Below are 57,671 nucleotides of genomic sequence, written 5' to 3' on the forward strand. Positions count from 1 at the left end.
CGGGAAGCAGATAAGTACCATCTTACTATACGCACCAATACAGAAGTTACTTCCTTTAAAAAAGACAGCGACGGGCGCTGGCGCCTTCAATTGCAGCAGGGATCGGACCTTGCGGCCGACTATTTATGCATTGCAGCCGGAGGCTATGCGCAGGCGGCAAAATTTGCCTGGCTGGAACAAACCGGGCATAGCATCGTACCACCGGCGCCATCGCTGTTTACCTTCAATATGCCGGGCAACCCCGTTACCAGCCTGATGGGAGTAGCCACCACTGCGCAGGTAAAGGTAGCAGGCACTAAACTACAGGAACAAGGCCCTTTGCTGGTCACCCACTGGGGTATGAGCGGCCCTGCGGTATTACGGTTGTCGGCCTGGGGAGCCAGGGAATTGCAGCAGTTACAGTATACCTTCACTGCTATTGTAAACTGGATCCCTTCCTACAATGAAAATACCCTGCGGGAGCAGTGGCAGGACCTGCGCTTTGAACTGGGGAAGCAAAAGATATACAATAAAAACCCTTTTGGACTGCCGCAGCGGCTCTGGCAATTCCTGCTGCAACAGGCAGGTGTGGGGGAAGAGATGAGATGGGCAGACGTACCGGCGAAAGATCAGAACCGTTTGATGAAACTATTGGTGGGCATGGAGTTCCCGGTGAAGGGCAAAACTACTTTTAAGGAAGAATTTGTTACCTGCGGGGGCGTTGCCCTCAGCGAAATAGACCCGGCTACCATGGAAAGCCGGCTGGTACCCAACCTTTTCTTCGCGGGAGAGGTAATGGATGTAGACGGGATCACGGGTGGTTTCAATTTTCAGCACGCCTGGACCAGCGGGTTCGTTGCGGCCAGCGCGATTGCAGCGCGCGCGGATCTTGTCTGACGCGGATTTTGTCTGACTCAGGATTTAGATGATTTCGCTGATTTCGCTGATTTTATTACTTTGGATTAAAAATGATTTGGGGAGATTTAAGCGAAAGTATCCGCTTAAATCTCCCCAAATCATTTTAATCATTTATAAAATCTAAAAAATAAAATCAGCGAAATCAGCGAAATCATCTAAATCCTGAGTCAGACAAAATCCGCGTCAGACAAAATCCGCGGTGGTCATAACCTGAGGTAATGAACTCCCGGTTCGTATTCCTTTTCAAGCGCCTGCAGCAGGTGATCGAAATCCGCCGGTTGCCGCAGGAAATCCACTTTGGTGGTATCTACCATCAATGTGCGCACAGGATGCTGCTTGATATATTGCATATACATATCGTGCACATTCATCAGGTATTCGTCGGGTATCTGTTGCTCGTAGGAGCGGTTACGGTGACGGATATTCTCCTGCAGTTTTGTGACCGGCGCATTCAGGAATATCAGCAGCTCAGGTTGTACCAGCTGCGGATTAATAATGTCGAAGAGCTTCTGGTAAAGAGAGTATTCTTCTTCCGGCAAATTAATTTTTGCAAACAACAGGCTTTTTATAAACAGGTAATCGGAAATGATCACATCGCTGAAAAGGTCCTGGGACTGCAGCATTTCCTTCAGTTGTTTATACCGCTCTGCCATAAAGAACAGTTCCAGCGGAAAGGCATACTGCTGCGGGCGTTCGTAAAAAAGAGGGAGGAAAGGATTATCTGCAAATTCTTCCAGTATCAGCTTTGCAGAAAAATGGGTAGCGAGCATATTGGCCAGCGTAGTTTTGCCGGCGCCGATATTCCCTTCTACCGTAATGAATTTATAACGCATGAAGATAGGTTTAAAATTTAGTCCTGGTAACGGTTTGCCGGTAATGTATCCGGGCAGGATGCCGCCAGCTCCCGTACCGTTTTATGTAACACCGGATGCATATAGTCCGGTATTATTTCCATCAGGGGCACCAGCACAAACTGCCGCAGGTGCATCCGCGGATGCGGTATTTTCAGCTCCGGCAGGGAATGAATGCTATCATTAAAAAAGATCAGGTCGATATCAATTACCCTGGCCCCCCATTTTTCCTGGCGGATACGGCCTATCTTTCTTTCTATCTCTAACAGTGTATGCAATAACGTTAGTGCATCCAATGGTGTGCGGATCTCAACCCCCTGGTTCAGGTAATCCGGTTGATCCACGGCTCCCCAGGGAGCGGTCTGGTATAAGGCTGAGGTTTGTACTACCTCTCCGGCTGTCTGAGCGATCAGTTGTACCGCCTTTTGAAGGTTCCCGGTACGGTCACCCAAATTGCCACCTATAAGTAATATTGCTGTATTCATGTATATTTCAAGTCTCAAAAGTAGCCATATTCCTTATTTTTGAAAAAATGTATCTTTCCATCTCAGTTTCATCTTAACCAAAAAGTATGCGTTTCTTTAAAGTTTTCCTGGCCGCATTCCTTGCATTCGTAGCATTTACAGCAATATGCTTCTTTATATTGCTGATAATGATAGGTAAGGCCATTACCCCTGAAAAGGTAACAATTTCCCCCAATAGCGTACTCGTGCTCGAAACAGGGCAATCGTACAACGAACAGAAAGTAGTTAACCCATTGGGAGCCCTGATGAATGATGAATCTGCAGAAACGCCGGGATTATACCAGGTAGTAAGACTCATAGAGAATGCTGCAGGCGACGACAACATTAAAGGCATCTACCTGAAAGTAAACGGGAACCCCAACGGCTTTGCCAGCACAGAAGAATTGCGTAATGCCCTTCTCCGTTTCCGGAAGTCCAGGAAATTTGTGTATGCCTACGGTGAAGTAATGGACCAGAATGCCTATTACCTGGCCAGTGCGGCAGATAAAGTATACCTGAACCCCAAAGGCGGGGTGGATTTTACCGGCTTTGCCAGCCAGATCATGTTCCTCAAAGGAACCCTGGATAAACTGGAGATCAAACCGGAAATTTTTTACTGCGGAAAATTCAAAAGCGCCACAGAACCACTGCGTGAAACACAGATGACAGACGCCAACCGTATCCAAACCACCCAGTTCCTGGGTGAACTGTATGGCACCTTCCTGGAAGGCATCAGTGCCGTACGCAACATTGATACAGCTACTTTGCACAGCTATGCCAATGAAAACCTGATCCAGCAAGCCAGCGATGCGCTGAAATATAAACTGGTAGACGGTTTGAAGTATGATGACGAAGTAACGGCAGAACTCAAAAGCAAAACAGGCATCAAACAGGACGAAACAGCCAACCTGGTGACACTTGGGAAATATAACAGTGGCACCGATCTTTCTTCCGGCAGCGGAGATGCTCGGCTGGCCCTGATCTATGCTGAAGGGGATATTATTAGCGGCGAATCAGAGCGTGATAAAACCATTGCAAGTGATGACTATATCCGCGAAATCCGCAAAGCCCGTGAAGATAAAAATGTAAAGGCCATCGTGTTCCGTGTGAACTCCGGCGGTGGCAGCGCATTGGCGTCTGAAGTGATATGGCGCGAACTCTCACTGGCGAGGAAAGTAAAACCGGTGGTAGTATCAATGGGTGATTATGCTGCCTCCGGCGGATATTATATTTCCTGCATGGCCGACAGTATTTTTGCAGAGCCCAATACCTTAACCGGTTCTATCGGTGTATTCGGTGTGATGTTCAATATGCAGGACTTCTTCAAAAATAAGGCAGGCGTTACCTTCGACGGTGTTAAAACTGCTCCCTATGCGGATCTCGGCTCTGTTGGCCGCCCGCTTACAGATGCAGAGAGGCGTTTTATACAGAGCGGTGTAGACAGTATCTATGCATCTTTCAAATCCCGCGTGATAGCGGGCCGTAAACTGGCTCCAGCTATTGTGGACAGCATTGCACAGGGGCATGTTTGGAGTGGCTTAAGGGCAAAGGAACTGGGCCTGGTAGACCGTATCGGTGGTATCAACGAAGCGCTGGCGTGTGCAGCAAAGCTGGCCAAGCTATCGGAATACCGTTTAAGGGAATTCCCGGAGGCAAAAAATCCCCTGAGCAAACTGGCCAAAACCTTTGGAGGTAACATGCGCACGCAGATGGTGAAGAAGGAACTGGGCGCCAATTATGAAATATACCAGCAGATAAAAGATGTTCAGCAGCTACACGGCGATATCCAGGCGAGAATGCCGTTTAAGTATAACTTCTAGGTGATCGCAGCGGATTTTGTCTGACTCAGGATTAAACTGATTACGCTGATTACGCTGATTGGATTTTGTAAATGATTAAGAAGATTTGGGGAGATATAAGCGGATATCGCTTTTATCTCCCCAAATCCTTTAAAATCAGAAATAATCAAATCAGCGTAATCAGCGTAATCAGTTTAATCCTGAGTCAGACAAAATCCGCGTAATTCGCCGAAGGCGAACCATTTTTTCCTAAAAGAAGGGAAAAACGTTGTAGTTTTACCGCCGGTTTTTAAAATAGCAGAATCAGATGAATGGAGCGAAGTACAGCCAGTTGAGGGCCATGCTGGCCATTACCAAAGGAAGCCTGAGAGGTATTTTTCGCAGCCCTTCCGCAGTAGTGTTCAGTTTGGGATTCCCGCTGGTATTTATCCTGGTGTTTGGGTTTATTGGAAAAAGCACTGTTTCCGTTAAAGTGGGGATTGACAGGCGCACTGATATCAACAGCAGGTATTACCAGGAGCTGTCGCATGCCGGTACGCTGAAACTGGTTACCGACCAGCCGGAAGCAGAGATGGAGGATGATCTGAAGAAAGGCCGCCTGGTGGCTATCCTGAACATTGTGCCAAAGGAAGGGGCCAACCATGTAACTGCATACGACATTAATATCCGGACTTCTACCGCCTCTGATGCCGCGAAAAAGATAACCCTGGTATCCATCCTCAAAAGTATTGCCGGCAAGCTGGACGACGAAACTTATAAACGCCCTACCGTAGCCACTTTTACACAAACAGAGGTGCCGGGGCGCGAATTCAAGACCATCGACTTTATCCTGCCCGGACAGTTGGGCTTTGCCCTGATGAGCGCCGCCGTTTTTGGTACCGCCTTCCTGTTTTACAATATGCGCCAAACGCTGGTACTCAAGCGTTTCTTTGCCACGCCGATCAAACGTACTTACATTGTACTGGCGGAAGCATTGAGCCGGATGATCTTCCAGCTCATCAGCTCCGTGGTGATCATTGCCCTGGGGCACTTCGCTTTTGGTTTTACGCTGGTGCACGGCTTTGCCACTTTTCTGGAAATGCTGGTATTGTCTGTATTCGGGCTGCTGGTATTCATGGGTTTTGGTTTCGTGGTGAGCAGCCTGGCAAAGAACGAAAGCACCATTCCGCCACTGGCCAATATTGTTACCCTGCCGCAGTTCCTGCTGGCAGGTACCTTTTTTCCGATAGATTCCTTCCCTGGCTGGTTGCAGCCGATATGTAAGATCATGCCGCTCACCTACCTGATAGACGCCCTCAGGAAAGTCGCCTTTGAAGGGCTGCATCTTTGGAATGTAGGCTGGGAACTTGCCATCCTTACTTTATGGGGTGTTGTCGTATATGCGGTAGCCGTGAAAGTATTCAAGTGGGAATAAGGCGATTTCGTTAGCTTTGTGGGATCTAAATCCAGTCACATGCAAGCCTTTTTCATTATCCTGGGTGCGTTTATTGTCCTTGTGCTGGGGCTTTTCATTTTCAGTTTATTCCTGTCTCCCGCCGTTAAGGTGGAACGTTCGCTGGTAATAACGGCTGCGCCCGGGGATATTTTCCCGCTGCTGAACGTAGTACGCAACTGGGAGCTATGGTCGCCCTGGAAAGAGCAGGACCCTGCCGTTAAAATCACCTACGGGGAAAAGGAGAGTGGTGTGGGCGCCGGTTACAGCTGGGAAAGCCGTAACAGGAACGTTGGCAAAGGACATATGACCATCACAGAATCCAAACCGGACCAGCAGGTAGTTACCCATATCGATTTTATGGGCATGGGCGCTACCAAAGGCTATTTCCGCCTGGATCCGGTAAATGGCGGTACCCTGGTCACCTGGGGGATGGTATGCGATATGGGGCAGCACCCTATCCGCAAAGTGATGGGGCTGATGATGGACAAATGGGTAGGGAAAGATTTTGAGAAAGGACTGGCAAACATAAAGCGGCTCCTTAAAGGATAATATATTTTTCTATGCGGTTTATTAAGTTGTTACTGATCGGCGTGATCATTTTAGGCATGGTGATTTTCGTACTGTCGCTGGCATTTCCCTCTACTGCAGTAGTGGAGCGTACCGGCGTGATACAGGCGCCTATTGATACGGTGTATGCACATATCAGTAACCTGAAAGCCTGGGATACCTGGAACCCCTGGACCCGTCCTGATACCACTGCCACATTGGTGTATTCTGATCCGCCATCAGGAAAAGGCGCCTGGTACAGCTGGAACGGAAAGCTCAACAGCGGAAAGGTAACGGTGCTCGACAGCGATCCGGCAAAAGGAATGCATTATTTGCTTGATATTAAAAGCGTGCGGCCGGTAAACGGGGGAATAGAGCTGAAACCCACCGCAGATGGAAAGGCAACGGCGGTTTTCTGGCATATGGAAATTAAACTGGGCATGCTGCCCTGGTGGAAACTGAGAGGATTTGTTGCAGACAGGGTATATGGACCGGCCATGAGCAATGGTTTGACAAAATTGAGCCGTATTTGTGAAGCAAAATAATATGGAGTTATTTTACCATTGATCCAATAGTTTTGCCCGCGATGGTTTTTATGATTTAAATTGTTACCGTATCTCAACAACTTCTTACAGAAAAAACTAAAAAAATGAAACATTTCTTTTTGGCAACCTTATTTCTGGCCTTTACCAGCCTCGTTTTTGCTCAGGAGAAGGCTCGTAAAAGCCCCCACGTTACAGTAGAAGCCAACGGTATTAAAGTAGTGTACGGACAACCGTCCAAAAAAGGCCGCGAAATTTTTGGTAAACTGGAACCATTTGGTAAAGTATGGCGTACAGGCGCTGATGAAGCCACCGAAATTACTTTTAATAAAGACGTGGTATTTGGTGGTAAACCCGTAAAAGCCGGCACTTACACTTTATTCTCTATTCCAGATCCTAAAACCTGGACCGTTATCCTGAATGGTAAACTGGGGCAGTGGGGCGCATATGATTACGATAAGAATAAAGGACAGGATGTAGTTTCCGTAAAAGTAAAACGCGAAGCACTGTCTACCCCGGTAGAAAAACTGACCTTCACCTTACCCGGAAATGCCGTGGTATTTGAATGGGACGATACTAAAGTATCTGTACCGGTTAAATAATTTCACCGGAAAAATACCAGGGGCACAGGCATCAGGCCTGTGCCCCTTTTTTATGACTATGATAAAGTGCCCAGCAGTTCGTGGATACTGTTGTATACTTCGTTCAGCTGCTCATTGGTGATGCAGTAGGGGGGGAGTATATAAAGGGTATTGCCAAGTGGCCGCAGCATCACTCTTTTAGCCCGGAAAAAACGGTGCAGATCATCTGCCAGTGCATTCGTGTAACCATCGGCGTTAGCAGTTACTATTTCAAAGGCGAGGATGGTGCCCAGGAGTCTTGGATTTTTTATTACCGGATATTTGCGCAGCTCTTCCAGGAATGCCGCATGCTTTTCGTGTATACGTTCCCGGTTTGCCATGCAGGCAGGGTCGGTAAACAGGTCGAGGCTGGCCAGCGCTGCGGTGCAGGCCAGGGGATTAGCGGTAAAGGAATGGCCATGAAACAGTGTTTTCAGCTTATCGCTGGAAAGAAAGGCTTCATATACTTCAGCGGTGCTGGTAGTTACCCCCAGCGCCATGGTGCCGCCGGTGAGCCCTTTGGAAAGACAAATAATATCCGGCAGCGTTTCCAGGTATTCCATCGCAAAGTTTTTCCCCGTTCTGCCAAAGCCCGTCATTACTTCATCCGCAATCAGCAATATATTTTTGCTGGCGCAAAACCGGAGCAATTGTTCAAAAGCGGCAGCATCATACATCACCATACCACCTGATCCCTGGAGCAGGGGCTCAAAAACAAATGCCGCTATATCTTCCGGTTGCAGCGCAGTAATATTGTTTATAATCCGGGAGATGTTTTCCGCCGTAGGTACTTCTATGAACTGAACATCAAACAGGCGGTCATCAAAAACGCGGGTGAACACACTTCTGCCGCTTACGCTCATGGCGCCGAAAGTGTCGCCGTGATAGGCGTTGTGAAAGGCCAGTATCTTATGTTTAGGGATGCCTTTGTTGTCCCAGTACTGGATGGCCATTTTGAGCGCCACTTCTATGGCAGTGGAGCCGTTATCTGAATAAAAAACGCGGCGCTGATTGGGGGGAAGGATCTGTAACAGCCGTTCTGCCAGGTTAACCGCCGGGGGATGGGTATACCCCGCAAAGATGCAGTGTTCCAGCTGTAAGGCCTGTGCGGCCAGCTGCTGGGCAATATGCGGGTGTGCATGACCGTGAATATTCACCCACCAGCTGGAGGTGGCATCTATATAGCTGTTATTGTTTTCATCGAAAAGCAGCGCGCCTTCGCCACGCACAATACCAATAGGTGCGGGAGCTGTTTGCATTTGTGTGTAGGGATGCCAGATCACGTCCAGATCACGGGCCGACAAAGAAGATGTTTGCATAGTTGCTGGCTGTTGGTGCAGCCGCGAAGGTACTATAAAAGGGGATTATGTTTTCCTGTACTGCCCGAGTATGTTCAGCAGATCCTCTGCTGCATAAGGTTTGGGCAGCATATCCTTTACACGGAGATTAGCCAGCCGTTCTGTTACCTCCGGCATAATATCGGCCGTTAATACGATGATAAAGGCATCCGGCTGCAGGTGCTGGATATGGGGAATGGTTTCATAGCCGTTCATTTCCGGCATATGGAGGTCCAGTATGATCCCGTCAAAGGATTGTTCCTGCATTTTTTGCAGCGCCAGCCTGCCATTGCTGGCGGTTTCAATCTGCGCCCCTGAGTTCTTCAACTGTAGCTCAAGGATACGGATATTGATGGCATTGTCTTCCACCACCAGTAATTTCATGTTTCTCAAATATCCCACCCGTTGTTTGTTTTGCGGATGTATGTCTCCGCTTTTGGTTTCCGGTATTGCAAAACTGATATCAAAGCGGAAGGTAGTGCCTTCGTTTTTTTTACTTTCCAGGATAATATTACTGTTATGAAGTGCCACCAGTTTTTTGGTAATGGCCAGTCCCAGCCCCGTTCCGCCATGATGGCGGGTGGTGGCGGAATCTTCCTGTACAAACGTATCAAATATCTTATCCTGCATTTCCGGGATAATACCTACGCCGGTATCCTTTATTGCAAAGGAAAGGGTACAGGTATCTGCTTCCGTATTTATCCGGTGGACTTCCAGTATAACCGACCCCGAACCGGTAAATTTGATGGCGTTGTTCAGCAGGTTGTTGAGTATCTGCGATAATCTTACCGGGTCGCCCTTTAATGCAGGAGGTAAACGATCGAGCCGGGTCACCAGGTCAATTCCCTTGCCGGCGGCCATGGGCTGGTAATTCCGTATAATGCCTGTGAGCAGTGCTTCAGGGTCGAACGGTATGTTTTCAAGTTCAATCTTTCCTGATTCCATCTTACTGAAATCAAGGATATCATTGATGAGGCCCAGCAAATGATGCGCGGAAAACTGAAGGTTGTGCACCACTTCCGCCTGTTCCGGAGCAGGATTTTCCCCGAGGATACCGGCAATACCGATAATGGCATTGAGCGGTGTACGGATTTCGTGGCTCATTACTGATAAAAAATCACTTCTCGATTGTGCGGCTTTCTGTGCACTATCGCGGGCAGCGGTGAGCGCCAGCTCGGTATCTTTCTTATCCGTAATATCCATGATAATGCCCCTGAAATGCGTGAGCTGGCCATGATTGTTATATACAGCCCTGCCGATGGTACGCATCCAGGTTTGTTTTCCTTTGGCAGAAATATGCCGCAGCTCAAGGTCGTACGGCGTTTTATGAGCTGTCATTGCCTCCCTGGCAGCAATATAAGCTGGCTGGTCGTCGGGGTGCCAGAAAGTAACAGCGGAATGAAAGGAGACGGGAAAATCGTGTGGTATCTCTCTTAATTCGTATACTTCACGGGTCCAGTAGGTTTCCCCGGTGACTACATTAAATTCCCATCCGCCCATTTTCCCCATTTGCTGGCAGATGCCCAGCAGCTGGTTGCTCCGGCGTAGTTCCGATTGTGCCTGTAAATAATTGTTATTCTTTTTTTCTAATTCGGAGATATTCCGGATCATCAGCAGGATACGCCTGGGAGCGGGTGGTTTATCCTTTATGATCCGCATCTTCAGCTGGTACCAGTTTTCCGGTCCCTGCCGGATATCAGGATATACATACTCCTGGTCTTCCCCGGTTTGCAGCAATTTGTCGGCCACCCGGTCAAACGCGCCGGCATGTTCGCCAAGTGCTTCCCGGATGGTTTTACCGATCACTTCTTCCCTGGGCCGGAACAAGAGGCTGTCGTTACTGCACCATACCCTGGTAAAGATCTTTTGCTCATTCATCTCAAATAAGATATCATCCAGGGTAAGCATCAGGGAATCCCATTCGGATTTCAGCCGGGTGAATGCGGATTGCAGCTGTCGTGTTTCCTTTTCCCGGGCAGCATGATAATGATAATGCCCAAGTACCTGCAACAGGGGCTGCAGGAAAACAGCGGTATCTGAATAAGCGCTGCTGCCGGCCAGTCCTATCACCGCCATTACCTGTTGCTGGTGTATCACCGGCAACCCGATAAAGGCCGGTGTGGTATCGTCTGCGGGAAGAGCCAGGGGCATCCCGCTGTTGGCTACCTTCTGCAATGCGGGGGTAAAATTCCATCCGTGTTCGGGCGCATGATTGATAATGGTAATAGTATGCAGTTGCGGCGGCGTATTGTTTTTCTTTAACTCCCCCACAAAACCGTAAGCACTTACTGTTAGTTCCATCAGTTGTCCTAACATTTGCTGAACAGCATGATCGGGATGTTCCTGCAATCCATAGTCTGCAGGAATACTGCCAATGATATTCAGTAACTTTTGCTGACGCAACGCTGCAGTAGCCGGCATGAGCGTGTTGGTTTTATTTAATGCAAAAAAAGAGGCCAGATTATGAAAGCCGGGGTAATTACATTGATACCGGGGAAATAAAATTAGGGAATTAACGGGAGAAAACGAACAGGGAATTGTTACCGGGAGCGGAGGCTGCTCCCGGTACAGTATTATTTGCCCATGCCACCGTTCTTAAACAGTGAATAGGCGGTTTGATAGTTGGCGATGCTGTTTTTGAGAAGACTGCTGTCCATCGTAGTGGCGCGTTGCTCATTGCGTTCCATGTTCCAGCTGAAGCACTGCGCTTTCTGCTGTGGGCTCAGGATGAGCAGTTTCCCTGGTTCCAGGTAGCCGAGCTTTTGATAGGTGCTCACCATGGCGCGTGGCCTGTAACCGGGGAGGAGCACATTTTCTCCATAAAATTTACTGTTGTAGCTCCAGTGCAGCATTCCCAGCAGTGTGGGATAGATATCTATCTGGGAGCACATCACGCTGATTTCCTGTGGCGCTATGCCGGGAACATTGTACAGGATACAGGGGATATGATATTTGCTGATCTCTATTTCATTTTTACCGGCGCTGCTGGCGCAGTGGTCGGCCACGAAAATGATCACAGTATTTTTAAACCAGGGTTTGGTGCGGATCTTTTTCAGGAACTGTCCGATGGCGTAATCGGTATACTTCACGGCACCATCGCGGCCACTGCCGGAGGGAATATCTATTTTGCCGGAAGGATAGGTATATGGCCGGTGGTTGGAGGTGGTCATCACAAAATCATAGAACGGTTTGCCGGCGGCATATTTCTGGTCGGCGCTTCTGATAGCGGCGTTGTAAATATCCTCATCGCACACGCCCCAGGCATTTTCGAACTGCACTGCGCTGTCGGGGATGTTGGTACGGGTAGTGGTAATATGATCATCCACCAGTTTATGACGGAGCCGGTCGGTAATGTCATAGCCGTTGTTGCCAAAGTATTTGTTCATGTTATCAAAGTAGCCGTCGCCGCCATAAAAGAAAGTACTTTCGTATCCTTCCTTTTCAAAAAGCTGGCCTACAGAAAAAAGGTTTTCATTCTTTTTCCGGCGAACAATGCTTTGTCCTGGTGTAGGCGGAACGGCCAGTGATAATGCTTCCATCCCTCTTACGGTACGGGTGCCGGTGGCATACATGTTGGTGAACAGGATGCTTTCTTTGGCAATACTGTCCAGCACAGGAGTAATATGCCCGGTGTTGCCAAAGCGTTCCATAAAATCGGCGCTGAAGCTTTCAATGGTTACCATGATCACATTGGGCGTAACGCGTGTAGCCGTATCCGTTATACTCCTGTAAATGCTGTTGCCACTGGCAAGGTAGTGGCTGTCTGGCGATTGCAATAGTGTGCGTAACCGGCTGAAAGCGCTGTTATCATCTTCCAGCAGGTAATATTTATCGTAAGCCAGTTCATTATTCAGGTAGGCCGATACAAAAGAATAAACGCCTGCCTTGGAGAGCTCCTGCGCATACCGGTTCTTGCTTTTTTCGGCCCAGGTATTATTGATAAAGAAGATGTGCAGCAGCATTAACCCCATTAATACGGCGAAGGTGAACAGGCGTTTCAGGAAAGGCGTGTTGGACTGGAAGCTGTTGCGGAAAGTGCCCCGGCGGATCAGCACCCAGGTAATGAGCGCAGTGAATAATAATACGCCGCCTATCAGCAGTGGCAGGGGGTACGACTGGTTTATATTGCTGATCACCTCATAGGTGTAAATGAGATAATCAACTGCAATGAAGTCGAAGCGACCTGCATATTCTCCCCAGAAAGTAAATTCTGCAAAAAAGGAAAATACCAGGATCACCATTGCCAGGAAAAAGCCGGTATAGGTGAATAGCCGGTTAAACAGGGTATTGTTCAGCCGTTGGGGTAAGAGCAATAAGTACAGGGCATACCCAATGGTAAAAAATAAGGCGACCCCGATGTCGTAAATAAGTCCTTTGCCGTATATGACCGGTAAATGGGACAAGTGAAGCCCGGATTGAGGAAAAGCCCATATGAGCAATGCAGTTCTAACGAGGAATGACAGGATCAGGAGTACGGTACCAAAGCCAAACAGTACGGCGTACCTGTTTTTTACAGAATTCATGGTGTATAGAAATTAAAGACCGCGAAGGTACACTGTTCCGTATAGATTTAACTAAAAATTAACTTTCAATGACATATTCATGATTCTTCCATCTACAGGCCCCCACAGTGCTGCAAACTCCGGGTGTGTGACGGTGCCGGTAAACAAGGGGGCGTTTTTGCCCTGCCTGGCATCGAAAAGATTTTCCCCGTTCAGTACCAGGGTAACGTGTTCCCCGAACTGCCGGGAGATCATGGCTGCCCAGAACCAGTAGTTGGGAGTTGCCTGGTTGTTATCGTCGTATTGGTGGCCTATCCAGCTGTTTTCAATCCCAAAGCGCCATTTGCCCTCGATATCGTATGCAAGGGTGCTGGCAAACTTATCCTGTGGTGCAAAGGCAATATTGGTACGGGCGGTGTTATTGTACCGCGATACAGTATGGTTATATCCCAGGTAAAGCTCCAGGTGATCAAGGGCAAAGCGGAGGTAAGTATCCGTACCCAGGCTGTTTACGGCATAAGGCATATTCTGCAACAGGTACATGCCCTGGCCACCGGTTTGCAGCACTGGCAGGATGGGGTCTTTAATGTGGGTATAATAGAATGCCTGGTTCAGGGTCATATCTACCTGGCCTATACTGGTATGGTAATTCCCGTCGAAGTTGATACCCTGGCTTTTTTCAGATCTTATACCGGCGCTGAGGGGCAGCAGGTAGCGATAACCCAGGGTTTGCGTTTGTGCGGTAAAAACAGCCGGGGATTTATAGCCTGTACCTCCGCTGAGGCGGATGGAAAGGTCTTCTACCGGTTTATATACAAAAGCCAGCCTTGGTAAAACGTACCATCCGAATTTATTATGATAGTCGGTGCGGAGCCCCGCTTCTGCCATCAGTTGGTCGGTGATCCGGAATCCGTCCTGTACAAAAAGGCCGGTGGTGTTGTACTGGTAATTGCCCAGCAGGGTGCTGTCGCCTTTGGCCCGGTGGTATATTTCGCCGGTATTGTTGATGCCGGCTACCCAGTCGTGCCGGCCGCTTGTTTTGTGATAGGAAACCTCTCCGTAGGTGCTGGCCTGGTTGCCCAGCAGGGCAAAGGTTTCCACATTGTTCTGCAGGTGGTAAAAGCTGCCCACGCCTTTTACTGACAGGGTGCCGCCACCCAGCTCCTTGCGGGTGAACTGGAGGTCTATACTATGTCTTTCGTTGTTGTTGATCTCTGTATACCGGTGTACATCGGTAGGGGAATGGTCGAGTACCTGCATGTCGCCGCCTTCACGTTTTTCAACAGTACCGGTATATCCTGCCACGAGGGTGGTTTGTGGGCTCAGGTACCAGAAAAAACGAGGGTGGAGCAGGTATTGCCGCAGGCGTGGCACATCACTGAACCCGTCTTTATTTACATCGGTAGCGTTTTGCGTGGTAACGCCGGCAAACAGGGTAAGACCTGTTTTTCCCGTATTTTTCTGCGTAGTAAGCATTGACGTTGGTTTCCTTTAATGTACTACGATTAACCAGCATTGTTAGTTCCGGTTTATCTCCCGGTGTTTTGGCAATAAAGTTGATGATGCCGGCAATAGCGCCACCACCGTAGAGTGTGGAAACAGATCCCTTGATTATTTCTATTTGTTTGAGGTCCAGCGGCGGGATGGATAAAACCCCGAAATTCCCGCTGAGCCCCTCGTATACAGGCATTCCGTCGCGCAGCAGCTGGGTATATTTCCCATCAAGCCCCTGCATGCGGATGGCGTTGTTGCCACTCACGGCCGAGGTGTTCTGAATATGGATCACTGAAAGGTCGCCCAGGATGCTGGCTACATTCCCTGGTTTGATACCGCTTTCTTCTATCATGTCTTCTTTTCCCAGTACTTCTACTTTCATGGGCAGGTCTTCAATGTGGCTGTTATTCCGTGTAGAGGAAATAACTACTTCCCCCAGATCCGACACCCTGCTGATGGTATCCTTAACGGGAACGGGCACACGATTTTGTGCATTCATTGTGCCGGTTGCGCTGAGGAGAATTGCCGGTACCATGTATTTTATATGCTTGTTCATAGCACAAATAAAAACATCGAATCTGGAGCAAATCTGATCGTGAGCGCGGAGTTTGTCTGACTCAGGATTAAACTGATTACGCTGATTTGATCACTTTGGATTTAAACTGATTTGGGGAGATTTAAGCGGAATTTATCGCTTAAATCTTCCCAAATCTTTTAAAATCATACAAAATCCAATCAGCGTAATCAGCGTAATCAGTTTAATCCTGAGTCAGACAAACTCCGCGTAACCCGGAAAGTGTGCTCTCCATTCATATAAGCGTAGTCAACACTGAAGCCATAGGAGTCGGCCATTTTTTTGATGATAGCCAGTCCAAGCCCGTTGGAGTTAGTGTAGTTGCTGTTATGCTTTTTAAACCGCTGGAATAGAACGTTGCCGGGTATTTCAGGCAGTTGGCTGGTGTTGGAAACGGTAAATGTATCCGTTGTAATGCGGATGGTAATATTGCCCTGCGTATAATTGTATTTAATGGCGTTCCCCAACAGGTTACTGACCAGTATATCGGCGAGGGCAGGGTGCAAAGGCCAGGGGGATGTGGCAGCCATTTCTTTGCGGATCTGCAGTTCTTTTTCTTTAATCAGCTCTTCAAAAAGCTGCAGGTATTTTTCAACAACCGCGCAAAGATCCGGTTGTGCTGTTACGGGGTATTGCTGGTTTTCTATTTTAGCCAGCAGCAGGAGGTTGTGATTGAGGCGCGACAGGCGTTGCAGTTCTTCATAGCTGGCAAGGATACTGTTCTGTTGTGTTTCAGAAAGCGTATCATCCTGTAGCAATAATTCCAGTTTGCTTTGTGCGATGGCGAGGGGCGTTTGCATTTCATGGGCCGCATCTTCCGTTAATTCCTTCATACTGGTATAATCGCTGTGAATGCGGGTGGTCATGCTGCCCAAAGCAGCATTCAGCTGGTTAAATTCATGGGTGGTGGTGCGCTCAAAAACAATGGTTTCAAGTTTGTTCAGCTGCAGCTTTTGTATTTTGCCGAGCGACTGGTAAAACGGTTTCCATACACTTTTGCTGATGAGCCAGTTGGAAAGCAGCACAAATAACAGCAGGCCCCCAAATGCTGCCAGCATTACATGAATGATGTTATTTACCAGGTCATCTTTTTCAATGATCGATTTACGCAGTACCAGTTCATAATTTTTATCATTTACATGGATCACCTGTGTAAGCTGCCGGAAAGGAGCGTAGGTGTTTTCCGGTTCCTGGTAAATGTCTACACTTTTCAACTGATGTTTGCTTTGTGCAGCATTTTCCGTAGGGCGCAGGATGAATTCCGGTGTATTGATACGGAAAATGGGGTTATCCACACGGGCTGTATCGAGATAGCGCATCCACTGCAGCTTGTCGTTCACAAGTTCTTCATCTGTTTCATGTTTTATCTCTTTGTTGAATTTTGAATACAGGTAAAAGGCGCCTGCTGTAAAAACAGGTAGCATGATCAGCAGAAAATACAGTGTTGTTTTAGTTAGCAGTTTCATGTACACAATCTGTTTTTAATAGTGTTACCCAAAACGGTAACCGGTTCCATACACTGTTTTGATATAATCTTCCCCACCGGCTTCCAGCATTTTTTTCCGCAGGTTTTTAATGTGGGTATAAATGAAATCGTAAGAGCCGGCCTGGTCGTATTCATCGCCCCACAGATGCCCTGCCAGCGCCGATTTGGTAACAACCCGGTGCTGGTTGGCAATGAAATACAGTAACAATTGGTACTCTTTTCCAGTGAGGGTAATGGATTGGTTGTGTACCAGCACCGTTTTGGAGGCGGGCCTGATAGTGATTTCATGAAAAGTGACCGTGGTATTGCCGTCGAAGTTTTTACGGCGTAAAATAGCATTTACCCGGGCATTGAGCTCCGACAGGTGGAAGGGTTTGGTGAGGTAGTCGTCGGCTCCAAGCTCAAGCCCGCTGAGCTTATCTTCCAGGGAATCCCTGGCAGAAATAATGATAACGCCCGCGTTGGATTCCAGTAACTTCAACTCTTTTACTATATCCAGGCCGTTGCCCCTGGGAAGACCTATATCTGCCACTATACAATCGTAATCAAATTCATTGACTTTGTCAATGGCCTGCGGGAAATCCGCCGCCAGCTCGCAAATATATCCCTGGCGTTCCAGGTAATCCTGTATGCTGGCCCTGAGCGCAGGCTCATCTTCTATAATCAGCACTTTCATGCGCTAAAAGTAGGTATAATTCCTAAAGGAATTCTGTAGTGAAGACAGGTGTTCCGGATGGCAGCGGTGGCCTGCTTTCAAAGGCCCTGTGAGTAGGCTTCCATATGATGGAATGCGTATCAGGAGGATTTTGGGGAGAAACATCCCCGGTCCGGTTTTTCGTCATTTTTGCGTTATATGAAAACTGTACAGGCCCTGTGTATCGTAAATACATTACCGATATCATACCTTATCATATGGGCATTCTATGAGTAGTTATTTCAAAATGATGACAGATAGGCTACTGCCGAGGAAGATACCCCAACCGGCTGTTTCCGGGCGGAAAGCGACAGATGATGATACAAGGGAATTGTGCGCATTGATGGATAATATACCCAATGCAAAATCAGTAGCGGCCATGTACCGGCACCTGATGAGCAAGGGCCGGCTAACGGAACACTATACCAGCGGGGATCCTGGCAGAAGATGGCTGGAAGTGGAGCAGTTGGTGCTGGACAGAAATATGAGGCGTAAAGAGAACCGGCGCAGGCTAATATGGATGGTGCTGATCTTTATGGCTGCGGGCATTGTTTCCTATTTCAGTGGTGCTTACCTGCTGACCAAGAAAAAAGCCCCGGCCAACGCAGGCATTACAACAAGTATGTTTTATACTTTTTTGTAAGATAAAAAGTAATGAAAAAACAACGTCCCGGTAACCATTGGCTACCGGGACGTTGTTTTTATTACCTCGTAATATTATTTTCTTTCCGGCATTTTCGTGGTCAGTGGTTTTTCATTGCGCAGCATCTTTGCTGCTTCCCCGGTTAGCCACAGGTAATGATCTGATGGTTTACCGTCTAAATTTATAAATGGGGTGGTGCTGCTCACCGGCGGCTGGTCACTTGCTTTAAAGATGGCCGTGGCTTCATTCACTTCATCAAACATAGCTACATACAACATGGTGGCGCCGGCTGTTAAGGCAGTGGAAATCTGCTGCCAGTAAAAGCGCCCGCCCTGACGGGGGATGGAGCCTACGGGTTTCACATCGTCCGGGAATTCATAGCGGCTTAAGTTATGCCAGCTGAAGCCGGGATATACACAGGGCACATATTCGATATGATTGGCGCGGCACCAGGCCAGGTCATCGATAAGGTTATCACGGAACCGGTCCATATCGTTATGCAGCAGCGGGGAGTAGCGTTGCACCGTCCATGGCAACACTATATCCGCCTGTTTGATGATGGTATGCAGGTAAGGGTCCGGCAAACAATCCGCGTTCAGGTTGCGCCATGCAGTAGGCACACCCAGCATAATGGCGCAACCGCCGTACACCGGGTCATTTTTCAGGAAATCGATGAGCCGTTCCAGGCCGATATTGCGGAGGTTATAAGGGCGATCGGGAAAACCAATACCCCAGATGGCTACCACCGGTTTACCGTTTTGCTGCAGGTAAGTTTTAGCGCCCGGCTGATTGGTTACCTTCAGCTGATCCACCAGGTACTTCCAGTCTTCAATAATAGCGGAACAGTCTTCCCCATGGGCGCTTAACCCGGAAAGATCATACATTACGGCAATAGCTCTTTTGTATTTTGAAGCGGCAGCGAAGGCATTTTTCAGGATAACGGAAGAGATGCTGTCGCGGTGTTTGGCATTATTAAAAAAACGTTGCATGAATACGCCGTCTACCCCATATTGCTGCATCCATTTAAAATGAATATCCACGGTGCTTTTATCGTAAGAGCTGAAGAAACGTGCAGCTTGCCCGTTGGCCAGCCTGAAAGGAGTGGCATATGTTTTTTCATACTCGCTCACATCCGGCCACATATCTATACCACTGCGGGTTTCATCGCCATAGGAAAAGCGGCGTGCGCCGGAGCCATCGCCTTCGGCCCGGAACCATCCCTGGTAACCGGCCATCACCAGGCCATGATAAGTAGGGTACTGCGATTCCCTGCTGTGTTTCAATTGAGCCAGGGCGGTTATGCTCAGCAGGGAGAGAAAAGCTGTTAAAATACGCTTCATATGTATACTGTTTGTTATTAACGTGGAAACGGTTGCTAAAAAGAGGAGAACCCGGCTTGCCCGGATTCCCCAAAGGTTTTGCATTCACCTTAGTTGTGTACCGGCATCAGTGCCGGAACAAGGTGCAAGTAAAGCGGGAAGGCCTAACAGGAGCGTTAACAAAGCATTAATTGCAGTAATTAATAGCCAGTTAACGCTATTAATTTCAGGAAAAGATCTATTCTGTTACTTTTAAAAGAAAATCAAAGAGATTTACGGTGGTTTCCAGTTGTAATTTTTTGCGGAGCCGGTACCGGCTGATCTCTACGCCTTTTACAGAGATATTCATGAGCTGCGCAATTTCCTTGGAGCTTAAATTCAGTTTTAGGTAGGCGCACAGCTTCAGATCTGTGGATGAGAGAGCCGGATATTTCTTTTTTATGATGCTGAGAAAATTATGGTGTACTTCATCAAAATGCGCAGCAAATTGTTCCCAGTCGCTGTCGCCTTTCTCCGCGTCTTCCAACAGCCGCATAACCGGTTTGAAATCGCCTGCGGCGCCGGGTAAGGTATTTTTTTTCAGCAACAGCAGCAACTCCTCGCGAATGCGCGCCACCAGCTTGCCGCGGTTCACCATATGCATAGTAATGGTGGCCAGCTCCTTATTCTTCAGGTTTACCTCGGATGCCAGTTTATCATGTTGAAGGGTGATAAGCTCTTTCTCATTTTTATAAAGCTCCAGCTGGTGGAGGTAGTGGAGTTGTTTTTGCGCGGCCTCATGCTGAGCTTCCAGGTGCTGCAGGCGTTTCCTATGTTGCCGGAATAGCCACAGGAGGAGCGCAGCGGCTGCCAGCAGGTAGCCTGCATATGCCCACCCTGTTTGATACCAGGCTGGTAATACTTCAAAAGTATAGCTCACCGTTCCGGAGATGTTGCCGGTATTATTGCGGGCCCTTACGGAAAAAGTATAGGTGCCGTAAGAAAGATTGGTATAGTCCTTTTCTGTGCGCGGCGACCAGTCGGACCATTCCCGGTCCAGTCCACTGAGCTTGCAGCTGAATTCAATGTTGTTTTTCTGCGGGTATACATTGGCGGCGTACTCAAAGTGGAACGAGTTCCATTTTTCCGGCAGGCGTACCAGCGGACGTTGCCCTGCAGGGGGAACAATGTATCCGCCAAATATCAGGCTGTCTTTCGGAGAAAAGGCGGTCACGCTGCTGAGCAATACGCCCAGGTGGGTGCCGGCATTCATATATTCCCTGTAGTTGATATGATAAACGCCTTTACCGGAGCAGATAAAAATATTTTCTTTATCATAGGGATAGATATAACCGGGACTGGTGCCTGCCTGGGCCGGCAGCCCGGGAAACCAGGTGATGGAAAAATAGCTGCTGTCGGCAGGATGGTTGAAATCCACTACGCCGGTGAGCTGGTTACTTACAAACCAGATGTTACCTTCTTTATCCTCTGTGAGATACCTTACAGGCATCTCTTTAAAAAAAGGTTTAAAATAGGCAGATGGCTGCATCCTGCCAGTGGCGTTGTTGTATTCGTACACGCCTTTTTCGGTGGCTATAGCAATACGGTTCTTCACCCGGTACACAAAGTTGTTGGTGCCGGCAGGTAAACCGTCCTTTTGTGTAAAAATGGTTTTACGTATTACGGTTTTTTTGTCGGCGGACAACTCCATCCGGAATACGCCCCTGTATGGGTGCGAGCCCCAGATGATGTTATGATCGGCGGCCAGGAAGCGCATAGATTCATAAAGGCTATCCAGTTTTACTATATTTTCCGGTTGCGGGTTTTTGGTATAATTCAGCAACAGCAAACCTGTATAGGCGCCGGCCAGCACCAGTTGCTCAAGGCGCGCATCGGGCTGCAGCGGCAGGAACGACCAGATGCCCTGGTTGCCGGACAGCTGGATGGCGCTGCCGTTGCTTATCATAAAGGCGCCGTCCTGGTGCCCCATGAGCAGTTGTTGGTTTACTTCCTGCAGGCTCCATACCTGTCCCCTGGTGTTTTTTATTTCGGTGAAAGTGCCGCTGTTGGCGCTGAGATCTTTTTCCTGTGGATCCAGGGGAAGCGCAAAGAGGCCATTGGAGGTGCCTACATACAGCTGATGGTTAAAAACAGTGATGGCGCTGCCGGATACCTGGCTGTTCCGGTCGGGATAGATATGGTGCAGGGGGCTGCTGTAATTCACCAGGTCGATCCCGTTTTCAAGCGCCAGCCAAAGGTTATGGTCCTTGTCAGAGAGGAGGCTGCGGATATTATTGTGCTGCAGTCCCTCACTGCGGGAGAAATGCCTGAAAAGACGGCCCTGGCCGTCGATGATAAACAGGCCGTTACCGGTAGTGCCGATGGCATATTGATTATCCGCAATTTTCACGGCACAGTTAACACGGTCGTTGAGGAGGAGAGGATCAATACCGGTTTTATACGGGGCAAGGATCTTATTGTGCAAGAGGAACAGGCCATTGGTAAGAGAGGTTACCAGCAGGGTATCGCCGTGGTAAGGCGTAATGCTGCTGATCCGCAAACCAGTGGTGGGTACGTTAAGACAGGCCGGTTCCCATTTCCCGTTTTGCAGGATAAGCAATCCCATGCTCCGGTCGGTAGTATATAACAACCCGTTGGCCCATGCCATCATCAGCCATCCGCCCGGTGCATCAAAGAAAGTGATCCTGTTTTTTTTAAGCTCAAAGATGCTTTCAACGGTTCTGAAATACACTACATCTCCCGAAATAATAATATCCCAGATATCAGCAAACTGGTGACCAACGGGAGGAACCAGGTGTTTCAGGGAATGATAGACCAGGTTGCCATCGCTGGAGGGGAAAAAGTAACCGATTTCATCATGACCGCCTGCATAGATCCTGCCGCTGCTGTCAAGCGCAAGGGATCTTACTGCGGCCTTATTGGGTAAACGGTGCAGTTTCCAGTACCGGCCGTTGAAGGTAAGCAGTCCATCGTTGGTAGCCATATACAGAATGCCGTTATTGCCCTGCCGGATACAGTTCATACCGGCGCCGGTATGAAAATCATTACTGTTGTAATTAATGATTTCGGGGAGACCGATAGTATGCTGCGCCCCGGAACGCTGAGGAAGGCCGGTAAGTAGTAAAAGGAATATCAGGACTCTGTACATAGACAAAAACAAAATAGGTTTTTTCCATGAAAATTTTCGCTGTAGTGGTAATGTAGTGGTGCTAACCGGCCGGGATCAATTGATTTTCAATACTGGTAGAGGCAATGTTTAGGCGGAAAAGTAGGGGTTAAGTAGATTAATCCGGATATTTGTTTTCACAGGAACAACGATCCGTTATCTTATCTTCCTGTATCCATAACCCGAATTTTATGTCAGCCAAATCCAACAGATTACTATCAATTGATGCCTTCCGCGCTATTACGATGTTACTGATGATCTTTGTAAATGATGTAAGCGGCGTACATGATATCCCGGCCTGGATAGAACATGTGCGCGGCGATGAAGACGGGCTGGGATTTGCAGACATCGTGTTTCCCACCTTTCTTTTTATTGTGGGGCTTTCCATTCCGTATGCTATTGGTCACCGTATTCAGCAGCAGCAATCCTTTATTAAAATTGAAACGCATATTATATTAAGGTCGCTGGCGCTGATTGTAATGGGTTTTTTTCATGTGAACCTGGAAAGTTACAGCAGTGCTGCTTTGCTGCCTTATGCTGTTTGGGAGATCCTCATTACGCTGGCTTTTTTCCTTATCTGGCTGGATTACCCGGTTTCCCTGTCAAAAACGTTGCGGTACATGTTCTCCGGCGGCGGCATTATATTACTGGTATTAATGGCATATCTCTATAAAGGCGGGGACCCGGATCATCCGCATGGTATGCAGCAGTCGTGGGGCGGTATCCTTGGCATCATCGGGTGGGCTTACCTGGTAAGCGCCACGGTTTACCTGCTCATCCGGGGGCGATTTATGTGGCTAACAGCTGCCCTGTTGCTGTTCCTGGCTATCAACCTGGGTACGCACGGAGACTGGGTGCCTTTCTACTTACCTGTTATAGGTGATGCGTCTTCTGTAACCCTGATCATGGGCGGTGCATTTATTTCCGCTTTATACAGCCGTCTTTTACAACAGCAACGCATAAACGCTGTATGGGCTTACCTGTCTTTATCAGGGATAGGTGCTATTGTACTGGGGTTCCTTGTAAGACCGTACACCGGCGGTATTTCCAAGATAGGTTCCACACCAGCCTGGGTATTGATTTGCGGCGGCATTGCCATCCTGGTGTTTGAGCTTTTTATTTTCCTGGTAGATGTGAAAGGCAAATTCCACTGGTTCAGGATCATCAAACCAGCGGGCACCAGTACACTTACCTGCTACCTGATGCCGTATTTACTGTATGCTGTTTTTACGCTTACTCATTTTCATTATCCCCACTGGTTTAACGCCGGTACGGGCGGAATTATCCGTTCGTTTGCAGTAGCCTTTCTACTGATCATCCTGGTGGGCTTCCTGGAAAAGAAGAAATTACGATTAAAGATCTGAAACATTCAAATCAACAGATATGATGAAGTATTTGCACTCACCAAAGAAAGGAGGTATCAGTTTTTTAATGCTACTACTCCCGGCTTTACTTAACGCTACTAACCCTGCGCCACGGATGTCTGAACAACATACCGCAGCGCAGGTGAAGCCGGTGATCATCGGCTATGTAGGCGGGTTCAGGGGATTGGTGAATACAGACAGGATTGCGCCCCGTAAGCTCACGCATATTAATTATGCATTTGTGGATGTGCAGCATAACCGCGCCGTGCTTACCAATGAGAAAACAGATACGGTAAACCTGCGCCGTATCAATGAACTCAAAGCCATTAACCCGGAGCTGAAGATCCTTATCTCCATCGGGGGCTGGGCATGGAGCGAAAATTTTTCCGATGCCGTATTAACGGATACATCGCGCAGGGCCTTTGCAGTAAGCGCAGTGAATATCATCCGTACCTACAAACTGGATGGGGTGGATATCGATTGGGAGTATCCGGGCCGCCCCGGTGAGGAAGGCAATGTTTACCGCCCGGAAGACAAGCAGCATTTTACGCTTATGTTCATGGAACTGCGCAGGGAGCTGGATAAACTGGAGAAAGAAACCCATCAGAAAAAGCTGCTTACTACAGCGGTTGGCGGTTTTGCAGCATTCCTGGAAACAACGGAAATGGGGAAGGCGGCCAAATACCTGGATTATGTAAACCTTATGACCTACGATTTTTATTCAGATAAGAAGGCGGGGCATCACACAAATCTCTATACGCCGGCAGATAACCCTGGCGCATTATCAGGCGATAAGGCAGTAAAAGCCTATGTGGCCGCTGGTGTGCCGGTGGAAAAACTGGTAATGGGGATTGCTTTTTACGGACGTCGCTTCCAGCTGGCCGACAGTACCGGCACCGGGCTCGGAGGGAAGATCCTGTCTCAGTCTTTCGGTAAAGGCTATACGTTTACAAAAGACAGTCTCGTAAATAAAAACGGTTTTCATGCCTACCGCGACGAAAGCGCCAAAGCGCCTTACCTGTTCAATCCTTCCACGCGGGAGTTTATCACGTATGATGATGAATGGTCAGTACAAAACAAATGCAACTATGTAACCGCCCATAAAATGGGCGGCGTGATGTTCTGGGAATATGCCTCCGATGAAAAAGAATACCTGCTGGATGAAATCAACGCCGCCTTGTATCCCAACCGTAGCAAGCCTGCTTTTGAGGCCTTGGTGCTGTATGAAAACGGTGGGCATCACCTGGCATTTTCCAAAGCGGCCAAAGCCTGGCTGGATAGCCTGGCCGCAAAAAGACATATCCGTTTTACCTATATCACAAATACCGATGCTATTAATGAAGCATATTTAAAACAGTTCCGGCTTTTCATCCAGCTCGATTATCCCCCTTATGGCTGGAAGCCGGCAGCAGCCGATGCTTTTGAACATTACATCAACCAAGGGCGTGGTGGCTGGATTGGTTTCCATCATGCCACCCTGCTAGGCGAGTTCGACGGCTTCCCTATGTGGAACTGGTTCTCCAACTTTATGGGCGGTATCCGTTTTACCGGCTATATCCCCGGTTTTGCCGATGGAACGGTAACCGTGGAAGATAAGAACCATCCTGTAATGAGGAATATTACATCTCCCTTTATAATTAATAAAGAAGAATGGTATACCTACAACAAAAGCCCGCGCCCGCAGGTACATGTGCTGGCCAGTGTGGATGAAGGTTCTTATGTGCCTGCTTCTGATAAGAAAATGGGCGATCACCCGGTTGTATGGACCAATGAACATTATAAGGCCAGGAATATTTATATTTTCATGGGGCACGGTCCCGCCTTACTTGGTAACACTGCCTACACGCAATTATTTGAGAACGCTATATTCTGGGCAGCCGGCGAATAACCACTGCTGCCCCTGAACCCAAACACAAAAGAAATGAAAAGAAAACCATTGTTACTATTCCTGCTGTTGCTGGCGGGCGCCACAGCTGTTGCCGCTACGCCCGCAAAATTTAAGGTGCTGGCCTTTTTCAATGCCGGGGTAGAGCCCGATCATGTTGATTTTGCCAATGATGCAGTGATATATTTCAGGCAGCTGGCCGCTGAAAAACATTTTCAATTTGATACCACTACCAATTGGGACAATATGAATACGGCCGTTCTGAGCAGATACCAGGTGGTGATATGGCTGAACTTTTTCCCGACCACGCCCGCACAGAGGGCCGCTTTTACCAGTTATATGGAGCATGGCGGCGGCTGGATAGGCTTCCATGTGGCAGGGTACAATGATAAATATACGCAGTGGCCCTGGTTTGTAAACTTTCTTGGCGGCGCTGTATTCATCAATAACAACTGGCCTCCACTCCCTGCCAGGCTGCATGTAGATCCTACCAGTCATCCCGTTACCAAACACCTCCCGGCCGATTACCTGAGCCCGGCAAATGAATGGTATCAATGGGAACCCAGTCCCCGGTTAAACAAGGATGTGGAAGTTTTAGTAACTTTAGATACCGCCAATTACCCGCTCGGAAAAAAGAATCTGCTGACCTATGGCGATATCCCGGTTGTATGGACCAATAAAAGATACAATATGCTGTATGTAAACATGGGGCATGGGGATAAGATTTTCACGGACTCGTTACAGAATAAAATGTATGAAGATGCCATCCTTTGGGTGGGTCGTAAGAAAAAATAAACCATTTAACATGGAGAAGAATTTTCTTATCAGCAGCATGCTCTGTTTCGTATTGCTGCCGCTATTGCTGCAAGCCCGGCAATTGCCTATAGGCGCAGCGGCGCCGGATTTTAATCTGCCCGCCACTGATGGGAAAAATTATACGCTATCGTCTTTTGCAGATGCCAAAGTGCTGGCAGTGGTGTTTACCTGTAATCATTGTCCCACTGCTCAGGCGTATGAAGAAAGGATCAAGCAGCTCACTTCCGACTATGCGGGGAAAGGCATGCGGCTGGTGGCCATTATGCCTAACAATGCAGAAGGGTTGCGGTATGATGAACTGGGATATACTGACCTGGGAGATTCTTTTGACGACATGAAGCAGCGGGCAAAAGACAAGCAGTTTAATTTTCCTTATTTATATGATGGCGATAGTGAAACAGTATCGCGCGCATATGGGCCCACAGCTACACCGCATATTTTTATTTTTGATAAAGACAGGAAGCTGCGTTACCAGGGGAGGATTGATGATATGGAAAATCCTGCAAAGAAGCCAGGGTCAACAGATGCGCGGAATGCAGTTGAGGCGTTGTTACAGCAACGTGAAGTACCGGTGACTGTTACGAAGGTTTTTGGTTGCTCGGTGAAGTGGAAAGATAAGAGCGGCAGCGTGGAGAAGGCGATGCAGGCATGGGCAAAGGAGCCAGTAAGCCTGGATACTGTAACGGTAAGCGGCATTAAGGAACTGCTGAAAAATACATCCTCTAACCTGCGGCTTATCAACATATGGGCCACCTGGTGCGTGCCGTGTGTGGCAGAGTTCCCGGAATTTATTATCCTGGCTAAAACATTCAGTGAGCGTGATTTTGAATTTGTAAGTATCAGTGCAGATGAACCTGAAAAGAAAGATAAAGTGTTACAGTTTTTAAAGAAGAAATATTCATCCGGGAAGAATTATCTCTTCACCGGGAAAGATAAGTATGAGTTGATCGAGGCGGTAGATCCCAAATGGCAGGGTGCTTTGCCTTATACTGTATTGGTAGAGCCGGGAGGAAAAATCGTATATGCGCAACAGGGAGAAATAGATCCGGTTGCCCTCCGTAAGTTAATTTTTCATAACCGTATGATCGGTCCTATGTATAAATAGATCTGTATCCGGCCATTTTGTATTGGGGTCGTTTACCGCCTTCCACAGTAACCCGTCCAGGTCGTTGAAGAAGCTGCCATCGGTACGGGTATTGCAAAGCATTACCCAATTGAATCCTTTGTGTGCGCGTATTATTTCGCTGGCGGTGCCGGGAAGGGAACCGGAGTGCCACCAGTTATGATAAGGATTTACAGCCCATCCCAGGGCATAGCCGGGGTTAGCTTCAGAACCGGTGGTCATAGCGGTAATGGATTTTGTATTTAGTATATCCGCCGGCGCCGGGAATCCGTCTATATGTACCATCAGGCGGGCGAGATCTGTGGCGCTGGCTATCCATCCTCCGTGGGCATCCATGCGGGAAATGTTGTAGATATAGGGTTGTTCCCCATGCTGGCCATAGTACACTACTTCCCGTGGTTTTCTTTGAGCAGGTGTGTTGCCGCCTGTTTGCATATCAGTAATGCCGCAGGGCCGCAGCACTGCTTTTTTTACATAGTCCTCATAAGGCATACCAGATACTTTTTCAATGATGCGACCGAGAATGCAGTAACCAAAATTGGAGTAAGCGTATACTGTTCCGGGAATATTGTCCAACGGCTGATGATCAATGGTCCATGAGATCAGTTCATCTGCAGTCATGCGGGGATGGCTGAACATCGGATCCGCGTTGTTGTTGGTCCACCCGCCGGAAGTATGTTCCAGTAACTGCCGTATGGTGATCTTTTTCAGGTTGTCTGCGTAGGGAGGCGTTCCATAACGTGTGCCGAGCACGGCGTTGGGGCCAAATACCCGGTCGTTGAGCGACAACTTTCCTGCCTCTGCCAATTTTAATATAGCCGTGGCTGTTATACACTTCGATACGCTGGCGATGCGGAAGAGGTGTTGCGGGGTTAGAGCGATATGTTGTGCGGTATCGGCATAACCATAGCTGCGGGCATATACCAGTTTGCCGTGGTAGGTTACTGCAACTGACATACCCGGTACATGATACTGGTCCATAAAAGCCTTTATGGTGCTGTCTATCTGCGGGAGGGATTGCGCGCTACCGGAATTTGCTGTCAGCAGGCATACCAGCAGTATAGGTATATATCTCATGAAATTAAGGTACAAAAATATTTCCTTCCAGGTAGGTTTTGCAGGTGCCTCCAATCAGTACACGGTTGCCGGCATCCACGCAGTAGAGCTTTCCTGTTCTGGCTGATACCTGAAGGGCAATCATTTCTTTCTTATCCAGCTGGCGGCTCCAGAATGGGATGAGTGAACAGTGGGCCGAACCGGTTACCGGGTCTTCAAAGATGCTGGCTTGGGGGGTAAAGAACCGTGATACAAAGTCTACGTGTTTTCCTTTGGCAGTTACAATGATGCCGCCCGGGTCCAGGTTGATCTGGTCGAGTATGGCTTTATCTGGTTGAAGGTTGCGTACAATATCCTCGTCGTGATATACCAGGATATAATCCCTGGCCTTTAGTACTTCCATGGGATATACGCCAATTCCTTTAAGGATTTCTGTTGGCAGGGTAGAAGGCACTGCTGGTCTTGATGGAAAATCAAGAGTGAGCAGGTCATTGTTTTTGGAAACCACAAGGGGGCCGCTTTGTGTATGGAAGGTGATCTGGTGCATGTCCCATCCCAGGTGATTGAACAGCACGTGTGCACTGGCCAGGGTGGCGTGCCCGCAGAGGTCCATTTCTATTTCCGGCGTGAACCAGCGGAGCTCATAGTGCCCCTGCCTGCCGGAGGGAATAAAGAAGGCCGTTTCCGGCAGGAAGTTTTCCGCTGCGATCTTCTGGAGTGTTCCTGTTGGCAGCCATGCTTCCAGGATACATACTGCTGCCGGGTTTCCGCCAAACAGCTCATGTGTGAAAGCATCTACCTGGTAAATGGGTATATGCGGCATGACGGTTATTTTTGGTGTTGTAAAGTAAAGGTATTGCTTTTTTGTGCGTGTATCTTCCGGGGGAGGGTAGTGGCCCAGAAAAGTAGCCCGGTGGCGCTGAGTGTGCCGCCCAGCAGGCATACGGCCGTCCACCCGGCATAGGCATACACCGTGGTAGCGGCAATGCTGCCGAAGCCGCTGCCAATGGAATAGAACAGCATATACCCCGCCACTATGCGGTTCCTGGATTCGGGCCGGATATTATAAAGCATACTTTGGTTGGTGACATGCACTGCCTGGATGGCCAGATCCAGCAGGATGATACCGGCAATAAGTGCAGTCAGTGAATGGGGCGCAAATCCCAGCGGCAGCCAGGAAACCAGCAGTAATGCCAGCGCTGCGCCTGTGGTCCGCTGGCCATGGCCCCGGTCGGCCAGCCTGCCCGCACGGGCCGCGCCCAATGCGCCTGCCACGCCAATTAATCCGAACATACCTGTTACAGAAGAGGAAAAGGAATAGGGCGGTGCGCTAAGTGGCAATACCAGCGATGACCATAACACGCTGAAAGCAGCGAAAATAAAGAAGGCAATAATGGCGCGTACCCGTAATAAAGGCTCTTCCAGGAATAGGCGGAAAACTGAAACGAGAAGTTGGGGATAAGTGGCGCTGGCTTTTTGCGGGTCGTTAACAGGTAATGCCCTGTATAAGGCGCCGGCGGTAAGTAACATAAGGGTTGCAGAAAGAAAGTATACCGCCCGCCACCCGGCTATATCTGCAAGGGCGCCGGATACCGTTCGTGCCAGCAGGATACCCAGCACCACGCCGCTGGTAACGAGGCCCACTACGCGGCCACGCTCTTCGGGGGCAGCCAGTGTAGCGGCATAGGCCACCAGTGTTTGCGTAACTACGGCCAGCAATCCTACTGTTGCAATGCCACCCAGGAAAAGTAGTTTAGCGGGCGCCCAGCCAACGGTGATCAATGCTGCTGCAGCCAGCAGCAGCTGAACGGCTATCAGTTTGCGGCGGTTGAATAAATCGCCCAATGGCAACAGCAGCAGCAACCCGAGGGCGTAGCCTGTTTGCGTAACGGTAATTATAATGCCTAATGAGCGGGAAGGAATATCCAGGTCGTTTCCCATCCTGTTAAGCAGGGGCTGTGCATAATATACATTGGCAACAGCGAGTCCACCCGCTATTGCAAAGAGCAGGGAAGTGTAACGGTTAATTTTTTGCATAATCCCAGTAATTGTTTTGTACTGTTTGGTACATAATAGATGAAGAAAGGTGTTAATGATTCGTTGCCGGTAAAGATTTTTAATTGTGCTCTGGTTAGAAGGTGTGTTGGTTTTAAGTATTCCTTATTAATGAAGGCGGATTTAATTGTAGCTGTGACTAGTTAAGGGTTTTAAGCACTCCTTACTAATAGAGGTGTATTTAATTGAAACCCTGTCTGGCTGAGCGTTTTAAGCATTCCTTATCAATGAAGGCATATTAATGCAGCACCGATCAGAAGGTTTTAAATATTCCTGATCAACAAGGTACTTTTAGTTGTATGCTGACGAGCTAAGGATTTTAAATACATTCCTGGGTAAAGAGGTATTTCAATAGCTCCTTGTTAGTCAAGTACTTTCAATTGTGTTTCTATCAGTTCGGAGAGCGCATCATTATCGGGGTAAATCCGCCTGGTAATGCCCAACCCGTTCCAGTTGTTGAGAAGAAGACGGGCTAATATTGCCGGTTCCAGCTTTGAATGCAATGTGCCTTGTTTTTTTCCTTTCAGCAGGGCGTCAAGAAAAAGCGCTTCCAGCCCCTGCAGGTGAGTAGCGGCCCTTTTCATCATTGGGTTTTCGATATTGGAAAGCTCTGCAACTGCATTGCCAAAAATACAGCCATTCTGATGTTTCGCCCTGGTGCTATGTGCAATCCTGCGAAAAAATTCGCGGATATATTCCACCGGGTCATCTGCTGCATCCAGTTCTCTTCTGAACCGCGCCATTGCCTGGTCGCTGCGCAGTGCCAGCGCCCTTTCATAAAGCTCTTTCTTACCGCCTTTAAAAGCCAGGTAAAAGCTGCCTTTGCCTATGCCCATGGCCTCCAGCAGATCTTCCGTAGAAGTAGCTTCATATCCCTGGTGCCAGAAAACATCAGCGGCTTTGCTGAGCACTTCCTGGTCATCAAATATTTTTGGTCTGCCCGACATATCTCTCCCTTTTATCACCCAAAGATATATTCTTTACCAAATAGTACAAAATTTTTTAGAGCGGAGGAGATTACCTTGGTTTAGGATTACGCTGATTTGTTTGGTTTTATCATCGTTTGTTTTTTTAACAAAGAGTGTTTGTCGATTTGATTTTTATATTAAGAAAGATGAAGAGATGTTTGGTTTGATCATCGTTTGTTTTACAGGGAGGGTTGATTAAGTTTTATAAGGGAGATGAAGGGCAGTTTGGTTTGATCATCGTTTGTTTTTTAACAAAGAGTGTTTGTTGATTTGATTTTTTTAGACAGAAGAAGATAGAACCAGATAGCCATCAACGCAACTCACGGGAATTGCCTGCTGAAGAAAACAGGAAGTTTAATGATGCGGGGTTTGCGGGTGAAGCAGGTTAAATAATGCTTTTTGCAGATCATCGTTATGAAGATTATTTAACTGCTCCGTCGGTATTTCGTAAAAGGCAGTTTTCTTACCCAGCAGGCCTATTACAAACGTGTGACCGGCCTGCACCGGTTCGCCGGTTTGCGGATGCTTTTTTGATAGTGTTACCACTACGTCTTTGAATTTTGACATATGGTGAATATAACAAAAATTCAGGACTTCCGCCCGCTTACTTTGTGCACCGTACGGTTATAACATTACAGCATCCGCATGAAAGGCGCTCTCACAGCTCCCTGGTAACTTCTGTTCGTTGGATGAAACAAGGGATCAGCTTGCCCTCACGCCGTGCAAAAGTTTTTCCATCGCATTTTGTAAAGAGCCTGCCCGTGTCACTTCTCCCGAATTCACAAAAAATATTTCATCCGCATTTTCAATGGTATTCAAGCGGTGGGCAATGATCACCCGGGTGGTGCTTTCAGGTAATTTTTCCAGTATTTCTCCGAGTAACTGTTCGGTTACCGTGTCGATGTTGGCGGTGGCCTCATCCAGGATCAGCAGGTCGGGCTTACGCAGCACGGCACGCATAAAGGCTATCAGCTGCTTTTGACCCAGACTTACACTGTCGCCCCCCGAAAGGACCTTTGTTTCCAGCCCGTTTTCAAAAATAGCCAGCAGCTTTTCAAGATTGGATTCCCTGATCACCTCTGTGAGTTGTTCGTTGGAAAAATCTTTGTAAGCAGGATTGCCATACAGGATATTTTCTTTTACCGTTCCGGTAAACAGGAAAGGCTCCTGCAGGATGAATCCTATTTTCTGAGAACGGTCTTCTGCACTGTAACTGCGGATATCCCTGCCATCCAGTAGCACCATGCCCTGTGTAGGGTCGTACAATCGGGCAATCAGCGAAGCGGTAGTTGTTTTACCGCCACCGGTTGGGCCCACCAGTGCATATGTTTTCCCTTTTTCCAGTGAAAGATTGATGTTGTGCAGGATCTCCCTTCCTTCGGGATAACCAAAATGTACGTTCCTGAATTCCAGCAGTGCGGTAGTATTGCCGGAAGCCGCAGCAGCAGGTACTGTTACCAGGTCTGTTTCCAGTCCGAGTATTTCAGAGATCCTGTCCCAGCCGGCCATCGCCACCTGGAAATTGGCCCATAATGTGGCCAGTTGCCGCAGCGGATTATAAAAATAGGTGGCATATGCCAGGTAACTAACGAGTAAGCCTATACTAAATTCACCTTGTGTGATCAGGTAGATGCCTCCGGTTAATACCAGCAATTGTGCGATACTGGCGCACATGGCGTAGAATGGCAGGAACACATTGTTGGCAAGCCCGGTGCCGATAGCGCTGCGGTAGTTTTTTTCATTGGCATCCTGGAAACGTTGCCTGAAATAATCCCGGCGGTTAAATGCTACTATCACTTTAAAATTGCTCAGGCTTTCCTGTATTTCGGCACTCATGTTACCTACCGTTTTCAGGTTCTCGGCATTTTTCCTTTTTACCCAGGGCGACAGTATCCTGGTGAAGAGGAGTATCAGTAAAGCCGGCGCCAGTGCGGCAATGCCGACTTTATAATTGATGATGAGCAGGAAAACGCCTGCGCCGATCATGGTGGAAATGTTACCCACAAACTGCATCAGTGATTGTGAAAAGAACTGGTTGAGTTTATCTGTATCATTATTAACCCGGGATATAAGGTCGCCTGCTTTGTTCTGGTTAAAAAAGGCTACCGGCAGTTGTTGTATCTTACTGAAAATAGCATTCCGGAGGGTAAACAAGGTCCGCTGACCAACGCCGCCCATCAGCTTTGTCTGGAAGTAACTGGTGAATAATGCTACCAGGTACAACCCCAGCAGTATACCTGAAAAGACCAGTACGCCGTGATATTGCTTATGCTGCACATAATGATCAATGGTATAACCGATTAAAAAGGGTCCCAGCAGATTAAGCACGGAATTAACCAGGATAGCCGTTAAAGCTACTGCCAGGTTCCTTCTTTCATGCGAAATCAGCTTCAGCAAGTTTCTGAATGCGGAGTAGTTGGAAATCTTCTGCTCTTTCTCCGTAAACTTATTAAGATTGTAATTCATAATTGCTGGTGCTTTGTTGGGAATTAAATATCTGGATGTATTCCGGGCTGGTATGCAGCAGCTCTTCATGTTTGCCGCTGGCAATAATTTCACCCTGCATGAGCAGGATGATCTGGTCGTAATGTGTCACCGAAGAAATTTTCTGTGTTACGGAAAGCAATGTGATGCCGGGATATTCCGCCTGCACATTCGTAAGGATTTTCTTCTCCGTATTGGTGTCTACCCGGGCGGTGAAATCGTCCAGCAGCAGGATCTTCGGGTTGATAGCCAATGCACGGGCCAGCATGATACGTTGTTTCTGTCCGCCGGAAAGACTGGCCCCTCTTTCTGAAACGATGGTATCCAGTTTTTCAGGAAGGGTTTCTGTAAATTCTTTCAGGGCAGCAGTGCGTAATGCTTTTTCCATGGCCGCTTCGGTAACGGTTTCATTGAATGCTATATTTTCCCGGATACTGATATTAAAGATGATGCTGTCCTGGAATACAAAGCCTACCTGGCTATGAAAGGATTCGCTGTTGTAATCGCTTACCAGGCGCCCGTCTACCAGCACTGTGCCTGAAGAAGGTTTGAGTAAGCCTGTGAGCAGGTATAGCAGCTGTGTTTTGCCGGCGGCGGTAGGCCCGATAATGGCCACCTTCGACCCTGCTTTGATGGAGAAGGAAATATCCTTGAGCACCGGTTTCTGGCCGTAGCTAACGTCTACCTGCTGAAATTCAATATCTCCCTTAACAGGCGTAGTAACATCACCTGCCGGCATAATGTCCGGCATGTTGATCACATTACTGATCCTTTGATAGGAAGCGGTGGCCTGGGCAATAATATTGCTCATAAAGCCGATCACCAGTATCGGGAAGATCAGCAAAGCAAGATAACTGCTGAACGCTGCATAATCACCGAGGCTCATGCTGCCGGTTATCACGAAATGTCCGCCCAGTGCGAGGATGATGAGGTTAGCAATACCTGCAGTAAATGTGATCACAGGGATCAGCCCCGCGAAAAGCTTTACTATAGACAACCCAAAATCCATTGCTTTGCCGTTGGCATCCAGGAATTTCTGGTACTCCAGCTGTTGGGAATTGATTACACGGATCAGGGCTGCGCCAAGTATACTTTCATTGATCACTTTATTCAGCCAGTCCATTACTTCCCGGCTTTTTATGAACAGGGACCGCACTTTGCGTAATACCAGGAAAAAGGTGATTCCTATTACGGGCAGCGTGGCAATCACTGCCAGTGCCAGTTTCCAGTTAATGGTGAGCAGCAGTACGCTGGCACCTATAATAATAAACAGGGACGACACCAGTGAAACGATGGCCTGAGAAACGAACAGCTTGATGGAATCCACATCGGCAATAAGGTTGGTGAGCAGCCGGGATGGATTGGCCTGTTCCACCCAGGCATAGCTCTGGCCGGAAATCTTGTCTGATATTTTAGTGCGCAGGTTGCGCGCTACTTTTTCCGACACATATGTTTGTATGATGTTCTGCAGATAGGTGAACAGCAGGATAATGACCACCGCCACCAAAAATTTTGTCAACAGCGCATTCAGCTGGAAAGTGCCATGCTCGTAGCTGTCGATCCCGTTCCCGATAATTTTGGGTAACCACAGATTGAGACCATTGCTCAGCAGTGTAAACAGGATCAGCAAACTAACCATGCCCGCATAGGGTTGCAGGAGACTGAAAATGCCGGCTTCTTTCTTTTTACTACCCTCTTTTTGTTTCATTATTAACTGGTGTGTTTAGCGGGACGCGGCTTTTAAAAGGATTTCCATATGAAGACGAATCCGCGCTGCAAATATTGCATAATATCACAACAAGATATTATTTTTTTCACGCTTCGTGGCGGGCGTTATCGGGGAGGAAAGGGGGATGGCGCGGGAAAAAAGCAACCAGCGCCGGCTCCTGCCCGTTGGAACCAGCGCCGGTACTTGATCTATACAGCTACCGCTGCTTTCTTTTTTTCGTAAACAGCGCTGGCAAGCCAGTAGAATTCGTCCAGGAAACGGGCCGCGGATTTGGCGGTATGTTCGCTGGTAAGTTCCTGTGTATCTGTAAATGCCCCATATACTTCCGGTACCAGCAGTTTTACCGGCAGTGCATAAGCCCCTACACTGAGTATCACCTGTTGGAGTTGTGTAGCGGCATTGATACCGCCGAGTTTCCCGGCGCTGACCGTAACAATCCCGATGACTTTCCTGGAGAACTCGCTGCTGAAATAATCCAGGGCATTTTTCAGTACACCCGAAAAGCTTCCATGGTATTCAGGTGTAACAAATATCAGCGCATCGGCCGCATGCAGGCGAAGACTCAGGTCTTTTACCACCTGTGGCAGTTGCGGATGAACGCCCACCCGCTCTTCCAGCATTGGGAGCTGTGTTTCGGCAAGGTCTACCAGGTCGGTGTCCAGGCCTTTATCTGTTAGTTTTTTCTGCAGGTAGTGCGCAATTTTCTGTGATTGCCTTCCCTGCCGGATACTTCCGATTAATATGGCTATTTTCATTTTTTTTGTTTTTTAGTAAGACATGCAACTACCCGTACCGGTAATAACATTCCGGCAGTAACTGATAGTTCGCACTGTAAAATTGCTACCGGCCGGAGGGCCCTGCCGGCCGGTAAATGCAGGAGCGCAGTATGCATACGTATCACCGGTTGTGCGCACCATATACATATGCGCTGCGCGCTGGCATATGTACGGATGCACAGGGTATTGCGGGGCAGGCAATGAATATTCATACACCTTGTTATACTTGCCCGGGAGCAAGGCAGGCAATGAGTGCACACATTATTATACCCCGCCGTGTTGCCGGCGTACGTAATACAAAGGATCGTTTTCTTTATGGAACAAAGATAGTATCTTTGCTGAATAAACCAAATAAACACTTTGTTTATTATGAATAATAACCTGGCTGATAATGAGCGGGCGGTATGGATCCTGAAAGCACAGGGGCCGCAACCTTTGTGTAAACTGGCGGAGGAACTGAAGGTAACGATGGAAGGCGCCAGGTTTCAGCTGCTCAAGCTGGCAAATGAGGGATTGGTACAAGCCACCACGGAGGCGAAGGGCAGGGGCAGGCCTAAACAGATCTGGTCGCTCACGGAAGCAGGTAATGCCCGGTTCCCCGACCGGCACCAGGACCTTGCATTACGTTTGCTTTGTAACATGAACAAAACGCTTCCACCTGATATGATGCAGAGCGTGCTTGATGCAGCGGCTCAAAGTGTGCTGGAAAAATACCAGGAAGAACTGAAGGGCGCTACCACTTTGGAAAGCCGTGTGCGCATATTAGCGGATATCCGTAACCGTGAGGGTTACATGGCCTCCTGTGTGGATGAAGGAAACAGTTACCTGCTCATAGAGAACCATTGCCCCATCCAGGCGGCGGCTACCTGCTGCAGCCGGTTCTGCCAGTCGGAACAGGAGATGTTTTCCACTATCCTGGGCAAACATGCAAAAGTAGAGCGCCTGGAACATATATTGGAAGGGCAGCGCCGGTGCGTATACCGCATCACCGGGAAATAATGCGGCCTTTTAAACAGCTTCACAGGCATCTGACAAGCTCATGTATTTTTCTCTTTATCTATAATTAATCAGCTTTTATCGGTATTTTTATACCGATAAATCATCGTTTATATTGCCAGGAGGGTGTTTCCAGGGATGATAGAGGAGTATTCAAACAAGGAGCATATTTTATTGCAAAAGTTCGCTGGTGGGGAACAATCCGCATTCCGTTTCATATTTAACCAGCACTACAAAGCATTATGTTATTTTGCCTTTACCATTGTTGCTGACGCACAGGAGGCGGAAGACCTCGTGCAGGAAACCTTTTCAAAGCTGTGGAACAAGCGGGGCGACTTCCAGTCGGCCGCCAGTATAAAAGCCTTTCTTTTCATTGCCACCAAAAATGCCTGTCTCAATTTTCTGAAAAGCCGTGAACGGCTCCATGTAAAGGAGAAAGAATTTTCTTATTTACAGGAAGATGAGGCCACTACAGAAATGGCCGGCTTCGACCCGGTGCTTACCGAAACAGAAATTATTCATCAGCTCTATGAGGAAATAGAACGCCTGCCAACACAATGCCGGCGGATCTTTAAACTAAGCTATCTCGAAGGAAGAAAAAATGAAGAGATTGCCACCAGTCTCCAGATCTCCTATAATACCGTAAGAGCGCAGAAACTTCGGGCGCTCAAACTGATCCGGAGCAGCCTTATCAAAAAGAACATCGTGCCGTTACTGGGCATTTATATCACCCTGATCAAATATTATTACAATTATTATTGATCCCTGTAAATTTTTTTTGAGATTTCTTTAATCGAAAACAACATCCTGTTGTTTCTATAGTAAAAGAGGTGAGTTTGGAAGCAGATCAAAACAGTGAAACAAAGCGGATTGCATACCTGGTAGGCCGTTACCAGCAGGGCGCTCTAACGGCAGCTGAAGAGGAAGAACTGCGCGCGTGGCGGGATGCCTCCGCAGAGAACCGTCTTTTTTTTGAACAGATGACTGATCCGGAGATCCTCCGCGAGAAGCTGTTACAATACGAACAATTTGACACTGCCGCCGGTTGGGCTGCTTTCAGCGCAAAGCACTTCCCGGCAGAAAATAATGCACCGGCACGCCGTATGTACCGGTGGTGGAGCGCCGCCGCGGCTGTATTGCTGCTATTGGGAGCAGGCATATATTTTTTCCGCCCTTCCGCCCCGCCTGCCCCGGTAGCGGCGCTCACCACAACGCCGGTATTGCCTGGTTCCAGCAAAGCCACCTTAACATTGGCAGACGGCTCGGTAATACAACTTGATAGCAGCGGTAACACCGTGATCAAACAGCAGGGGGCCCTTATTCATCTGAACAAAGGCCAGCTGCAATACAACACTCAGGACTATTCCGCGCAAACCACCCTGAATACACTGGCCACTCCCAGAGGCGGACAATTCCGCCTCACACTGCCGGATGGCACCAGGGTATGGCTCAATGCAGCTTCGGCTATCACTTTCCCTACGGCTTTCCGGCAGGAAAAAAGAGAAGTGGAAATAAAAGGAGAAGCATATTTTGAAGTGGCTGCCATGGCAAAAACGCCTTTTTATGTAAAGATCAGTCACCAAACCAACATAGAAGTATTAGGCACCAGTTTTAATATCAATGCCTATACAGATGAACCAGGCATTAAAACGACCCTTATACAAGGCGCCGTAAAAGTAAATGCAGGCAACAGTTCCAGGGTATTATTACCCGGTCAGCAGGCATTGGTAAAAAGCCCTGGTAATATTGATATCGTAGCGCAGGCAGATACTGCAGCGATACTGGCCTGGAAGAAAGAGGAATTTTATTTCCGCGACGCAGACATCCCCACCGTGATGCGTCAGCTGGCCAGATGGTATGATGTAACAATTGTTTATGCAGGTAATATCCCTGCCCGCCGTTTTCAGGGGGAAATTCAACGTAACCTGCCACTGGCGGATGTATTGGAAGGACTGGAAAATACAGGTATCCATTTCCGCCTGAAGGGACGCAGCATTATCGTGGAACCATAGTAACAGCGGGCTTATTTTTTAGCTATTGTCAACAGAACGTTTATGCACAACCAACTTTAGTTTTATAATGCTGCCATACAGACAAAAAACCGGGGATGATTGGACCCATCCCCGGTGAATATGTCCGGATGATAGTAGCACTCTGCTTGTACATACTTGAATACTGATTATCCATCCTAACAAATGCAAATCTATGCAATTGAATTATCATGGTAAAGTCCTTTCTATGCCTGGACTTTCCCCAACCAAAATTGCACTTACTATGAGATTGACAATTGTTCTCATGATTGTGGCAACGTTAAAAGTATCTGCGGGTGCTTTTGCGCAAACAGTGTCTGTATCGGTAAAAAATGCGCCGATGGAAGAAGTGTTTACTGCTTTGAAAAAACAAACAGGTTACCTGTTCTTTTACGACAGGGACCTGCTGCGCACCGTTAAACCGGTAACCGTCAGGGCACAAAACACCCGTCTCACCGATTTCCTCACGGAAATATTCAAAGGCCAGCCACTGGATTACACGATCAAAGACAAAACCATTTTCATTAAGAAAAAAGCGCTGCCTGCAGGCAGCAGCAACATCAGCACCTCACCGGAAGCTACCCAGCAACCGGTGACGGGCGTGGTGAAAGATGCCGGGGGCACATTGCTGATAGGCGTGACCGTTAAAGTGAAAGGCACCAACATCGGTACCATCACGGATGAAAACGGGCACTTCTCCCTTGCCGCGGGTCCAGGCGATGAGCTGGTGGTGTCTTACGTAGGGTATGAATCACAAACCTTCCGGATAGGCAATTATGGCCCGCTGCAATTGTACCTGAAGCAACAGGCCAGCAGGCTGGATGAAACCGTGGTGATCGGCTACGGCACCACCAGCAAACGCTATAACACCGGTTCCGTTTCCAGTTTGAGCGCAGAAAGTATAGGGTCGCAACCGGTAATGGACCCCCTGTCTGCTATGCAGGGCAGGGTGGCCGGTATGCTGATCTCTTCTTCCAATGGCTTACCCGGATCCAGCTTTAAAGTACTTATAAGAGGACAAAGCTCGATTGACCAGAATCATAAAAACGATCCGCTCTATGTAATAGATGGCGTGCCTTTTTACTCTGAACCGCTGAACCAGTTCACTTCTGCCAACGGTCAGCAAAGCCCCCTCGCTGCCATCAATCCTTCAGATATTGAACGTATAGATGTGCTGAAAGATGCTGATGCCACCGCTATTTACGGCTCCAGGGGAGCCAATGGTGTAGTACTCATCACCACAAAAAAAGGTAAGTCGGGTAAAACACAGGCTAACTTTAACGTATATACGGGCGCTAACAAAGTGGTGAATACGGTGAAAATGCTGAATACACCGGAGTACATTGCCATGCGTAAGGAAGCCTTTAAAAATGACGGCAAAACCTACGATGATGAAACAGCGCCGGACCTCACATTGTGGGATCAGCAGCATACCACCGACTGGCAGAAATTCATGATCGGCGGTACCGGTCATACCACGGAAGCACAGGGCTCAGTGTCTGCCGGTAATGAACAAACGCAGTTCCTGTTAAGCGGTACTTATCATAAGGAAACATCGGTAATGCCGGGGAGCCTGGGCTACCAGAGAGGTGCAGGTCATTTTAATTTAAATCACAGCAGTGCCGATGGTAAGTTCAACATCACCACGTCTGTAAATTATTCTGCCAATAAGGATAATTCACTGGCCAGCGATCTTACCACTTTCTTTAACATGTCTCCCAATTACCCGTTATACGATTCTACGGGTAAATATTACTGGTTCGGTGGCCTCCAGAATCCACAGGCTTACCTGCTGCGCCGGTCTGAAATAAATACCAATAACCTGGTAGCCAACAGTACGATCAGGTACACCATCCTGCCGGGGCTAAACCTGAAAACCAGCCTGGGATACAACAAAACCAACATGAAACAGGTGCAGGTATACCCGGATGCTACCTTTAATCCCCTTACTTCCACAGGAAGCATGTCGTATTTCGGTACTTCCGATATTGGCTCTTACATCATTGAGCCACAGGTGGATTATAACAGGACCATCGCCAAGGGCGACCTGAACGTAATGGTAGGCGGTACCTGGCAGCAAACCATCAGCCAGGGACAATCGGTAAAAGCAACCGGCTTCTCCAGCGACGCCTTGCTGGAAGATCAGCAGGCCGCCAGTCTTATCACGCCCAATCCATCAATGTATTCCTTCTACCGTTACACTTCTGTTTTCGGGAGGATCAACTATAACTGGGATAGCAAGTATATATTGAATGCCACTTTCCGCCGCGATGGCTCCACCCGCTTTGGCCCGGGTAACCGCTTCGGTAATTTCGGCGCCATAGGAGCTGCCTGGATCTTTACCAAGGAAGCATTTATGAAAGATGTGCGTTTTCTTAGCTTTGGTAAACTCCGCGCCAGCATAGGCTTAACCGGGAATGATAATATAGGCAATTACCAGTATCTCGATAGCTGGTCTTCAAGCTCCTTTCCATACGGGGGTGTACCGGGATTAACGCCTTCACGCCTGGCCAATCCATTGTACAGATGGGAGGAGAACCGTAAAAAGGAAATCGGGCTGGAACTGGGATTCCTGAACGACAGGATACTTTTCAATACCAACTACTATCATAATATTTCCGGTAATCAACTGGTGGAGGATCAGTTAACACCACAGGTAGGTTTCTCCACCATTACTGCCAACCTTCCTGCGGAAGTGCTTAACAGTGGATGGGAATTTGAAGTGAATACCACCAATATCCAGCGGCCCAACTTTAGCTGGAAATCATCGTTAAATCTTACCATCAGTAAAAATGAGCTGAAATCATATCCGGGTTTTGAAGGATCTGCTTACAAAGATCTATATGTAGTAGGGCAATCACTGACTATTGTAAGAGGATACAAATTCCAGGGCATTGATCCGGAAACAGGCCTGGCGCAGTTCCACAGCAACAGCGACGGCACTACCACGAGCCCGGTAGAGTATGACGATTATGTAACACTTGGTAAAACAATGCCGGCATTTTACGGAGGACTGCAGAACAGCTTTACGTATAAAGGATTCAGCCTTGATTTCCTGTTGCAGTTTGTAAAACAGGATGGTCCGCAGATTGGCTATGGATACGGAGTTCAGGGTATAGGTACTTTTTCAAACCAGGATCTCCGCGCACTGGACCGCTGGAAAAACAAAGGGGATAACGTCAATGTGCCAGGTGCTTCTATTTCTGCAGGAACAGCTAACTACAGGGCCTACAGCCTGTCTACCGCCAATTGGGGCGACGCCTCTTATATCCGCCTGAAAAATATATCAGTGAGATATGACCTGTCGAAATATACCAAACGCTGGAAAGTGAATAACGTGAGCGTATACGCCTTAGCGCAAAACCTGCTCACCTTTACCAACTATAAAGGTCTTGATCCTGAAACCCAGGGAATGGTAATGCCGCCGTTAAAAGCATATACCATCGGTTTACAGTTTGCTTTATAAAGAATATAAAAAGATTTACCATGAAACGAATTCATATATTTTTAATCGGCGCCCTCCTCCTTGGCAGCAGCTCCTGCAGCAAGTACGTAGATACGCCGTTGCCTAAGAATGAGCTGGTATCCGGCCTGGTGTTTACAGATGATAAAACGGCTACTGCCGCGGTTACCGGTTTATACAGTAACATGTATTCATTCAATTACCAGTTTGCCAATGTGCTGATCAATTACCTCACCGCCATGCAGGCCGATGATCTGGCCTACTATTCCACCTTTGCCAACTATGATGTTTTTAAAGAGAACAGGTTATTGCCCAGCAGCCAGTATGTGCAAAGCATGTTTGCTGATCTTTATAGTTATATCTACCAGATGAACGCCTGTGTGGAAGGGCTTTCCACGGCAACTGCTTTAACGCCGGCCGTAAAGAACCAGTTACTTGGCGAGTCGCACTTCATGCGGGCTTTCTGCTATTTCTATTTAGTAAATATGTATGGAGATGTGCCCCTGATCACAGGCACAGACTATAAAGAAAATGGGGTGAAACCCCGTGCTCCCCGTGCGGATGTGTATAATGCCATTATTGCTGATCTGAAAGCGGCAGTGGAATTAATGGGAGATGATTATCCTGTTGCAGGGCAGCATACGCGCCCTGATAAAGCGGTGGCTAATGCCTTACTGTCAAGGGTATATCTTTATAACCAGAACTGGGCCCTGGCTGAAACCACGGCATCCTTTGTGATCAATGACAACCGTTATTCACTGGTAACAGACCTGAACAAGGTATTCCTGGCAAACAGCAATGAGGCTATCTGGCAGTTACAGCCAACCAACGTGCTCGGAGGCCGCAATACCTGGGAAGGATTTACTTCCACACCGGCTATTAACCCTGCTACCGGCCTGTTTGGTACAGCGGTGTTCAGGCTGGATACTACCAACCTGATCAAAAAATATGAACCGAACGACCTGCGCCTGGCTAACTGGATCGCTTCCAACAAAACCACTGCCGGCGTCACTGTTTATTTTCCTTACAAATACAAAATAAGAACAAGCACCAGCGGCGTCAGTGAATACTCTATGGTGATGCGTTTGGCGGAACAATATCTTATCCGTGCGGAAGCCCGCATACAGCAGGGTAAACTGGACGACGGCCGCAACGACCTGGATGCTATCCGCCACCGTGCAGGCCTGCCCAACCTTTCCACATCGCTCACACAGCCCGCCCTGTTACTGGCTGTGGAGCAGGAACGCAAAGTGGAATTGTTCGCAGAATGGGGGCACCGCTGGTTTGACCTGAAGCGCACTAAACGCGCAGACGCCGTGCTGGGCCCCATTAAAGGCGCCAACTGGCAATCAACGGATACACTGTACCCGATTCCTTCAGATGCCATCAGAACCAATGCTAACCTTACCCAGAACGAAGGGTACAAATAACCGGTAATGAAAAAATTAACCATCATACTTTTAGTGGCTGTTATGGCAGCCACTAAAATATATGCTCAGCAACGGGTAGTGATCAGCCCGGAATTTCCGGAACGCGGGCAAACCGTGACTGTCACATATGACCCGTCGGCCCCCGGAGCAGGTATTCCGCCCGGCGCCGGCGTGGTAACGCTCGTGTTTTCCTATTCCAATTTTTATAATCTCGCATGGCGGATGAATATGCAGCGAACCGGCAACAAATGGACTACCTCCTTTAAGCTGGCCAATTATACCACCTTTGCCACCTTTTACCTGGAAAGCGGCGAGGCCATAGATAAACCGGCAAAAGACCGGCACTACGAAATAGGCGTATACAAAAACAAAGTGCCGGTGCAGGACATGTCGCTTTACAAGGCTTACAGTCTTAGTGCACAGATGGGTAAATCGCCTTTGCTGGCAGATAAACAGGCCGCGCTCTATAAAGAGGAACTGAAGCGCTACCCTGACAACTATGAAGCTAAGCTGCGGCTGCTTACCTATCAAATAAACAAAGCCGCTACTGCGAAAGAGAAAGAGCGGCTCCGGGAACAGGCGCACCAGGTGATTGCCAATAAGTTCAACAGCGCGCCTACGGTGGCTGGTAATATGAACAAGGTAACAATGGGCTATCTGATCATTGGCGAAAACTCCCGGCTGGACTCTATTCGCCGCGTAGTAATGGAACGTTACCCCGAATCTGCACTGGGCCGTGATATCAGGACAGGCGTAATAGCCAGGGGCAAAGACACAGCCCGGCAGATCGTTTTTTTTGAAGAAGAGCTGAAAAAAGAAACCCCGGAAAACAAGGAATCCTTTACAGAAATACATGATGTGCTATTCCGGTATTACGCCGCAAAAAAAGACAGTGCCAAAGCATTGTACCATGCCGGTTTTATGACCACGGAAAAGGAAAACCCCTACAGGGCGACCACCTGGCAGCAGATTGCGCAAACATTGCTGGATAACAGTCTTGCACTGGACAGCGCACGCGCTTATGCCCAACGGGCGCTGGATAGCGTGCGCAGCTACCCCGTAGGCGTGATCCGTCATTTCCCGGAAACCGGGTACATTTACCCTTTTGCAGACGACAGTACCCGGGAAGCCGTATTTAATAAGGCCAGCCGGCACCTGTTGTCCATGCTTGGCCTGATAGATATGAAACAGGGCCGCTATGCCGCAGGGGATAGGCATATGGAGCAGGCGGTAGATTACTATGCAGATAAAGAAACACTGGATAACGCGGAGGCCTATTACCGGCAAACCAACAATGTTGCGAAACTGGGCCAGCTGCAGGAGTTCCGGAAAAAAATGCTGATAGAAAAAGTAAAGAAACAACGGATCAACCGCCCGGCGCCACCGCTGAATTCCTTCGTGGACATGAAAGGAAAACCGGTACCCGCCGCATCTCTCAAAGGTAAGATCGTGGTGATTGATTTCTGGGCCACCTGGTGTGTGCCCTGCATGCAGGAAATGCCCTATCTCCAGCATTTATATGATCAGTATAAGCAAAACCCGGACATTGTATTTATGATCGCCAACAGCGGCGCCCGGAACACATTGGCAGATGCACAGGGCTGGAGCGGGAACAAAAAGTATACCTTCCCAGTGTATTATAACACTGATCCTGCTATTGGAGATAAGTTCAAATTTAATATCATCCCCGCTTCCTATCTTATCAACAAAGAAGGCAATATTATTTTCAGCAACATTGGTTTCGAAGGGCCGGAAGTGGAAGAGAAGTTAAAACAACAGCTGGAGATCCTGTTACAAGAATAAATACTTAAACAGTCACCATTAAATACTTAAGTAGTCACCATAACCAGCCGGGAAGAATCCCGGAAATTTGTCTTATTAAAAAAAATAAAACAAAATGGCAACAAAAAACAAAATAGCCCTGGTTACTGGTGGCAGTCGCGGATTAGGCAGGAATATGTCCTTACAGCTTGCTAAAAGCGGGCATGATATCATCCTCACCTATAAAAGTAACCAGGAGGAAGCAAACAAAGTAGTGGCAGAAATACAGGCTCTGGGACAAAAGGCGATCGCGTATAAGCTGGATACCGCCGATACCAAAGCATTCGACGGTTTTTTGGCAGAAGCGGCAGCGCATCTTCGGGAAAATACAGGCGAGGGTAAATTTGATTTCCTGGTAAACAATGCGGGCATCGACAGAAGCTCCCTGATCCCCGATACTACTGAAGAGGATTTCGATGAACTGTACCATGTGCATTTAAAAGGCGTATACTTCCTTACGCAGAAAGCATTGCCTTTTATTAATGACAATGGGCGTATCATTAACCTGTCTACCGGCCTGGCAAGGTTTGCCACACCCGGCTACGCAGCCTACGCTTCCATGAAAGGCGCCATAGAAGTATTTACCAGGTACCTGGCCAAAGAAGTGGGTGCACGCGGTATCACTGCCAACGTGGTAGCCCCGGGTATCATTGAAACGGATTTTACAAAAGCCACTTTTGAACATGCACCACAGGCAATATCCTACATTACGGCGCATACTGCGCTGGGACGTACCGGCTTACCGGATGATATTGGTGGCATAGTGGCATTCCTGTGCACGGAGGAAGCGCGCTGGATCACTGCCCAGCGAATCGAAGCCTCGGGGGGCATGTTCCTGTAACGGTATGGCCCGCCTCCGGGCCGTTGAAAAAGCCATGACCGTTATCGGACACTCCCTGTATTAAAACCGGGCACCAGCTGGTGGGGGATTGAAACTAAATGGCTGATTATCATTAGACATTGTTTCCGGCATTCAATTAGAGCGCCTGTATTTATGTTTAAGAATTACTTCAACATTGCACTCAGGAATCTTTGGAGAAACAAAGGTTTTTCAGCCATCACTATATTCGGGCTCGCCATAGGCATTACCACCTGCCTGCTCATCACTTTATTTGTTACAGATGAACTGAGCTACGACCGGTTCAACAAAAAAGCCGGCCGCGTTTACCGTATAGATGCCGACTTTTTTGTAAATGGCAATGCTTTCAGGGAAAGACTTACCCCCAGCCAGCTGGCCCCGGTATTACAACGGGAATATCCCAACGTAGAAAGTTATGTGCGGTTTATCCACCAGGGAAATATATTGGTAAAAAAAGGCGCTGCCACGCTGATAGAGCACAATGCCAGCTTTGCAGACTCCACGCTGTTTGATGTTTTCAGCCTGGAAATGATCAGCGGGGACCCTAAAACCGCACTCACGCAGCCTCATACCATGGTCATCTCCGAGCGCATGGCCCTGAAATATTTCAACAGCACGGATGTAGTTGGCAAAACATTGCAAACAGATAATGTTAGCACCTACCAGATCAGCGGTGTGATCAAAGACATGCCGGAGCAGTCGCACCTGCATTTTGATTTTGTGCGCGCTATGTCCGAACTGCCGGAAAGCAGGGAAAGTGGGGGCTGGATGTCCGACAACTACACCACCTATGTACTGATGCGCGAAGGCGCTACCGGCGCACAACTGCAGAGCTATGTGGATGCCGTTACCAAAAAGTATATGGAAGGGCCGTTGCAGAAAATGACAGGAAGCAACTTTGCAGACCTGAAAAGATCGGGCGGCCATTTCGGGTATAATGTAATGCCGCTCACCAGGATCCATTTGCATTCCTCACTGGCCGATGAAGTGGAACCTTCCGGCAACATCCAGTATGTATATATCTTTATTGCGGTTGCGGTGATCATCCTGCTCATCGCCTGTGTAAATTTTATGAACCTGTCTACCGCCCGCTCCGCAGGCCGTGCAAAAGAAGTAGGCGTACGGAAAGTACTGGGTTCCCAGCGCGGATCTTTGATATTCCAGTTCCTTACAGAATCCATATTAACCAGCTTCTTTGCACTGGTACTGGCGCTCGTCCTGGCTGTGTTGCTGCTGCCCTATCTCAACCAGTTATCGGGTAAGCATATTGTGCTGAAAACCGGTTACCTGTTGTGGCTGTTGCCTTTCCTGTTGCTTACCGCCGGGGTGATAGGTTTACTGGCAGGCAGCTATCCGGCTTTTTTCCTTTCTGCCTTTGAGCCAATCAAGGTACTGAAAGGTAAGCTGAATGGCGGTTTCAGGAACGGCTGGCTGCGGAGCAGCCTGGTGGTGTTCCAGTTTGCTTCCGCTATTTTGCTTATTGTAGGTACCCTGGTGATCAACAGCCAGCTGAATTATATCCGGAATAAGAAGCTGGGGTACAACCGGGAGCAGGTGCTCATTGTGGGCAATACTTCCTCGCTCTGGATCCATGCCCCCAACTTTAAGAAAGAAGTGCTGGCCATACCGGGAGTGGAATCCGGCACCATGACCGCCTCTTTGCCTACTGATATGAGCCTTAATACCAACATCTATTCAAAAGATGCCGCCCACAGCGCGGGCCAGGTAACAGGTGTGCCTGATTGGTACGTGGATGCCGACTACATTCAAACCATGGGCATGCAAATGGTGAGCGGCCGCAATTTCTCACCGGATATGCCTTCAGATACCTTTGCGGTACTGCTTAATGAAACCGCCGCGCGTTTGTTTGGCTTCAGTAACCTGGAAGGGAAATACCTTTATAGTGGAGAAAACAAGCCATTGAAAGTAATTGGCATTGTGAAAGACTTTAACGCCGGCAGTTTGAGGAACAAGATACCTCCTATCGTGTTCCGGCTGCAGTCAAACCCCCGCTCAATGGCGTTTCGCATTCATACTGCCGACATACAGGGGCTCATCGCGAAAATAAAAAGCGCCTATGAAGCACAGCCGGGTATGAGCGGGCAGCCATTTGTGTATTCATTCCTCGACGATGATTTCAACCGCCTGTATATTGCAGAGCAACGTACCGGGAAGATCTTCATTACGTTCGCCATACTGGCAATACTGATCGCCTCCCTGGGCTTATTTGGGTTAATTACTTATGCAGCGGAACAACGCACAAGGGAAATAGGGATCCGCAAGGTACTGGGCGCTTCTGTGCCGGGTATTGTGGCTATGCTGTCGAAAGATTTCCTGAAACTGGTGCTGGCCGCCATTTTGATTGCCAGTCCGCTGGCCTGGTATATGATGAGCCGCTGGCTGCAGAATTTTGCTTACCAGGTAAAGATCAGCTGGACCTTGTTTGTGATAGCCGCCTTTATTGCTATTGCCATCACCCTTTTAACGGTGAGTTACCGGGCTATCCGGGCGGCCACTGCAAACCCCGTAAATAGCCTTAAAGCAGAATAATTAATTGGCGAGGGGGAGTTCCAGGTAAAAGGAGCTTCCCCCTCCGCTGTTATTCTCGAACCAGATCTGCCCCTGTTGCGCCATCGTATATTCCTTACAGAGATACAGGCCCAGGCCAATACCTTTTTCATTATCTGTACCAAATGTGGAGCGTACTTTCAGGGAAAAAATATCCTGCTGACTGGAAAGGTCAATACCCAGGCCGCTGTCCCTTACTTCAATCAGGCATTTATCTCCCGTTTTACTGGTTTTTATAAAAATAGTTCCGCCGGCAGGAGTGAACTTGGCCGCATTACCCAGCAGGTTACGCACAATCAGTTGCAGCATATTGATATCGGCCATCACTTTGATGGAAGCATCTATATTGATATCAAGGCTGATCCTTTTTTTGGATACCGCCATTTTGTTGATCTTCAGGATAGGATGTATAGCGGCGGCCACATCTACTGGAGTGAGGTTCACATGAAGACCATCCATTTGCGTTTTGGACCATATTAATATATTGTACAGCATTTCCTGTGTGCTGTTCACTACGTATAGCAGTTCCGTTTCTATCTGGGCTTTATCTTCTGTGTTCAGTTCCACTTCCCGTACCAGCTGCAGGTAGGATTGTATAGCTGCCAGCGGGTTGCGCAGGTCGTGGGAGATGAGTGAAAACAGCTTACTCTTTTCTGTATTCATTATCTCGAGGGAGCGGGTTTTTTCTTCCCCTCTCAGTTTTTCGTTGTTATAGGCATTTTTCAGGTAGATGGTACCCACAAAAATAACCCCCACACAAATGATATAGGTGGGAGTCATATCCGCAAAAATATCTTTCCTGGTTTTATACACCTCGTTTACCGACTCCGGGTAATAATATTCCCAGGCAATAAGCCCCAGGACAATAACGAGGTTCAGCCCCAGCCACCAGTAGTATTGTTTCCGCGGGGAGATGAGCATGATCAGGAAAAACGCCAGGGTAAAGGATAACAGCGACGCGCCCTGTATCCCACCGCTGTAGAAATAGTTAATGGCAAACATCACGTTGCTCACGATTGCAGCCAGGATAACGCTCTCGTTCACCTTCTTCCGGTATCTCGACAAAAAATAAATAAACGAAAATGCGGGCGTTAGCAGGGCAAAAATAACAGAGGTGGCAGTAAGACCGGTAATATAATTATATGGTATATTAATAATAATGATAAAAAGGGAAATAGCGCAGATCGCATTGAAAATACGGTTTTCCAGGGAGAACTGCCGGGCGTCTCCAATAAGGAAGTGTGAGAATTGTTTCAGCCGTTGGGATAAAGTGATGGTTCCGTTTGTTGACATGTTACTAATTTAAGCAAAAACAACTGCTATTCGCAGCGAAAATGCCGGGCTCAGGATAAGGCATATGGCTGTAATGTCATGATTTTTTTCGGTTTTCTATACTATCCGCCTAATTTTTAAAAAAGAAAGAAGTAGCACGCATCTCTCCACATGTTTGCCCTGCTTTTTGCTAAATGCATTTTACAAAAGCGGGAAAGCTAAAATAATTATCATTAATTTTCGGTGGCGGGAAAGGTTATGAGGTATTCACCCACTTCTAATATGCGCAAAAAATGATGAGTGATGGAGATTTGTTACAGCTTATAAAGAAAGATGATACAGCTGCGTTTGAATCTATCTACGATAAATATTGGCAGGCCCTTTATTTAAAGGCTTGCCAGCGTGTGGATAAAGATGAGGCGAAAGACATGGTGCAGGAGGTAATGATTTCCCTTTGGAAAAGGAGGAACGATATACGGGTAGGGCAGGAGGGCGACCTGGGGCGGTACCTTTTCACCGCTATCAGGTACCGGGTGATCAGTCATTATGCTTTCAGCGCTGCAGAAATTAAAAAAGCAGATTTCTTCGATACCTTTAACGACTATATTACCTCGGATACCCTGGAAACCAAAGAGCTGAAAGCCCGCATTGAAGCCGAGATCGGCAGGCTGCCGGCCAGGATGCAACAGATCTTCCGCCTGAGCCGGGAGGATGATTATACCATTGCCGATATTGCCAAAGCACTTAATATTTCAGAGCAAACCGTGAAGAACCAGTTGACAGATGCCTTAAAACGCCTCCGTGCTTCATTGAAAGCCTCTTCTACCAGCGACTGGACGTTGGTATTGATATACCTCTTTTCCCAATTGCATCAGCAGCAGTAACAACGCGCCGGGCACACCCGGCCGGCGGCGCTGTTCTTTCCCTTTTGTTACCCGGATACTATGCCTTCATAATAGCAGTATCCATATTTACGGAACGCTCATACCTGTATGATCCATTGGATGGAACCGGCCATTATTTATACCCTATACCCCTGTTGCGGAATTTCAACCGTTCCCCGGAGTAGAAATTTTTTTTACCCGGACTAGTACCGGATATTATTTTTTGAGATAACTAATAAAATCGCGCGTTGTGGAAGTCAGTAAAATCAGGCAGCTTTTTAAGAAGTATATGCTGGGGAAAGGCTCCGGCCAGGAAAACCAATTGGTAGAACAATGGTACCAGTTGTTCGATGCAACACCGTTACCCGAAATGGATGAGGCAGAGCAGGAACACATAAAACGCGAAATATGGGGAAATATCCAGCCGCAAATTGTAGTCGCTAAAACGTTTTATCTTACCCGTGGCTGGAAAAGGGCTGTAGCGGCAGTGTTGCTGCTGGCAGGCGCCGGGGCAGGCTGGTACCTGCTGGGCCACCGCGTTTCTACCTCCTGGACCACCTACGCTACCCGTAATGGTGAAAGAAAAACCATTCACCTCAATGATGGTTCCGTAGTAATGCTCAATGCCGGTTCCACTATCCGTATACCCGCTAACCTCTCCAAAGAAAGAAAACTGGAACTGGTAGACGGCGAGGCCTTCTTCGATGTTACTTCCAATCCCGATGTACCGTTTATCGTGGAAAGCGGCCCGCTCCAAACCACCGTACTTGGCACCTCTTTCAACATCGCCGCCTATAAGGAGGTGCACACGCTCAGCATTGGAGTAGTATCCGGTAAAGTAAGCGTGGCCGGAAAGGCAACGCTTCCGCACATCCTGGAGCACAACCAGGAACTGGTGTATAACAGGGATAACGGCCAGGTAAGAGTTTCCCCGGCAGATGAACAGCTGACCGGATGGAAGGAAGGCAGGCTCGTTTTCAACGACGTTAACTTCCACGATATGGTAGTGCTCATGGAAAAGAACTTCGGCATCACCATCACCACCACACAGGAACATGTAAGGAACACCAGGTATACCACGGAATTGCCAACAGATATGGAGCCCGCAAAAGCAGCACAGGTGCTGGCGGCCATTCACCATCTGAAAGTACGCACGATCAATCAGCACACTGTTATTTACGAATAATAAACAATGTATCACCAAAGCTAATCGCTAAAAACAACTACGTAATGCCACGTAAATGGAACCTTTTGTTAATGCTAACAATTAATGCCTAACCACGTATGAAGAAAATTGTAAAAAATTTGAGAAAACGAATGCTTGCAGTCGTTTTAAGCCTCACCTGTGTCCCTGCCATACTGCCGGTATACGCCGGCCAGGGGCAAATCCTGCAGGAAACCAGCGTCACTATCGCCCTGAAAAGCGGCAGCCTGGAATCCGCCATCAGGGACCTGCACCGCCACACCAAAATTAACTTTGCCTACGACAGGCAGCTGCTCAGCGGCTACAAAGTAGAGGGCTGCTCTTTTTCCAACGAAAGGCTGGACTATGTACTGGAAAAATTACTGCAGCATAAATCCCTGGGCTATGCAGAAGTAAATAATATTGTAGTGATCAGCAAGCTCGCGTCTCCAAAGGCAGCACCCGCCCGCCAGGAAGTAGTGGTATCCGGTGTGATCAAAGATGAAAACGGCCATCCCCTCCCCGGTGTGAGCGTTGCAGTAAGAGGCGTAAGCACCATGACCACTACGGATGCCAATGGCCGGTACAAGATCATTGTGAATGCTGCCACTGATGTATTGGCCTTCAGTTTTATTGGTTATGAAACTGCAGAAGTGGTAGCCGGCAGTCAGACGACCATCAACGTACAATTGAAAGTAGCCAGCAAATCGCTTGGCGAAGTAGCTGTAGTGGGCTTCGGTACCCAGCGTAAAGTAAGCCTGGTAGGCGCCCAGTCCACCATCCGCCCGGCGGAGTTCAAACAACCGGCATCGGATATCTCTTCCATGCTGGCCGGCCGCATTGCAGGGGTAATAGGCGTACAGCGCACCGGCGAACCCGGTAAAGGCAGCGCCGATATCTGGATCCGTGGTATCTCTACCTTTGGTGGCGGTAACAAAGCTACCCCGCTCATCCTCGTGGATGGCGTGGAAAGATCTATCAACAACATCTCCCCGGAAGATATAGAATCCTTCACTATCCTGAAAGATGCCGCCGGTACGGCAGTATATGGAGTGCGTGGCGCCAATGGCGTTATTATCCTGAAAACAAAAACAGGAAAGGTAGGTAAGCCGCAAATTTATTTCGACTATAACGAAGGCGTTAACTCCTTTACAAAAAGGCCGGAAATGCTGGATGGCGTTACCTATATGAACCTGGCCAACGAAGCTTCCACCACCCGTAACCATAACCCGGTGTTCTCCGAAGAAACCATTGAGAAAACAAAAAACAATACAGACCCGCTCCTGTATCCAAATGTAAACTGGATGGACGCCGTGTTCAATAAATATGGCCATACCCGCAGCGCCAACCTGAACGCCAGCGGCGGTGTGGAAAATGCCCAATATTATGTATCCCTTGGTTATTACAATGAAAGTGGCTTCCTGAAAACAGATGACCTGGAGAAGTACAATTCTTCCTTAAAATACAATCGCTATAATTTTACATCCAACTTAAACCTGAAAGTAACTAAGTCCACAAAACTTGATGTGGGTTTACAAGGCTACTTCTCCAATGGTAACTACCCGGGTATCAATACCCACGATATTTTCCAGAGCGCAATGGATGCCTCCCCGGTGGTATACCCCGTGATGTACCCGGGTGGCTTTGTTCCGGGACGCTCTGCCAACGGCGGTTTCAGGAATCCCTATGCTGATCTTACCCGCCGCGGGTACCGCAACGAATTCAGGAACCAGCTCTATTCCAACATCCGCGCTACACAGGACCTGAAATCCATTACGGAAGGACTATCCGCTACCGCGATGTTCGCATTCGATGTGTTTAACCAGAACTATATCACCCGTTCCAAACGTGAGGATACCTGGTTCCCGGATATGAACAATCCCTACAAACCTGATGGTACTCTCAACCTGCTGAAAACATTTACCGGTAACCAGTACCTGGGGTTTGATAAAAATGACGGCGACCGACAGACCACCCGGCAGTTTTATACGGAAGCAGCTATCAATTACGACCGCGCTTTCGGCAAACACCGCGTAACCGGTTTGGGCCTGTTCTATACCAGCGATAAAACCAATACGCTGGCGGGCGATTTCATCAACTCCATCCCGGAAAGATACCTTGGCCTGGCAGGTAAAGCAGCCTATTCATACGACGACCGCTACTTCATGGAGTTCAACTTCGGGTATAACGGCTCCGAATTGTTTGCACCTGAAAACCGCTACGGTTTTTTCCCGGCTATAGGCCTTGCCTGGGTGCCTTCCAACGAACGTTTTTTTGAACCATTCAAAAATGCCATCTCTTTCCTGAATATTCCGTTACTCCAACGGTAATACCGGTCTTGGTAGCGCAGAGGAACGCTTCCTGTACATTACCAAACTAAACGATAACGATCGCGGCTATACGTTTGGCAAAGGATTTAATGAAGGTAAAGGCATCAGCATCAGCCGTTATGCATCAGACGTAAGATGGTCTGTTTCCAACAAACAGGACCTGGGTATAGAATTACGCACGCTGAACGATCGCCTCCTTGTTAATGTGGATGTGTTTAAGGAGCACCGTACCGGCATCTTTCTGCAACGCGCTTCCAACGTGGATTTTATGGGTCTTGATAACCAGCAGTACGGTAACCTCGGCGCTGTGGAGAACAAAGGGCTGGATGCCAACCTGGAGTACAATACCCGCATAGGAAATGTGGAACTGTCTGTACGCGGTAATATTACCTGGAACCAGGATAAGGTATTGGAAGATGACCGGCCGCCGCAGTTGTATCCATGGATGGAGCATCGCGGCAATAACATCCTGGCGCGTTATGGCTACATCGCAGAAGGATTGTTTACCGACCAGGCTGAAATTGATAAAAGTGCAGTACCAGGCTCCCGCTCACAGGTGAAGCCGGGCGACATCAAATACAAGGATCTGAACGGCGATGGTAAGATCAACTCTTCCGATGTAACAAAGATCGGTCGCGGCGATGTGCCGGCAATGGTATATGGCTTCGGCTTAAATCTCGCTTACAAGGGATTTAACATAGGCTTCCTCTTCCAGGGTATCTCCGATGCCGACCGTATGCTGCAGGGCAGCGCCATCATTCCGTTCAATGGCGGCGGAGGCGAAAGCAATGCCTATAGCATCGCTACCGACAGGTGGACGCCTGAAAATCCAAGACAGGACGCGTTTTATCCACGCCTGGCATACGGCGAAGCAGAAAACGTGAACAATACACAGGCAAGCAGCTGGTGGGTGAAAGACGTGAGCTTTATCCGCCTCAAATCCGCGCAGATAGCCTACAACCTGCCCTCCAGCCTGTTGCAGCGCATTGGCGTAAGGAATTCATCTGTTTACCTGCAGGGCATCAACCTCCTTACTTTCAGCAAGTTTAAACTGTGGGATCCGGAACTGAATACCGACAATGGCTCCAGCTATCCAAACGTAAGAACTATTTCACTGGGAGTAAACCTGAAATTTTAATCCTGTAAGCACTGATCAGAAACCGCGCATATATAATTCCCCCACACAGGGGCATGTTATTACGAGGTTCCGTCAGGTCATTAAAAAATCAAATAATAACTGATGAAAAAGCTCATATATCTTTTAGCAGGCATCGTGTTGTTGTCGTCCTGCAAAAAATACCTGGACCAGGTGCCGGACGACCGGCTAACTATTGAAGAAACCTTCCGTACCTGGGCTACTGCGCAGAAGTTCCTGAACAACGTGTACCTGCGTGTGCCCGATGAGTTCGGGCAACGTAATCCCGGCGATTATAACAACCGCGGGTTATGGACCGGCGGCTGCGATGAGGCGGATTATGTATGGGGATTTGTGCAATCCAATAGTGTAAACATCGGTAGCTGGGATGCAAAATCCGGTTTCGTGGGCGACTACTGGACCAATTTTTATCGCGGCATCCGCGCGGCCAGCGTATTTATAGAGAACGCTGATAAAATAACAGATCTCTCCCCGGATCTTATTACCCAATACAAGGCAGAAGCCCGTGCATTACGCGCCATGTATTATTTTTACCTGATGCGTATATACGGTCCCGTTGTACTGATGGGTGAAAAACCGGTAGAAGTGGATGCCAGTTTGCAGATGCCCCGCAGCTCGTTCGATGAATGCGTGGCCTATGTGATCTCCGAGCTGGAAACAGCAGCAGCCAAACTGCCGGTGGTGCCCAACAACGACCAGGACTATGGCCGCATCAGCAAAGGTATTGCACTGGCTTTCCGTGCCAATACGCTGATGTACAGCGCCAGCCCGTTGTTTAACGGCAACACAGATATGGCCGCCCTGAAGAATACGGATGGCAAACAGCTTATCAGTCAATCGTACGACGCCAATAAATGGAGACTGGCTGCCGACGCCTACAAGTCTTTCCTCGACCAGTTTGTTCCGTCTACCTACAGTCTGTTTAAAAAGAATAATGCAAAGGGAGAATTTGATCCTTATCTTTCGTGCAGGGATGTATTCCTGACCGATTGGAACCCGGAAGTGATCTTTGCAC

44 protein-coding genes (2 of these 44 only partly in view) are annotated in these 57,671 nt (G+C 48.3%); 24 read left to right on the top strand and 20 right to left on the bottom strand.

The annotated features are described in order from the left end of the window. Positions 1 to 876, top strand: the 3' portion of a protein-coding gene (locus tag ABIE50_RS12280; protein ID WP_209861200.1) for a BaiN/RdsA family NAD(P)/FAD-dependent oxidoreductase. 369 nt of this gene lie to the left of the window's left edge; the window shows 876 of its 1,245 coding nt (coding positions 370–1,245); the start codon falls outside the window, past its left edge; the stop codon is at positions 874 to 876. A gap of 224 nt (positions 877 to 1,100) precedes the next feature. Here ABIE50_RS12280 and ABIE50_RS12285 read toward each other — a convergent pair whose 3' ends face one another. Next, positions 1,101 to 1,730: a deoxynucleoside kinase gene (locus ABIE50_RS12285; protein WP_209861198.1), complete on the bottom strand. Its 630-nt coding sequence runs from the start codon at positions 1,728 to 1,730 to the stop codon at positions 1,101 to 1,103. Positions 1,731 to 1,747: 17 nt separating this feature from the next. Beyond that, a complete protein-coding gene (gene folK / locus ABIE50_RS12290; RefSeq protein WP_209861196.1) occupies positions 1,748 to 2,233 on the bottom strand; it encodes a 2-amino-4-hydroxy-6-hydroxymethyldihydropteridine diphosphokinase in 486 nt (161 codons plus the stop codon). An 86-nt stretch (positions 2,234 to 2,319) separates the two neighbouring features. Between folK and sppA the strand changes: the two genes are divergently transcribed. From sppA to ABIE50_RS12315, 5 genes are all read left to right on the top strand, one after another. Beyond that, complete coding sequence (gene sppA / locus ABIE50_RS12295; protein WP_209861194.1) at positions 2,320 to 4,071, top strand: signal peptide peptidase SppA; 1,752 nt, start codon at positions 2,320 to 2,322, stop codon at positions 4,069 to 4,071. Between the two features lie 286 nt (positions 4,072 to 4,357). Further along, positions 4,358 to 5,464, top strand: a complete 1,107-nt coding sequence (locus ABIE50_RS12300; protein ID WP_209861192.1) for an ABC transporter permease — start codon at positions 4,358 to 4,360, stop codon at positions 5,462 to 5,464. Positions 5,465 to 5,503: 39 nt separating this feature from the next. Then, entirely contained in the window at positions 5,504 to 6,034 is a 531-nt protein-coding gene (locus tag ABIE50_RS12305; protein WP_209861190.1) for an SRPBCC family protein, read from the top strand. 11 nt (positions 6,035 to 6,045) lie between these two features. Continuing rightward, a complete protein-coding gene (locus tag ABIE50_RS12310) occupies positions 6,046 to 6,576 on the top strand; it encodes an SRPBCC family protein (protein WP_209861188.1) in 531 nt (176 codons plus the stop codon). Between the two features lie 104 nt (positions 6,577 to 6,680). Next, a complete protein-coding gene (locus tag ABIE50_RS12315) occupies positions 6,681 to 7,175 on the top strand; it encodes a DUF2911 domain-containing protein (RefSeq protein ID WP_209861186.1) in 495 nt (164 codons plus the stop codon). Positions 7,176 to 7,231: 56 nt separating this feature from the next. Here ABIE50_RS12315 and bioA read toward each other — a convergent pair whose 3' ends face one another. The 7 genes from bioA to ABIE50_RS12350 all read right to left on the bottom strand — a co-directional run bounded on the left by bioA (position 7,232) and on the right by ABIE50_RS12350 (position 17,262). After that, a complete protein-coding gene (bioA, locus tag ABIE50_RS12320) occupies positions 7,232 to 8,512 on the bottom strand; it encodes an adenosylmethionine--8-amino-7-oxononanoate transaminase (RefSeq protein ID WP_209861184.1) in 1,281 nt (426 codons plus the stop codon). Between the two features lie 45 nt (positions 8,513 to 8,557). Continuing rightward, complete coding sequence (locus ABIE50_RS12325) at positions 8,558 to 10,951, bottom strand: hybrid sensor histidine kinase/response regulator (protein ID WP_209861182.1); 2,394 nt, start codon at positions 10,949 to 10,951, stop codon at positions 8,558 to 8,560. A 152-nt stretch (positions 10,952 to 11,103) separates the two neighbouring features. Next, positions 11,104 to 13,053: an LTA synthase family protein gene (locus tag ABIE50_RS12330; protein ID WP_209861180.1), complete on the bottom strand. Its 1,950-nt coding sequence runs from the start codon at positions 13,051 to 13,053 to the stop codon at positions 11,104 to 11,106. Between the two features lie 51 nt (positions 13,054 to 13,104). After that, the gene (locus tag ABIE50_RS12335; protein WP_354027986.1) at positions 13,105 to 14,508 is read right to left on the bottom strand and encodes a TonB-dependent receptor plug domain-containing protein; all 1,404 of its coding nucleotides are present in this window, start codon (positions 14,506 to 14,508) and stop codon (positions 13,105 to 13,107) included. Beyond that, complete coding sequence (locus tag ABIE50_RS12340) at positions 14,423 to 15,082, bottom strand: TonB-dependent receptor plug domain-containing protein (protein WP_354027987.1); 660 nt, start codon at positions 15,080 to 15,082, stop codon at positions 14,423 to 14,425. Before ABIE50_RS12340 ends, ABIE50_RS12335 begins: the two co-directional genes overlap by 86 nt. Before the next feature lie 197 nt (positions 15,083 to 15,279). Then, a complete protein-coding gene (gene porY, locus ABIE50_RS12345; RefSeq protein WP_209861175.1) occupies positions 15,280 to 16,566 on the bottom strand; it encodes a PorY family sensor histidine kinase in 1,287 nt (428 codons plus the stop codon). 24 nt (positions 16,567 to 16,590) lie between these two features. Continuing rightward, complete coding sequence (locus ABIE50_RS12350; protein WP_209861173.1) at positions 16,591 to 17,262, bottom strand: response regulator transcription factor; 672 nt, start codon at positions 17,260 to 17,262, stop codon at positions 16,591 to 16,593. Between the two features lie 247 nt (positions 17,263 to 17,509). On the opposite strand from ABIE50_RS12350, the gene ABIE50_RS12355 reads away from it, so the two are divergent. Next, positions 17,510 to 17,923 (top strand): hypothetical protein, encoded by a 414-nt coding sequence (locus ABIE50_RS12355; protein ID WP_209861172.1) that lies wholly within the window; start codon positions 17,510 to 17,512, stop codon positions 17,921 to 17,923. Positions 17,924 to 17,997: 74 nt separating this feature from the next. Here ABIE50_RS12355 and ABIE50_RS12360 read toward each other — a convergent pair whose 3' ends face one another. Both ABIE50_RS12360 and ABIE50_RS12365 read right to left on the bottom strand, forming a co-directional pair. Continuing rightward, positions 17,998 to 19,263 (bottom strand): glycoside hydrolase family 99 protein, encoded by a 1,266-nt coding sequence (locus ABIE50_RS12360; RefSeq protein ID WP_142682928.1) that lies wholly within the window; start codon positions 19,261 to 19,263, stop codon positions 17,998 to 18,000. A 217-nt stretch (positions 19,264 to 19,480) separates the two neighbouring features. Next, positions 19,481 to 22,390, bottom strand: coding sequence for a two-component regulator propeller domain-containing protein (locus ABIE50_RS12365; protein ID WP_209861170.1), 2,910 nt, complete (start codon positions 22,388 to 22,390; stop codon positions 19,481 to 19,483). Between the two features lie 209 nt (positions 22,391 to 22,599). On the opposite strand from ABIE50_RS12365, the gene ABIE50_RS12370 reads away from it, so the two are divergent. Genes ABIE50_RS12370 through ABIE50_RS12385 form a run of 4 tightly spaced genes read left to right on the top strand, consistent with a single transcriptional unit; the run spans position 22,600 to position 27,578 of the window. Beyond that, positions 22,600 to 23,772: a DUF5009 domain-containing protein gene (locus ABIE50_RS12370; RefSeq protein WP_209861168.1), complete on the top strand. Its 1,173-nt coding sequence runs from the start codon at positions 22,600 to 22,602 to the stop codon at positions 23,770 to 23,772. 19 nt (positions 23,773 to 23,791) lie between these two features. Continuing rightward, positions 23,792 to 25,660 carry a glycosyl hydrolase family 18 protein gene (locus ABIE50_RS12375; protein WP_209861166.1) on the top strand — a complete coding sequence of 623 codons (1,869 nt, stop codon included), beginning with the start codon at positions 23,792 to 23,794 and terminating at the stop codon, positions 25,658 to 25,660. A 33-nt stretch (positions 25,661 to 25,693) separates the two neighbouring features. After that, positions 25,694 to 26,452: a ThuA domain-containing protein gene (locus ABIE50_RS12380; protein WP_209861164.1), complete on the top strand. Its 759-nt coding sequence runs from the start codon at positions 25,694 to 25,696 to the stop codon at positions 26,450 to 26,452. Positions 26,453 to 26,462: 10 nt separating this feature from the next. Continuing rightward, positions 26,463 to 27,578 carry a redoxin family protein gene (locus ABIE50_RS12385; protein ID WP_209861162.1) on the top strand — a complete coding sequence of 372 codons (1,116 nt, stop codon included), beginning with the start codon at positions 26,463 to 26,465 and terminating at the stop codon, positions 27,576 to 27,578. Here ABIE50_RS12385 and ABIE50_RS12390 read toward each other — a convergent pair. From ABIE50_RS12390 to ABIE50_RS12425, 8 genes are all read right to left on the bottom strand, one after another. Then, positions 27,537 to 28,673, bottom strand: a complete 1,137-nt coding sequence (locus ABIE50_RS12390; RefSeq protein ID WP_209861160.1) for a serine hydrolase domain-containing protein — start codon at positions 28,671 to 28,673, stop codon at positions 27,537 to 27,539. The genes ABIE50_RS12385 and ABIE50_RS12390 overlap by 42 nt on opposite strands. 4 nt (positions 28,674 to 28,677) lie before the next feature. Further along, positions 28,678 to 29,475, bottom strand: a complete 798-nt coding sequence (locus ABIE50_RS12395) for a PhzF family phenazine biosynthesis protein (RefSeq protein WP_209861158.1) — start codon at positions 29,473 to 29,475, stop codon at positions 28,678 to 28,680. A gap of 5 nt (positions 29,476 to 29,480) precedes the next feature. Continuing rightward, positions 29,481 to 30,689 carry an MFS transporter gene (locus tag ABIE50_RS12400; protein ID WP_209861156.1) on the bottom strand — a complete coding sequence of 403 codons (1,209 nt, stop codon included), beginning with the start codon at positions 30,687 to 30,689 and terminating at the stop codon, positions 29,481 to 29,483. 380 nt (positions 30,690 to 31,069) lie between these two features. Further along, positions 31,070 to 31,654 carry a TetR/AcrR family transcriptional regulator gene (locus ABIE50_RS12405; protein WP_209861154.1) on the bottom strand — a complete coding sequence of 195 codons (585 nt, stop codon included), beginning with the start codon at positions 31,652 to 31,654 and terminating at the stop codon, positions 31,070 to 31,072. A 375-nt stretch (positions 31,655 to 32,029) separates the two neighbouring features. Next, complete coding sequence (locus tag ABIE50_RS12410) at positions 32,030 to 32,242, bottom strand: hypothetical protein (RefSeq protein WP_209861153.1); 213 nt, start codon at positions 32,240 to 32,242, stop codon at positions 32,030 to 32,032. A 135-nt stretch (positions 32,243 to 32,377) separates the two neighbouring features. Next, entirely contained in the window at positions 32,378 to 34,141 is a 1,764-nt protein-coding gene (locus tag ABIE50_RS12415; RefSeq protein ID WP_209861151.1) for an ABC transporter ATP-binding protein, read from the bottom strand. Next, positions 34,125 to 35,867, bottom strand: a complete 1,743-nt coding sequence (locus tag ABIE50_RS12420; protein WP_209861149.1) for an ABC transporter ATP-binding protein — start codon at positions 35,865 to 35,867, stop codon at positions 34,125 to 34,127. Before ABIE50_RS12420 ends, ABIE50_RS12415 begins: the two co-directional genes overlap by 17 nt. Before the next feature lie 209 nt (positions 35,868 to 36,076). Further along, positions 36,077 to 36,643: an NADPH-dependent FMN reductase gene (locus tag ABIE50_RS12425; RefSeq protein WP_142682916.1), complete on the bottom strand. Its 567-nt coding sequence runs from the start codon at positions 36,641 to 36,643 to the stop codon at positions 36,077 to 36,079. A gap of 390 nt (positions 36,644 to 37,033) precedes the next feature. On the opposite strand from ABIE50_RS12425, the gene ABIE50_RS12430 reads away from it, so the two are divergent. The 8 genes from ABIE50_RS12430 (at position 37,034) to ABIE50_RS12465 (ending at position 49,813) form a co-directional block, all read left to right on the top strand. After that, positions 37,034 to 37,663, top strand: a complete 630-nt coding sequence (locus tag ABIE50_RS12430; protein ID WP_209861147.1) for a helix-turn-helix transcriptional regulator — start codon at positions 37,034 to 37,036, stop codon at positions 37,661 to 37,663. 171 nt (positions 37,664 to 37,834) lie between these two features. Continuing rightward, entirely contained in the window at positions 37,835 to 38,422 is a 588-nt protein-coding gene (locus ABIE50_RS12435) for an RNA polymerase sigma-70 factor (RefSeq protein ID WP_209861145.1), read from the top strand. Positions 38,423 to 38,496: 74 nt separating this feature from the next. Then, entirely contained in the window at positions 38,497 to 39,672 is a 1,176-nt protein-coding gene (locus ABIE50_RS12440) for a FecR family protein (protein WP_209861143.1), read from the top strand. A 262-nt stretch (positions 39,673 to 39,934) separates the two neighbouring features. Then, a complete protein-coding gene (locus ABIE50_RS12445) occupies positions 39,935 to 43,156 on the top strand; it encodes a TonB-dependent receptor (protein WP_209861141.1) in 3,222 nt (1,073 codons plus the stop codon). A gap of 20 nt (positions 43,157 to 43,176) precedes the next feature. After that, on the top strand, positions 43,177 to 44,583 hold the full coding sequence (locus ABIE50_RS12450; RefSeq protein WP_209861139.1) for a RagB/SusD family nutrient uptake outer membrane protein: 1,407 nt from the start codon (positions 43,177 to 43,179) through the stop codon (positions 44,581 to 44,583). 6 nt (positions 44,584 to 44,589) lie between these two features. Then, complete coding sequence (locus ABIE50_RS12455) at positions 44,590 to 46,386, top strand: TlpA family protein disulfide reductase (RefSeq protein WP_209861137.1); 1,797 nt, start codon at positions 44,590 to 44,592, stop codon at positions 46,384 to 46,386. 94 nt (positions 46,387 to 46,480) lie between these two features. Further along, complete coding sequence (locus tag ABIE50_RS12460; protein WP_209861135.1) at positions 46,481 to 47,245, top strand: SDR family oxidoreductase; 765 nt, start codon at positions 46,481 to 46,483, stop codon at positions 47,243 to 47,245. A gap of 153 nt (positions 47,246 to 47,398) precedes the next feature. After that, entirely contained in the window at positions 47,399 to 49,813 is a 2,415-nt protein-coding gene (locus tag ABIE50_RS12465) for an ABC transporter permease (protein ID WP_209861133.1), read from the top strand. Here the strand turns inward: ABIE50_RS12465 and ABIE50_RS12470 are convergent, their stop codons facing one another. Further along, positions 49,814 to 51,124 carry a sensor histidine kinase gene (locus ABIE50_RS12470; RefSeq protein ID WP_209861132.1) on the bottom strand — a complete coding sequence of 437 codons (1,311 nt, stop codon included), beginning with the start codon at positions 51,122 to 51,124 and terminating at the stop codon, positions 49,814 to 49,816. Positions 51,125 to 51,396: 272 nt separating this feature from the next. Here ABIE50_RS12470 and ABIE50_RS12475 point away from each other — a divergent pair, with 272 nt between their 5' ends. From ABIE50_RS12475 to ABIE50_RS12495, 5 genes are all read left to right on the top strand, one after another. Beyond that, on the top strand, positions 51,397 to 51,987 hold the full coding sequence (locus ABIE50_RS12475; protein WP_209861131.1) for an RNA polymerase sigma factor: 591 nt from the start codon (positions 51,397 to 51,399) through the stop codon (positions 51,985 to 51,987). Between the two features lie 250 nt (positions 51,988 to 52,237). Next, a complete protein-coding gene (locus ABIE50_RS12480) occupies positions 52,238 to 53,173 on the top strand; it encodes a FecR family protein (protein ID WP_209861129.1) in 936 nt (311 codons plus the stop codon). 131 nt (positions 53,174 to 53,304) lie between these two features. Next, positions 53,305 to 55,500, top strand: a complete 2,196-nt coding sequence (locus ABIE50_RS12485) for a SusC/RagA family TonB-linked outer membrane protein (RefSeq protein WP_354027988.1) — start codon at positions 53,305 to 53,307, stop codon at positions 55,498 to 55,500. A gap of 211 nt (positions 55,501 to 55,711) precedes the next feature. Next, complete coding sequence (locus ABIE50_RS12490) at positions 55,712 to 56,638, top strand: SusC/RagA family TonB-linked outer membrane protein (RefSeq protein WP_354027989.1); 927 nt, start codon at positions 55,712 to 55,714, stop codon at positions 56,636 to 56,638. A gap of 102 nt (positions 56,639 to 56,740) precedes the next feature. Next, positions 56,741 to 57,671, top strand: the 5' portion of a protein-coding gene (locus tag ABIE50_RS12495) for a RagB/SusD family nutrient uptake outer membrane protein (protein ID WP_142682903.1). 866 nt of this gene lie beyond the right edge of the window; only the first 931 of its 1,797 coding nucleotides appear in the window; its start codon is at positions 56,741 to 56,743; the stop codon falls past the right edge of the window.

This window comes from Chitinophaga sp. OAE865 (genome assembly GCF_040546735.1).
Classification (GTDB): domain Bacteria; phylum Bacteroidota; class Bacteroidia; order Chitinophagales; family Chitinophagaceae; genus Chitinophaga; species Chitinophaga polysaccharea_A.

What these genes read in the sequence shown, in the direction of transcription:
- ABIE50_RS12390 (WP_209861160.1), bottom strand. Translation starts at nt 28,673, where the DNA reads ATGAGATATATACCTATACTGCTGGTATGCCTGCTGACAGCAAATTCC.
- ABIE50_RS12470 (WP_209861132.1), bottom strand. Translation starts at nt 51,124, where the DNA reads ATGTCAACAAACGGAACCATCACTTTATCCCAACGGCTGAAACAATTC.
- ABIE50_RS12445 (WP_209861141.1), top strand. Translation starts at nt 39,935, where the DNA reads ATGAGATTGACAATTGTTCTCATGATTGTGGCAACGTTAAAAGTATCT.
- ABIE50_RS12360 (WP_142682928.1), bottom strand. Translation starts at nt 19,263, where the DNA reads ATGAAGCGTATTTTAACAGCTTTTCTCTCCCTGCTGAGCATAACCGCC.
- porY (WP_209861175.1), bottom strand. Translation starts at nt 16,566, where the DNA reads ATGAAACTGCTAACTAAAACAACACTGTATTTTCTGCTGATCATGCTA.
- folK (WP_209861196.1), bottom strand. Translation starts at nt 2,233, where the DNA reads ATGAATACAGCAATATTACTTATAGGTGGCAATTTGGGTGACCGTACC.
- ABIE50_RS12410 (WP_209861153.1), bottom strand. Translation starts at nt 32,242, where the DNA reads ATGTCAAAATTCAAAGACGTAGTGGTAACACTATCAAAAAAGCATCCG.
- ABIE50_RS12375 (WP_209861166.1), top strand. Translation starts at nt 23,792, where the DNA reads ATGATGAAGTATTTGCACTCACCAAAGAAAGGAGGTATCAGTTTTTTA.
- ABIE50_RS12370 (WP_209861168.1), top strand. Translation starts at nt 22,600, where the DNA reads ATGTCAGCCAAATCCAACAGATTACTATCAATTGATGCCTTCCGCGCT.
- ABIE50_RS12415 (WP_209861151.1), bottom strand. Translation starts at nt 34,141, where the DNA reads ATGAATTACAATCTTAATAAGTTTACGGAGAAAGAGCAGAAGATTTCC.
- ABIE50_RS12300 (WP_209861192.1), top strand. Translation starts at nt 4,358, where the DNA reads ATGAATGGAGCGAAGTACAGCCAGTTGAGGGCCATGCTGGCCATTACC.
- ABIE50_RS12305 (WP_209861190.1), top strand. Translation starts at nt 5,504, where the DNA reads ATGCAAGCCTTTTTCATTATCCTGGGTGCGTTTATTGTCCTTGTGCTG.
- sppA (WP_209861194.1), top strand. Translation starts at nt 2,320, where the DNA reads ATGCGTTTCTTTAAAGTTTTCCTGGCCGCATTCCTTGCATTCGTAGCA.
- ABIE50_RS12285 (WP_209861198.1), bottom strand. Translation starts at nt 1,730, where the DNA reads ATGCGTTATAAATTCATTACGGTAGAAGGGAATATCGGCGCCGGCAAA.
- ABIE50_RS12325 (WP_209861182.1), bottom strand. Translation starts at nt 10,951, where the DNA reads ATGCCGGCTACTGCAGCGTTGCGTCAGCAAAAGTTACTGAATATCATT.
- ABIE50_RS12425 (WP_142682916.1), bottom strand. Translation starts at nt 36,643, where the DNA reads ATGAAAATAGCCATATTAATCGGAAGTATCCGGCAGGGAAGGCAATCA.
- ABIE50_RS12430 (WP_209861147.1), top strand. Translation starts at nt 37,034, where the DNA reads ATGAATAATAACCTGGCTGATAATGAGCGGGCGGTATGGATCCTGAAA.
- ABIE50_RS12405 (WP_209861154.1), bottom strand. Translation starts at nt 31,654, where the DNA reads ATGTCGGGCAGACCAAAAATATTTGATGACCAGGAAGTGCTCAGCAAA.
- ABIE50_RS12380 (WP_209861164.1), top strand. Translation starts at nt 25,694, where the DNA reads ATGAAAAGAAAACCATTGTTACTATTCCTGCTGTTGCTGGCGGGCGCC.
- ABIE50_RS12385 (WP_209861162.1), top strand. Translation starts at nt 26,463, where the DNA reads ATGGAGAAGAATTTTCTTATCAGCAGCATGCTCTGTTTCGTATTGCTG.
- ABIE50_RS12460 (WP_209861135.1), top strand. Translation starts at nt 46,481, where the DNA reads ATGGCAACAAAAAACAAAATAGCCCTGGTTACTGGTGGCAGTCGCGGA.
- ABIE50_RS12330 (WP_209861180.1), bottom strand. Translation starts at nt 13,053, where the DNA reads ATGAATTCTGTAAAAAACAGGTACGCCGTACTGTTTGGCTTTGGTACC.
- ABIE50_RS12350 (WP_209861173.1), bottom strand. Translation starts at nt 17,262, where the DNA reads ATGAAAGTGCTGATTATAGAAGATGAGCCTGCGCTCAGGGCCAGCATA.
- ABIE50_RS12450 (WP_209861139.1), top strand. Translation starts at nt 43,177, where the DNA reads ATGAAACGAATTCATATATTTTTAATCGGCGCCCTCCTCCTTGGCAGC.
- ABIE50_RS12315 (WP_209861186.1), top strand. Translation starts at nt 6,681, where the DNA reads ATGAAACATTTCTTTTTGGCAACCTTATTTCTGGCCTTTACCAGCCTC.
- ABIE50_RS12465 (WP_209861133.1), top strand. Translation starts at nt 47,399, where the DNA reads ATGTTTAAGAATTACTTCAACATTGCACTCAGGAATCTTTGGAGAAAC.
- bioA (WP_209861184.1), bottom strand. Translation starts at nt 8,512, where the DNA reads ATGCAAACATCTTCTTTGTCGGCCCGTGATCTGGACGTGATCTGGCAT.
- ABIE50_RS12475 (WP_209861131.1), top strand. Translation starts at nt 51,397, where the DNA reads ATGATGAGTGATGGAGATTTGTTACAGCTTATAAAGAAAGATGATACA.
- ABIE50_RS12485 (WP_354027988.1), top strand. Translation starts at nt 53,305, where the DNA reads ATGCTTGCAGTCGTTTTAAGCCTCACCTGTGTCCCTGCCATACTGCCG.
- ABIE50_RS12365 (WP_209861170.1), bottom strand. Translation starts at nt 22,390, where the DNA reads ATGTACAGAGTCCTGATATTCCTTTTACTACTTACCGGCCTTCCTCAG.
- ABIE50_RS12400 (WP_209861156.1), bottom strand. Translation starts at nt 30,689, where the DNA reads ATGCAAAAAATTAACCGTTACACTTCCCTGCTCTTTGCAATAGCGGGT.
- ABIE50_RS12335 (WP_354027986.1), bottom strand. Translation starts at nt 14,508, where the DNA reads ATGCTTACTACGCAGAAAAATACGGGAAAAACAGGTCTTACCCTGTTT.
- ABIE50_RS12355 (WP_209861172.1), top strand. Translation starts at nt 17,510, where the DNA reads ATGAGTAGTTATTTCAAAATGATGACAGATAGGCTACTGCCGAGGAAG.
- ABIE50_RS12395 (WP_209861158.1), bottom strand. Translation starts at nt 29,475, where the DNA reads ATGCCGCATATACCCATTTACCAGGTAGATGCTTTCACACATGAGCTG.
- ABIE50_RS12455 (WP_209861137.1), top strand. Translation starts at nt 44,590, where the DNA reads ATGAAAAAATTAACCATCATACTTTTAGTGGCTGTTATGGCAGCCACT.
- ABIE50_RS12340 (WP_354027987.1), bottom strand. Translation starts at nt 15,082, where the DNA reads ATGAACAAGCATATAAAATACATGGTACCGGCAATTCTCCTCAGCGCA.
- ABIE50_RS12310 (WP_209861188.1), top strand. Translation starts at nt 6,046, where the DNA reads ATGCGGTTTATTAAGTTGTTACTGATCGGCGTGATCATTTTAGGCATG.
- ABIE50_RS12420 (WP_209861149.1), bottom strand. Translation starts at nt 35,867, where the DNA reads ATGAAACAAAAAGAGGGTAGTAAAAAGAAAGAAGCCGGCATTTTCAGT.